The sequence below is a fragment of the Chromatocurvus halotolerans genome (genome assembly GCF_004340525.1).
GTDB classification, from domain to species: Bacteria; Pseudomonadota; Gammaproteobacteria; order Pseudomonadales; family Halieaceae; genus Chromatocurvus; species Chromatocurvus halotolerans.
Genome location: NZ_SLWX01000003.1, coordinates 115,343 through 172,374, shown reverse-complemented (window position 1 = coordinate 172,374; position 57,032 = coordinate 115,343). Strand labels below are relative to the sequence as shown.

The following is a 57,032-nucleotide window of genomic DNA, read 5'->3' as shown; positions in this document are numbered from 1 at the left end:
CCGAACGCCCTCGACCACGCGATCAATCTGCGCCTCGGTAATCACGAACGGCGGCGAAAAGGCGAGGCTGTCCGAAGCCGGCAGGGCGCGGCTGATGATGCCGCGGTCGCGCGCAGCGCTGACAATTCTGGGGGCGACCTTGAGCGCCGGATCGAAGGCCTTTGGCGCATCGCGGTCAGCCACCAGTTCAATCGCCCCGATCAGGCCAAAGCCGCGAATCTCACCCACCAGCGGATGGTCCGCGAACGCGGCCTGCAGGCGCCTGTGCAAATGCTCGCCGCGCCGTCCCGCCTGCTCCACCAGGTTCTCCTTCTCGAGCAGATCCAGGCTGGCCAGCGCCGCCGCGGCACCCACCGGGTGCGAGCTGTAGGTGTAGCCATGCCCGAAAGCGCCGAACCTGTCGCCGCCGGCAACCAGCACCTGCCACACCTTGTCCGAAACCATGCAGGCCGACAGCGGGAAATAGGCAGACGTCAGGCCCTTGGCCACCGTGATCAGGTCCGGCTTCATGCCCATCGCCTGACAGCCGAACATCGACCCCAGCCGCCCGAAACCACAGATAACCTCGTCTGCGATCAGCAGGATATCGTGCCTGTCGAGCACGCTCTGTATTGCCTCGTAGTAGCCTTGTGGCGGCACAATAACGCCACCGGCACCCATGACCGGCTCCATGATCATGGCGCCGATCGTGTCCGCACCCTCCCGGGCGATGAGCTGCTCGAGATCGTCCACCAGTTTTGCCACAAACTCGGCGTCGCTCAGGCCGTGGCCCTCCCAGAGTCGATGCGGCGCCATGGTGTGCTTGATGAAGGAGAGCGGCAGATCGAACCCGGCGTGCAGCCCGGGCAGGCCGGTCATCCCCGCGGACATTACCGTCACCCCGTGATAGCCGCGCTGGCGGGCAATGATTTTCTTCTTCGCCGGCTTGCCGCGCACGTTGTTGTAGTACCACACCAGCTTGGCCTGGGTGTCGTTGGCATCCGATCCGGAGTTGCCGAAGAACACCTTCGACATGGGCACCGGCGCCATCTCAATCAGACGCCCCGCCAGAATGGCCGGCTTGTCGCTGGCCATGGACGAAAATGCGTGGCAGTAAGAGAGCTCCATCGCCTGGTCGCGCATCGCGTTGGCAATTTCCTCGCGACCGTAGCCCACGTTGACGCACCACAGGCCCGCCATGGCATCGATGTAATCGCGTCCCTGGCTGTCATGCATCATCACGCCCTCGGCGTGGGTCATCACAATCGGCGCACCATCGCGCTCGTGACTGCCAAGCGCCGTGAACGGGTGAAACACATGCTGGCGGTCCAGATCTGACAGCAGGCTGGCATTTACGGGGTTTTCAATAGCGTTGGACACGGGGCTCTCTCTCTGGTCTGCAAAGGCTGTCGCGCGGGCAACCTGAAGTGTAGCGAACTTCCAGCGAACAGGTGTTCGCAATATACATAAACTGCTATTCTAACCGCCCGTCTGGTGTCGACACCAGACTTTCAGCGCAGGCCGCGTGGCCGGCCAGCCAGGCTCCGCGGCAGACTAGCTTTACTATCACACGTTAACGGTGGCCACGACACTATGCTCAAGCTCAACGACACAGAACTTCTACGTACCGGTGTATTCATCAACGGCGCCTGGTCGGACTCGGCGGGCGGGCCTGCCATTCCGGTGTACAACCCAGCAACCGGCCAGGTGATCGTCGAGGTCAATGGCGCCGATCGCGAGGCCACCGTCAACGCCATTGAGGGCGCCGCCGACGCCCAGAAAGACTGGGCCGCGCGCCCCGCCAAGGAGCGTTCCGCGATACTGCGCCGCTGGTTTGATCTGGTGGTCGCCAACAGTGAAGACCTGGCGCGCATTCTCACCGCCGAGCAGGGCAAGCCACTGGCAGAAGCGCGGGGAGAGATCCTCTACGGCGCCGCTTTTTTCGAGTGGTTCGCCGAAGAGGCGAAACGCGTCTACGGCGAGACCATCCCCAGCCCCGACCGCGAGCGCCGCATGATGGTCATGAAGCAGCCCATCGGCGTGTGTGGTGCCATCACACCCTGGAATTTCCCGATGGCCATGATCCCGCGCAAGGCGGCGCCCGCCCTGGCCGCCGGCTGCACCATGGTACTCAAGCCGGCCAGCGCCACCCCCCTGTCGGCACTCGCACTGGGCGAGTTGGCGTCGCGGGCAGGCGTGCCGGCAGGCGTATTCCAGGTCGTTCCCGGAAGCGCCTCGGTTGTCGGTGAGGAAATTGTGACAAACCCGCTGGTGCGCAAGATCACCTTCACCGGTTCTACCGAAGTCGGCAGCCACCTCATGGCAAAAGCCGCACCGACAGTCAAGAAACTGTCGCTCGAACTGGGCGGCAATGCGCCGGTTCTGGTGTTTGACGATGCGGACCTTGAGGTTGCCGTAAAAGGCGCCATTGCCACGAAGTTCCGCAACATGGGACAGACCTGTGTCTGCGCCAACCGGATTTATGTGCAGGATGGCATCTACGACCACTTTGTCGAGGCGTTCTCCAAAGCCGTGGGTGCCATGAAAGTCGGCGACGGCATGCAGGAAGGCACCGAGCAGGGACCGTTGATCGACACTGACGCAGTGCTGAAAGTTCAGGAACACATAGAGGATGCCCTCGCCAACGGCGGCACGCTGGCAACCGGGGGCAAGCCTCACGCCCTCGGCGGCACCTTTTTTGAGCCTACCGTCATTGCCAACGCCAGCGCCGACATGAAGATTGCGCGCGAGGAAACCTTTGGTCCGGTCGCCCCTCTTTTCCGCTTTACCGAGGAGGCCGATGCCATTCGTGTCGCGAATGATACAGAGTACGGGTTGGCAGCGTATGTATTTACACGTGATAATGCCCGTATCTGGCGTGTCACCGAGGGGCTCGAGTTCGGTGTTGTCGGCGTCAATACGGGTAATACCTCTTACGAGGGCTCCCCGTTCGGCGGCTGGAAGCTGTCAGGTGTGGGTCGCGAAGGTTCACACCACGGGATTGATGAGTTCCTTGAAATCAAATACGTGTGCATCGCGCACTGACAAAGGCAAGCGAATAACAATATGTCGAAATCCCTTGAGATCCTGGAAGATCAGATAGAGCCGGGAATGGACGATGAGTCCGTTCCCACCCGCATCAGCGATCGGGACTTCATCAACTCGCTGGCCAGGGGTCTCGAGGTCATTTCGGCATTTTCGCGCACCAAGCCAAAGATGACCCTGAGCGACATGGCGAGGGCAACGGGCATGACCCGGGCCACTGTCCGCCGGCTGCTGCTGACCCTGGTTCGCGAGGGCTACGCGCAGACCGACGGCAAGTACTTCACTGCAGCCCAAGGTACTCAAGCTGGGGTTCGCCGTCATCTCGTCCATGGGTATCTGGGAAGTCGCCCAGCCCATCATGAACTCGCTCTCCGAGACGCTGGAAGAATCCTGCTTCGCGGCCGTACTCGACGGTTACGACGTAACCTATGTCGCCAGGGCAAACTCGGACCGGCTGGTGAATATCGGAATCAGCGTGGGCAGCCGTGCACCGGTGCACGCCGTATCGACAGGGCGCGTGCTGATGGCCGCGCTGTCTGATGACAAACTGCAGAGATACCTCGACGAGGGTGACTTTGAAAAAGTCACCCCGCTTACCACCGTATCGAAGGTGAAGCTCCGGGCAGAAATCGAGGAAGTCAGGGCCCGCGGCTGGTCGATCGTGGACCAGGAACTGGAGGTCGGGCTGCGCTCGATTTCAGTGCCTATTCGAGGATCGGACGGCACGGTGATCGCCGCCCTCAATGTCTGCTGCCCGAGTTCGCGGATTTCCCCGGAAGATATCCGCACCCGGATACTGGCGGAGCTTCTTACGGCATCGAGGGAGATTACGGCGGGACTGCAAACGTCCTGATCCCTGAACATAAAAAAGGCCCCTCGCGGGGCCTTTTTTATGTGCACACGTGTCGCTGACGGCAAAGATCAGTCAGCGATGACCTCTGACAGCGGCGTACGATCCCAGAACAGTGACACTTCATCGTCGAGTCCCGTGATCTCATAGCGGATCAGGGCAATCGGCAGCGCACCTGCGGCCATCACCGCGTCGTGGAATTCACCGAGAACAAAGTCATCGCGAAGCTGTTGTTTGCGATCTGCCAGCAGCTTGAACATCTGGAAGCTGCCCACGGTGTATCCCAGGCCGTAACCCGGTGGGCGGCGCAGATAGATTTCCGCATCGACACGGGCCACGTTCTTGTCCAGCCAAGGCGTCTTTGCACGCCAGAAGTCCACGGCTTCTTCAATGGATATCTCGTTGCGCTGCAGGCGGACATCCCCCAGGGTTCTGGCTGAACGGAAAATACCGAAATTGTAGATCAGCTCGCGGGTGCGGGGACGTTCCTCATAAAAACCGAGCTGCAGGGGGGTTTCCTCCAGATACAGCGCCCAGCCTTCCATGCGCCCGCCATCGCGGAAATACTTGCGTATGGGGTGGGTGATCTTCGCGACGGTGCGGCCATCCACCTTGTGACCGGGAATCACCGCATGCCAGTGATCCGGTGACGGGTCGCGGTACTGGATCTGCTCCCAGTAGTTGGGGCCACCATCACGCTCTATCCAGGGTACGTTGAAGCCGATTTCCCGCCAGTCGTCCGGTATGTAATCGGGGATGGTCATGAAGTCCTGCTCTTTGATGAATGCGCGAACATCCGCATCCACTGAGGCGATGCGTGCCTCGTACTCTTCCTTCGAGGTCGGCAGCTTGAGTACCGGCAGATCGCGGTTGCGGTGCTGTTCCAGGGCATAGAAGGCCCAGGTGCGCTCCAGTTCGCGTTGCGCCATTGCCTCGACATCGTCTGAACTGTAGGGCATGTACTTGACGTGCATCAGGTACCAGTCCAGCAGCTCCTCGCCGACCCCTGCCTCAGCGGTCATGCTGCTGCGGTTTTCCTCAAGCCAGGCGAGCAGGCTTCTGACCGATTCCCGGGCAGTCTCGATTTCCGGGACCAGCGCGGGCTGCTCCTTCCGTGCGCGGGACAGGAGATCGTCGTACCAGCCGATCACGCCAGCGGGGGGAACAGCGCGGTAGGGGTGCCCGTGGCCAACGCCATCGGCATTGGTCAGGTTGTGAATCGCCAGATCCGCGAAATCCGCCGGCACCTCCGTGAGATTGCGTTTCGCAGCGTCGACCAGTTCCACCGTGGCGCGCAGTCCTGACTGCAGGTCGCTGAGCTGCTCACCCTGTGCCGGCAGATCGACAAAGGTCAGACGCAGCATGCGGTCCACGTAATAACCAGGATCGCGCGCCCAGGGTCGCGACACATGCAGCAGGAAATCGTGCTGATCCATTGCCGATCGCACGGCCAGGTACTCCGCCTGCCGAGGGCGATCCCAGTCAGCCACGGCCATGTCCTCGAGCCGCGCCTGGAACGCGCGCAGATCATCGATACGGCGCTTCACCTGTGCCTCGGACCGGTCAACGGCAATACCGGTGGCCTCCGCCTTCCAGGTAAAGAACTCACTGGTCAGTTCAATCAGATCATTGTAGCTGCCGCTACCCTGGGGCGCACCAGCGTAAGCGGCAGTGACGCCAACAACACAGACCGCCAGCAACGCGGACCGCGCCAGGCGCTGCAAGTTTCCAGTAGGTGACATAATCCATCCTCTTTTCAAGCCTTATTTTGGATAAAACGCCCGAGGCATAGTGACGCTTCGGGCGCGTCAGACATCGCTATCAGCGTGGACCGAAACCCACGTTAAAGCCAATAAAGAACCGTCTTCCGATCGGATCAAACAGCTGCACGTTGGTGTTGGCATCGCCACCGGCGCGGAAACCGAGCACCGGCGGGGACCGGTCGAACACATTGTTGATTCCGGCATACACCTGAATGCTCTCAGAGACATCGTAGCCGGCGGTCAGGTCAACATAGTACTCCGGATCCAGGGTTCCATTCTCATTCGCAAACGCATCCTCGGCCAGTTCCAGTTCGCCAATATAGCGCAGCTCCGGGGTAATGCGCAGTGGCCCGCTGCGCCAGTTCACACGCACCAGCGAGCGCACGTCCGGGTCGATGCGAACACCATCGCTGGAACAGGAACCGCCGTAGAAACCCGCACAGTCGATCGTTGGCTCACCTGCCAGTACCTGGGTTTCATTGGCAAACTGCCAGGACGTCACGAAGGTGATATCCAGAGTGGCGCCCTGGCCCGGGAGCGACATGAACTCCGGCAGATTGTCCATGGCATAGTTGAGCTGCAGGTCCATGCCTTCCACCCGACGGGTTGCGACGTTCAGCAGAGGCGCGGAGACGCGGTTGATATTGCCGGAGGACAGTCGGTCAATTGACTGACAGGCCGCACTCCCCGCGTCCAGCGTGCGGAAGCACGAATCCACAAGCGCCTGGCCACTGACCTGGGCGATAGCGTCCTTCACTTCTATCTCGTAGTAATCCAGCGACACCGACAGACCCTGCAGCGCCGTGGGCATATACACCAGGCCCGCCGTGAGGGTATCCGAGGTCTCTTCCTCGAGATCCGGGTTGCCACCGCTGATCACATCGAAGCCCTGGCTGGCGCCGACTTCGAGACTGTCGATGTTTGCCTGCGGCACACCCTGCTGCAGGCAGAGTTCTTTCTGCTGCGCCGAGGGATTGCGCACGGCAAGGCAGGGATCGACACCGCCAGTGAATCCGCCCGCCTGGGCACTGAACAGTTCGCTCAGGTTGGGCGCGCGAATCGCCGTGCTGAGACCGGCACGGGCGCGCAGTTCATCGGTAATCTCCCAGTCCAGAGAGGCACTCCAGGCTGTTACGCTGCCAATGGTGGAGTAGTCAGCAAAGCGCGCGGCACCCTCAAGCGCCAGGCTCTGCACCGCAGGCATGTCCTCCAGCAGCGGGACACGCACCTCGGCAAAAGCCTCGACAATGTCGTACTCGCCGCCGTTGACGATCGGCGCCACCTGGACGGCAACAAGATCACCTGACAGTGCCGTTTCATCGGGAACCGTACTGAAGTCTTCCTTGCGGTACTCGACACCGAAGGCGGATGACACCTTGCCAGCCGGCAACTCGAACAGATCGCCCGCAACGGATGCGCCGGCGACCTGGCGCGTGAACTGATCGCGCTGCCCGGTGGAGACACTCAGGAAGTCTGCCATTTCCGGCGTCAGCGCATTCGGGCCGAAGATATTCACCGGCACGCAGTTCAGAAGATCGTTGCGACAGCGCGATTCCCCGTCAACGACCACAGTATCCAGGCCCAGCGTGATACGCGAGCGCGACAGCAGCCCCGCGCGGGTCACATCCTCATCCACCCTCGAGTACTGGTAAAACGCATCCCAGCCCCAGGTGCTGTCATTCAGTTCGAAGGTACCGCGCAGCCCACCCGTCAGGCTGAGAGCCTCCGTCTTGTAGGACACGGTGCGCGGCCCGAATTCCTCAAAGCGCCTGCCGAGGTTGCGCACGGTGAAGACGCCATCACCGTCGGCGTCAAAGAAATCGCGATTGAGCGCAAAGAAATCCTGCAGCGGCTGCGAGAAGAGCGGATTGGTGTCGGCACCGGGAATGAGAACCGTCCCGTTCTCCTGACCGGCACTGGTCGGGGATGTGGACTCCGGCGCCTGCTGAAAGGCGTTTTCCTTCCTTGTGTAATAGGCCTGTCCGTAGGCCTCCACGTTATCATTGATCTGGAACGACCCGAGACTGCTGATCTGCCAGCGCTTCAGAGGCCGCAGCAGGAAGTTGGGCGCCGCGTAGTTGAACTGATCCGTCGGGCGACAGAATGGCAGCGGCTGGCTGTTCTCGCCGAACCTCACACCCTGAACCGGGCCCGGACAGTTGGCGCCGGACAGATCCACACCCTGAATCTGGGAAAACTGCGAGGAGCCAAGGCCAATCAGGCCTTCCGGAATATTGCCAGAGCCAAAGGGCTGAAGAGCCCCGCTCGAGTCGGCCAGGAAGGGCTGCTCTGAAAAACTGCGATCGCCCATGAAGACAGGCTCACGCTCGGTGTAGGATGCATGCAGCACGACATTGCCGCGACCATCAGCAACATTGGCCCCGAAAAGCACATCAACTTTCTCGGTCTCGCCGTCGCCGGCGTCGGCTTCACCGTACTGATAGCGCACTTCCGCGCCCTCGAAATCCTTGCGCAATATGAAGTTGACCGCGCCCGCGATGGCATCGGAGCCATACACGGCGGATGCGCCGCCAGTCACGATCTCGACGCGCTCTATGAGAATGTCCGGGATGGTTGCGAGGTCCGCGACGCCGGTAACGTCGGCGGGCATGAAGCGCCGTCCATCCACCAGCACCAGCGTACGCTCCGCACCCAGGCCACGAAGGTTGGCGGTCAGGGCACCGGAGCCACCGCTCTGGTTCGTGGTACTCGTGCTGTCGGGCGCCAGCTGGGGAAACTTGTTCAGCGTATCTTCCAGGGTCACGTTACCCGAGGACTGTATCTGCTCGAAATCAATCGTCTGCACGGGACTGACCTCGACAAAATCCCGGTCACGGCGCAGGCGTGAGCCGGTGATGACGACTTCCTCAAGGGTTCCGGCCGCTTCCTGCTGCGCATTCGCCGAATAATGAAATCCAGCTCCCGAAATGACAGTGCCGGCGATCAGTGCACGGCGCACGGCCGTCGACAGAATGGTCTGTGGGTGGTTCATGAGTCTACTCCCCGATTTATTGTATGTAACAGCTGCGACAGGTCATGTACCGGCATCACGCCCCGGCGGCTGAGGTCAACATCGCGCGCGCACGACCTGTCGTGATCCTCTGGCCGGCCGGCACGCGCGGCTTCGAAAGCGCATTACCGACCAACTGTACGCAAATATAGTGGCCTCACCAGGCCCCGGGACATCCCTGCAAGAGGGGAAATACGCCGGTTTAGAGGGCTGCGAACGGGTTCAACAGTGGAGCAGCCACCTGCAGCTGTCAATATTTTTGGTCGGATAAAGAACAGATAATCGCCACGCGAACATTTTTATTATAGGATTTCACAACAGCGTTGATGATCTCCGTGCGTCAGTCTGACGCGGTTCCGTCGCTGGGACTGGCCAACGCCAATCTCTGCATGAGGGCCCGGTCACGCCAGGCCACGCGCTGCTGCCACTGATCCAGCGGCAGCAGCGCGCGACGCTGAGCCTCGACCGAGGCGACGAGGTCGGGCGTCCAGGGATCGTCCTGCCCGCGCTCGGCACCCATGCGCGCATAGGCAGGCCCCAGTTTTTCGGCGTGGGCGGCGATGCCGCCCCGGGTATTCAGATCCACGGTCTCGAAGGGACCGACCACAGACCAGCGCAGGCCGAGCCCGAGGCGCACCAGCGTGTCGATGTCTTCTACGGACGCGACACCATCACGTACCAGACAGTAGGCTTCCCTGAGCATGGCCCCCTGCAGACGATTGAAAACGAAGCCCTCGACTTCCCGCTGCACGCGCACGGGATGCAGGCCGGCCCTGCGCGAAAACGCCTCGGCACGCAGCACAAGATCCGGGTCGGTGAATTCAGCAGGGACCAGTTCGATGACGCGCAGCAGATACGGCGGATTCCCCGGATGGGCGACCAGACAGCGGGCAGAGCCCGGCAGTGCCGACGCAAAGCGGGACGCCGGCATGGCCGAGGAAGAACTGGCAAGAATCGCATCCACCGGCGCACAGCGGTCGAGTCGCGCGAACAATTCCCGCTTCAGCTCAAGATTCTCCGGTGCGCATTCCTGCACCCACTGCACGCCGTCCACGGCATCTTCGAGGTTTTCGGCGGCACGGATATTCCCCAGAACCTGTGTGTCGGTCGCAGTGACAAGTCCCGCGTCACGCAGCGATCCGAGGTTGCGACGGATCTGCTCAAGGGCCGCTGCAAACGCGTCGGGGAACTCGTCGTACAGTCTCACCGACAGACCCGACAGCGCATATTGCAGGGCAAAACCCGAACCGATGCTGCCGGCGCCGATGATCGCGACAGGCGCATCGCTGCCTTGCCCCCCGTCTGTGGCAGTGCTACGAGCGGCGGAAGCTGCGGTTGTCGTGTTCATGGTCGGCGATCCCTGGCAAAGAGCGCGGTATGCTCTTGCAGCGGATCATCGGGTGTCAAGCGCTTCCGGCCCGGGATTCCCCGGGTTTTCGGCCACCACCCTGGATAACAGTGGCGCGAAGCTGCCCGCAGGGCGCAGGAAAACTCACCACACAACTGCTTCACAGGAGAACATGGAATGCAGGACCTGACCGATCGCATTATTCTACTCACCGGTGCTTCAAAGGGCATCGGCGCAGCCACGGCGCGATTCCTTGGCGCAGCCGGCGCAACGCTGATCGCACATTACGGATCGGACAGGGACGGCGCGGTCGCGGCCACGGCGGATATTCCCGACGAGCGCAAGCTGCTGGTGCAGGCTGACCTCGCCAACCCCGACGACGTCGAACGCCTCTGGGCAGAAGCCTGTGGCTGGAAAGGCCATATCGACGTCCTGGTGAACAATGCCGCAGTGATGATCGGCAACGGCAGCGTGGATGAAGACCTCGAAAACTGGGATGCTGCCTGGGAAAAAAGCATGCAGATCAATGTCCTGGCGCCGGCGCGGATGCTGCGCCAGGCGGTGCGGCACTTCCGCGAGGTCGGCGGCGGCAGCATCATCACCATCTCCAGCTGGGCGGCCCAGCGCGGCGTCGGCAACCCCGCTACCATTGCCTATGCCGCCTCCAAGGCTGCGATACGTGCGGCGACGCAGACGGTGGCCAGGAACTACGCCAGCGAGGGCATTTACGCCTACATCATTGCGCCGGGCGTGGTTCGCACACGACTGTCGGAAGATTTCGCGCGCAGCCAGGGCGGCGAGGACAAGGTCACGGCGGGACTGGCCATGGGCCGCTGGGTGGACCCCGAGGAAATCGCGGACCTCGTAACCTTCCTCTGCAAAGGTAGCGCTCCCAGTCTGTCCGGAGGCACCATCGACATCAACGGCGCCAGCTACATACGCTGAGCCCAGGAACATACCATGCGCATTCACACAGCAGGCATTCATCGGGATTCCGACCCTCTCACCTTCGACTTCGAGGGCACTCCGGTCACGGCGTACGCGGGCGAGTCCGTTGCCGCCGCGCTGGTCTCTGCCGAACAATGGCACTGGCGCGAAACCCGCAGCGGCGAGACCCGCGGGCTGTTCTGCGGCATGGGAGTCTGCGGCGAATGCACCGTCTCGGTGGACGGCAGCGCACGGCGCGCCTGTCTCGAGATGGCAAGACCCGGGCTGCAGGTGACGCGGCAACCTGCACGCCGCGCCGTCGCCGAGAGTGCGGAGACGCCACCTGAACGCCACTGGCAGACCGTCGAGACAGACGTGCTGGTGGTCGGCGCAGGCCCCGCGGGCCTGGCGGCAGCGGCTGCCGCGGCGCGCGCCGGTGCCCGCGTGACAGTCGTCGACGAGCGCGCCAAGGCCGGCGGCCAGTACTTCAAGCAGCCGGGCGATGGCTTCGACATTGCCGAAGCCCGGCTCGACCACCAGTTCCAGGAGGGCCGCCAGCTGTATCGCGATGCCGCGGCTGCTGGCGTCAGCTTTATTTTCGGTGCAACCGTCTGGGGCGCCTTCACGCCCCGGGAAGTTGCGGTGGTCACAGAAGATACCTGCAGCATGATCCAGGCGCGACGATTGATCCTTTCACCGGGCGCCTACGAGCGGCCGCTGCCGTTTCCGGGCTGGACACTGCCCGGCGTCATGACAACCGGCGCCGCTCAGACACTGCTGCGCGCGTATCAGACCGCGCCGGGGCAGCGTGTTCTGGTCGCCGGCAACGGTCCACTCAACCTGCAGGTGGCGCGGGAGCTGAGTGCGGCCGGTGTCGATGTCGTGGCGGTGGCGGAGCTCTCGCGGCGACCGGGCCCGACGCTGGTCGGACCGCTCCTGCGCATGCTGCGCAATGGCCCGGGCCTGGTCGCCGATGGCATCGGTCACCTCACGGCACTGTTGCGTCGGCGGGTACCCGTGCTGCATCAGCACGTGATCTGCAGCGCGGAAGGCGATGGCAAGGTCACCCGTGCCAGTGTGGTGAAAATAGATGCAGAGGGACAGCCGCTGCGCGGCACTGAAGTCAGCTTCGACGTCGACGCCGTCTGCATGGGCTACGGCTTCCTGCCACAGTCTGAGCTGGCACGGGCGCTGGAGTGCCGACACGACTACGATCCGGTCACCGGCGTTCTCGCAATCCAGCGCGGCCTGGACAGCAGGACCAGCGTCAATGACGTCTTTGTTGCCGGCGATGCCGGCGGCCTTGGCGGAGCGAAAGTCGCCCAGGCCCAGGGCACACTCGCCGGGACCGCCGCGGCCGCAGACCTGGGCCTTGAGGGCGACAGCACAGAACACGTCACCCGGGCTCGCGCCCTCGCCCTGCGTCACCAGCGTTTTCAGACCGCGCTGTGGCAGGTCTACGCCGCACCGGATGTCGGGCTGGCGCTCAGCACACCGGAAACGATCATGTGCCGCTGCGAGAGCGTCCGCCGCGACACACTGGCAGCCTGTTTTGCCAGCGGCGTCGCGGGAATTGGCGCGGTAAAACGTGAAACCCGCGCGGGCATGGGTCGCTGCCAGGGACGCTATTGCGCGGCACTGCTGGCAAAAATGGCCGGCCAGGCCGGATTTGAGGTCGCCGTGGAGAGCGACCTGTTCGCGCCGCGCACGCCCTTCAAGCCCATGCCGATCGGCAGCCTGGCGACAGCCTACGACGCGTCCCGGCCGCCCGATCGCGAGGCCGAGGCCCGATGACAGCTTGACAGCCCAGGGCTTGTTCACCAGAATAAACGTACGCTATGAGAACGAGTGTTACGCATTTTTTATCCGCGGGACGGTAACGCTGCAACACAGCGCCCGCTCGGTATACAATAATTCCCGCCCCACCGGAGACGTGAACCATGTTGCGAAAAGTTTCTCGCTGGCTTTCTGTGGCCGCCCTGGCCCTCTGCACCGTTGCCGCCCAGGCGCAGATGCGATCCCTGGACGACATTGTCCGCGATGGCACGATCCGCGTTGGCGTCAACCCGAACTTCCCGCCGATGTCCTCTTACGGCAGAACCAATGAAATTGAAGGGTTTGATGTCGATGTCGCCCGTCGCATTGCCGAATTGCTTGACGTCAAGGTACAGCTGGTGCCCACCGCCACGGCTCAGCGCGTTGCCTTCCTCACCTCCGGCCGCATCGATATCGCGCTGGGCGCACTTACCCGCACCCCCGCCAGAGCGCGACTGATCGACTTCACCGCGCCCCTGCACACGGAGTCCATGAGCGTTCTCACCACCGATCGTATCGACGCCAAAAGCTGGCGCGATCTCGATTCCAGCGACATTACCCTGGTCAACATGCGCGGTAACCTTTCCGTGGAGCTCCTGAAAGACAAACTGCCCAAGGCCAAGGTTCTGCTGGTGGACGGCAACGCCGATACCGTGAGGGCGCTTGCCCAGGGTCGTGCCGATGCACTGGTCGAAAATACCGACCTGTTCATGAACTTCACCCGCACCTACCGCAACGTGAACTGGCGGGTTCTGGATGAGTCCATTTACGTCGCCTACTGCGGGATCGGGCTTGCCAAGGGCAACAGCGATCTGCGGCACTTCCTCAACATCGTCCTTTACGACCTGCACACCAGTGGCTTTATCAACGAGCGCTGGGAACACTGGTTTGGCGCTCCGATGAGCGTGCCGGTAGAGGCACAGCCGTACTTCTGATACGCCGGCAGATCACATGCGCCATCCCTGACAGGGTGGTGCGGCCCCATTCTTCACACAGCAGGCGGCAATCCGGAACGGCATGAATTATACGTTTCAGTTCGGCGAAGTCATGGCAGAGCTGCCCTACCTCCTTGGCGGGGCTCTGGTGACGCTGCAGATCGTGTTCTTCACCTTTTTCCTCGGTGCAGTGCTCGGGCTGATGGGCGCACTGGGCAAGGTGTATGGCCCGACTCCGTTGCGCAAGGCGATATCCGCCTATGTCATTTTCATCACCAACACGCCGGCTCTGGTGCAGATTTTTGTCCTCTATTACGCGCTCCCGGATGCCGGCATTCTGCTCAGCTCCATGGCAGCCGTGCTGATCGGCCTGACGCTCAACTCCACCGCCTATCTCACCGAGATCATACGGGCCGGTGTGGTTTCGGTGCGCCAGGCAGAGATGGACGCCGCCATTGGCCTTAACATGACCCGCCTGCAGATCCTGCGTTATGTCATGCTCCCGCATATTGCAAAAACGATTTTTGCGCCCCTCTCCAACTTCTTTATCTGGTTGATGCTGGGCAGCTCCATCGCCGCGCTGTTCGGTGTGGAAGAGCTCACCGGGCGCGCCATCAATGTCAGTTCGGTGAACCTGCGCACGATAGAGACCTTCTCGGTCGTCGCCGTGATCTACATCGGACTGACGCTCATTGCCAGCATGTCGCTGGCGCTTCTGGGTCGCGTCGCCTTCCGCGTCAAGGCCAGGGTATTCTGATGTTCGAGAGACTCCTTTTCGAAGCGCCGGACTTCTTCACCTACTACAACGTGATATTCCTGCTGGAAGCGGCCGCCCGCACACTGGGCATGACGCTGATCGGCTGCACGGTCGGTTTTATCGCCGGCCTGCTGATCGCGGTGCTCCGGCAGTCGGTAAATCCGTGGACATTACCCCTGCGCGTCATTGCGATCGCCTACGTCGAGACCTTCCGGCGCATCCCCTTTCTGGTCATCATATTCATCGTCCTGTATGCCATACAGCCGCTGATGGAAAACGCATCCCTGCTGACCATCGCCACCATCGCCATCTGCCTCGTGTCCACGGCGTTCCTCTCGGAGATTGTCCGTGCCGGGCTGGAATCGGTGCCGAAACAGCAGATAGAAGGCGCGCGCACGCTCAACTTCGGCGCGGCGCGCACCCTGTGGTATGTGGTTCTGCCCCAGGCCTGGCGGGTCATATTGCCGCCGGCCATCGCGTTTGCCGTCATGTTCATCAAGGACACGTCACTGGCATCGCACATCGGCGTGGTCGAACTGACCTTCTCGGGCAAGATGTTCGTCAACCGCGGCTTTTCGCCGCTGCTGGGGTTCGGTGCCGTACTGGTACTGTACTTCCTGCTGTCCTACCCACTCAGCCGTCTCGGCACCTATCTGGAGAAGCGCCTTGACCCATCTCGACGTTCGTGACCTCGCCTGCTCCTACGGCTCGGAAAAAATCCTCAAGGGAGTCACCCTGAGCGCAGAAAAGGGCGAAGTCGTCAGCCTGATCGGGCCTTCGGGCTCCGGCAAGAGCACCCTCCTGCGCGCACTGGTGGGCCTCACCCTGCCAAGCGCTGGCGAGGTACGCGTCGCCGGCAAGGCCGTGGACTACAGCAGCCGCAAGAGCGTTCGTGAGCTGCGCTCGCAGCTGGCGATCGTGTTCCAGCAATACAACCTGTTCCAGAACATGACGGTGATGCGCAACGTCACCATCGCACCGATAACGATCAAGAAACGGCCAAAGGCCGAGGTGGAAGCGCTGGCAGCCGAGCTGCTGGCGCGGGTCGGTATGGAAGCCAAGCACGACGCCTACCCGGAGGAATTGTCCGGCGGACAGCAACAGCGGGTGGCGATTGCCCGCGCACTGGCGCTGCAGCCCGAGATCCTCCTGCTCGACGAGGTAACCTCGGCCCTGGATCCGGAGCGGGTGAACGAGGTGCTCGACACCATCCGTCGCCTAACCGACGAGGGCATTACCATGCTACTCGTCTCCCATGAAATGTCGTTTGTCCGGGAAGTGTCCACGCGGGTTGTCATGATGGATGACGGCAAGGTAGTCGAAACCGGGACGCCATCACAGATTTTCGATTCGCCCACCCACGAACGCACCCGGGACTTCGTCGGCATGATTCTCAAGCACTGACGGCAATCGCCGTCAGTGCCGCTGCGTCTCAGCGCACGCCGGGCGCGAACGCCGCGGCGTCTATATCGAGAGGCGGCGCCACACCCTGCACCATGCTCGCCACCAGTCGGCCCGCCGCCGGACCGGCGGTAAACCCCATCCAGGGTACATAACCGAGGAAGGCACCCGGCAGTCCGGGCAGTTCACCGATAACCGGCATCCAGTCGTGCGTACCGTTTACCGTCGCGGCCCAGGTCCGCACGATATTGACAGGTGCGAGCTGTGGCAGGATTTCCAGCGCCAGACCAAGATTCGGCCCAACGGAGTAAGGGTCGGCGATCGGCCGCCGCTGGCTGTCGAAGCGGGCCGGCCAGCCGCCGCCCACAATAATGCTGCCAACCGCGGTCTGCTTCATGGTCAGCGGCGCGCGCGCGTAGTAAAGAAGGTGCTGGATCAAAGGCTCTACCGGCTCCGTCACGCTGACCTGTATCGGGAAACCCTGAAGGGGCAGATCGACACCCAGCATGGCGGCGATGCGTCCGGCGTCGGCTCCGGCCGTGTTTACCAGACGGGCCGCCGTATAGGTGCCGCGGTCAGTGGTCACCTCGTAGCCGCCGCCAGTGCGCCGGATATCCGTGACCGAGGTTCGCGGCATGATGCGCGCGCCGATGGCAGCCGCGGCGCGGGCGAAGGCCGGCGCCGCGATCAGCGGGTTGGCCTTGCCCTCTGCCGGACAGTAACCCGCACCTACCATGCGCCTGGACACGTAGGGCGCAAGCGCCCGCAGACCCTGTGCGTCCAGTACCTCACTGTCCAGACCGGCCTCGCGCTCTAGGCTGACCTTGCGCGCAATATCGCGCATCTGCTGCTCATTGGCCGCCAGCAGCAGCCCCCCGCCCACCTTCACCTCGAGATCGACACCCAGCGTATCGCCCAGCCCCTCCCAGAGTCCTATCGACGACCGGAGCAGACGCAGCGCCGGCAGAAACATGCGTGCCCAGGCATCGCCATGCTGCAGATACGTATCGTGCGGGATCTGCCCGTGCAGGCTGCCGGAATTGGTGCCCGAGGCCTGGGTATTGAGGTCGCCAGTCTCGACCAGGGTCACCGCCACGCCGTCGCCGGCGAGATAGTAAGCCGCGGCGCAGCCGATGATTCCGCCGCCAATAACGATGACATCTGTCATGAGGTTTCTCTCGGAAGGGGGATGGAATAGACTTTAATGTGCGCTATGCTAACGCGTGTCCGGCATGTGCTTGCAACATCGCAGCCGCTTTTCGCGGATTTTACCGCATCCTAAAATCAATCACGCAAAAGGAGCGCCGAGGCGTAGGTCGGCGTTAATACAACCTGATGTCTAAAACATTTCTAGGAAGCTACACGGTCGCCGTCACCCCATTCACCGACGATGGCGAAGCCGTTTGCGTCGAGTCATTGAAACGCTATATCGACTGGCAGGTTGAATGCGACGTCCCCGGCATCATCATGCTGGGTACTACCGGGGAATTTCTCTCGATCAGCGACGAGGAACGCCGACTGGTCGTGGAAACCAGCGTCGAGCATGCGGCGGGACGCCTCGACATTCTCGTTGGCAGCATGGATGCCAGCACCCGCAAGGCGGTCCGCTACAGCCGCGAGGCGAAAGAGATGGGCGCTGACGGCCTCATGATCGTGCCGCCCTATTACTACACGCCCACCGAAGACGAGATTTTCGCCTATTACCGGGCGATTGCCGAGGCGGTCGACCTGCCGATCATGCTGTACAACAACCCCTTCACGTCCAACGTCGATATGTCGGCCGCGCTGGTCGCACGCCTGACCAAGGCGTTTGACAACATTCGCTACATCAAGGAAGCCAGCTGCGATGTCGGCCGCGTCTATGACATCGTCGAGGCCACAGACGGCGTCATGAATGTCTTCGCGGGAGAAAGGCCGGTGGAGAGCTATCTCCTCGGCGCTGTCGGTTACGTCAATCCCTATGGCAACTATCTTCCCTACAGCACGAAGCGCATCTGGGATTTCCTCGTTTCGGGGCGCACGGAAGACGCCGCGTCCATCCAGCACATTCTCAACCGGATTGATCACATCATCGCCGAGGGCCATCCCACCTACGGCCACCAGTGCTACTCGAAAGCGCTCAGCGCCGCCGCCGGCTATCCCACCGGCGACGTGCGCCCGCCGCTGACGCGATTCAGCGACCTTGGTAGCGAAGGTCAGGAGCGGCGCGATAAAGTGAAGGCGCTGATGGCCGAGATGGATGCCCTCATGCTCAAACTCGACGCAAAAACGGAGGCCTGATGGGCACAAACGACAGCACACAGGAAACCGGTACCGGGCAGATGCCCGCCCTGTTCACACCCTTTACGTTGCGCGACGTCACTTTTCGCAACCGACTTGTGGTTTCGGCGATGTGCCAGTACGCCTCCGAGGACGGCTTTATCAACGATGAGTGGCACCTCGCGCATCACGGCCGCTTTGCCCTTGGCGGCGTTGGCGGCGCGATTCTCGAGGCCAGCGGGGTCACCGCCGAAGGCAGGATAACTCCGGGCTGCCTGGGCATTTACAAGGACGAGCACGTACCAGGCCTTAAGAAGGTCGTCGACATCTATCACGCCCAGGGCATCCCCGTGGGCATACAGCTTGCGCACGCGGGTCGCAAGGCCAGTGCGGCAACGCCCCTGAATGGCGCCAAACCACTGGTAGACAGCGATCCGGATGCCGCCTGGCAGGCTGTAGCCCCGAGCGCCATCCCACTCACCGAAGACTGGCCGACACCCCACGCCCTTGAGGCCAGCGAGATAGATGACCTGATCGTGTCATTTGCCAACGCCACCCAGCGAGCGCTTGACGCGGGTTTCGATTTTGTCGAGATCCACGGTGCCCATGGCTACCTAATACACAGCTTTCTGACCCCGCTGTCAAACCAGCGTGGGGACCAGTGGGGCGGTGACCTCGCCGCACGCATGCGCTTCCCCCTCGCCGTCACCGACGCGGTCAGAAAGACGGTGCCCAAGGGCTATCCGGTCTTTTACCGTGCCTCTTCGGTTGACGGCGTCGACGGCGGTATGGAACTGGAAGACACGATCGAGCTCTCCCGGCAACTCAAGGCCCGCGGCGTGGATCTCATCGATTGCTCTTCCGGCGGTATTACCGGAGCCTCGGGCCGTGCCAAGGCGCCGCCATCACCGGGCTACCTGGTCCCCTACGCCCGCGCGGTCCGCGACGGGGCCGACATGCCAACCATGGCGGTCGGGCTGATCACCGAAGCGGAGCAGGCAAACAGTGTGGTTGTGGACGGTAATGCCGACCTCGTAGCCATGGCGCGGGGACTGTTGGCGGATCCCAACTTCCCCTATCACGCCGCCATCGAGCTGGGTCATCCGGAGCCGCACACCCTGCTGCCGGCAATGTACGGCATGGTCCTCAAACGCCGCAACTCCGGCTGAAGCACGCCACCCGGACGCCGACTCACTCGCGTCGCTGATACAGTCCAACATGCACGTAGGGTGCCGATGCCGGTGTCCCTGCGCGCACCCTGCGCGGCACGCGATGCTCAAGAGGCTCGATATTCTTCAGGTAGCGGGCAATGGCCAGCGCGTCTGACGCCCTCAGTCGTGCGTAGTTCTGCCAGGGCATGACAGGCAGGGCGCGGCCACCGTGTCGATCCATCCCGCCACGCAGCAGCCGCACCAGATCGTCCTCGGTCCAGGCGCCGATACCGGTCTCGTCATGCGGCGTGATATTGGGCGGATAGACAATCGCCGGATACCGATCGCGCATGGGATCGGAAATGGCGATCCCGACGCGGGACCCGGCAAGGGAGCGATCGCTGTCCGGGGCGCCGAGCAACGCACCGTCAGTGTGGCAACTGGCGCAACCGAGCAGGCTGACAAGGTATCGACCGCGCTTGACGTCAGGGTCATCGGCACTCTGCACAGCCTCTGGAACGTCTACGACCAGGGCGTTGTCGACCGGCAGATAATCGTCGAGGTAGCTTTCCGGGTCCTGGGCATGTGCGGAAGCGACAGGCAGCAGCAGAGCCAGCGCGGCGAGGGTTCTGAAGCAGGGGTGTTTGAGAATCATGGTGTGTCTCCGGCATCGACTCCTGATGACTGTAGCGTCTGCCACGCCGGAGTGCTAGCACCAGCGCTCTGTTCGGCGGTGTTCCGGCAATCTCGGCTGGCCAGTCCCGGACCGAGTCGCTAAGCTACGCGTCCCTGGAGCTTACCTATGAAACCTGTCCATATCTCTCACTGGCAGACCGGTGGTCGCCGTGCCTGACATTGTTGCACCACAACTGACTGGCGCCGACATACGCCGGGGTTTCTGGCGAATTCTGCCCATCTCCCTGTTTGTCTTCGTGTTCGGGCTGGCCTTTGGCGTCGCCGCCCTGCAAAGCAACATGGCCAACGTCGAAGTGATGCTGATGAGTATCACCGTCTTCGCCGGCACCGTGCAGTTCGCCGTGCTCGACATGTGGGGCGCGCAGGTGCCGATCCTGCCGTTACTGCTCACCACCCTCGCTATCAACAGCCGCATGCTGCTCATGGGCGCCAGCCTTTATCCCTGGCTGCGACTGCTGCCCGTGCGGCGCCGCTATGCATCGCTCATCACGCTCTCGGACGCCAACTGGGCCATGACGCTCAACGATCTGCAGCAGGGGCGCAACAACCTTGGCACCCTGGTCGGCGGTGGTATCGCGCTGTGGACCTGCTGGCAGGCGGGAACGCTGACGGGGCTGTTGCTCGGCTCGGGCATCAAAGACCCGAAAAGCATTGGCCTGGACATGGTGATGGGCTGCTTCATGCTGTCGATGGTCATGGTGGGCAAGCGCAACCTGCGCAAGAGCCTTGCCTGGGGTCTGAGTGCCATCGCCGCCTACGCGGCCTACCGCTGGCTGCCCCCGAACACCCATGTGATTGTTGGCGCACTCGCAGGAGGAACGGTGGGCATTTTCTGGCTGGAGACACCCAAGCAATGATGTCCACCGAAGGCTACGGCGTTTATCTGGTCATTGCGCTGATGGCACTGGTCATGCTGTTTACCCGCTTCGGCGGCGTATTCATCACCGGACTGCTGCCACTGCGGCCCCGGGTCATGAGCTTTATTGACGCCATGTCGGGCTCGGTGCTGGTGGCCGTGCTCGTGCCAATCGCGGTTGAAGCGGATATGGCCGGACGCCTGGGGATGCTGGCAACCGCCGGCGTCATGCTGCTTACCGCAAGACCCATGGCAGGCGTCAGCCTTGGCATACTGGTAACGGCCCTGATCCGCTTTGGAGGAATGTCCTGATGGCTTCGCGACTGCCCGCAACGGTTTACCTGCTCATGAGCCTGCAGGCCCTGTCCATGTGTATCGCGCCGCTGTATTTCCTGACCGGTGGCCTCGTCGGCAACGACATCGCCCCGCGTCCGGGCCTGGCCACCCTGCCCATTGCGATGGTGATTATCGGCACTGCGGTTTCCGTGGTCGGCGTCACGCGATTGATGGCGCGGGTCGGCAGACGTGCGGTCTTCGCGCTGGGTTCGCTGCTGGGTAGCGCCAGCGGCGTTGTGGCAGCCTGTGCGCTGGTGCTGGGGCATTTCGGTCTGTTCTGCACTGCGGGCCTGGTCGCCGGGATCAGCATCGCCGCAGCACAGCAGTACCGCTTCGCGGCGATTGAAACCGTCTCGCCCATGCTCGCCGGCAAGGCGGCATCGCGGGTCCTGCTGGCGGGCCTGGTCGCCGCCTATCTGGGGCCGGAACTGGTGGTCTGGGGCGGGTCTGTACCGGGACTGGAAGCGCTGACGCCGGCAATCGACAGCCATCGACCGTTTGTCGGCGCGTTTCTCCTGCTGTCCGGCATCAACCTCCTGGCCATGGCCATTGTACTCACCGGCTACCGCAACCGGCATGCGCAGGCCGGCGAGGAGACCGCAGAGGCACGGCCGCTGGCCACGATTCTGCGCCAGCGGCCCATCTGGCTGGCGATTATCGCTTCTGCCATGGGCTACGCCATGATGAGCTTCATGATGACGGGCACCCCGCTGAACATGCACGCGGTGAACGGACACAGCCTGCTCGACACGAAGTGGGTCATCCAGTCACATATTGTCGCGATGTATGCGCCGGCACTTTTCTCGGGCTGGCTGATCACCCGCCTGGGGCATCGGACGGTTATTGCGCTCGGCGGTGCCGCCTACCTCGTGTGCCTGGCCATCGCACTTTCCGGACAGCACCTGATGCATTACTGGTGGGCCATGGTGCTGCTGGGCATCGGCTGGAACTTCATGTTTGTCGGCGGCACCGCACTGCTGCCGCTCTGCCACCGACCCAGCGAGCGCTTCAGGGTTCAGAGCGCCAATGAGTTCGCCGTGTTCGGCTCACAGGCTGTCGCCGCCCTGAGCGCCGGCTGGGTGGTGAACCTGCATGGCTGGGATGCCATGGTGGGGCTGTCGTTTCTGAGTGTGCTCGCCGTCTGCCTTGTACTCTGGATCAACCGGCGTGGCCTGCCGCGGTCGGAGGCGGCGGTCGCCGGTTGACCGGTGGCCCTTTGGGCGGTCTCAGGCCCTGGTCTTGCGCAGGTAGGGGAAGATCGTCTCGAACTCGCCGAACTTCTCTTTTGCGTCGGCATCGGACACGCTCGGCGGAATGATCACGTCCTCACCTACCACCCAGTCTGCCGGCGTCGCCACACCGCGTTTCTCGGTGTACTGCAGCGCGTCGAGCGCGCGCATGATCTCGGAGAAATTGCGCCCCACAACCATGGGATAGGTCATGGACAGCTTGAGCTTCTTGTCTGGCCCGATGATGAACACGGAGCGCACGGTGGCGCTGTCCGCTGCCGTGCGCCCGTCGGGCAGATAGGCTTCTGCGGGCAGCATGTCGAAGGCCTTGGCAACCGCCAGATCCGTGTCTGCGATGATGGGAAAGCCGACCGTCGCACTGCAGTAGGACTCGATATCGCCAATCCACTTGCGGTGGTCGTCCACACCGTCAACAGACACGCCAATGGCCTTGGTGTTGCGCTTTGCAAACTCATCGGCAAGCTGCGCAACGGCACCGAATTCTGTGGTGCACACCGGCGTGAAATCCTTGGGGTGAGAAAAGAGAATCGCCCAGCTGTCACCAATCCAGTCATGAAAAGAGATGGAGCCTAGACTGGATTCGGCGGTGAAATCGGGTACTGTATCGTTGATTCGCAATGACATGGTGAATCTCCTGTATTTCGCGTATGCGGTGGTGTGGCGCACCACCAGGCAGCGCGAAGTATAGGCGCCATTGAGCCGGTTTTCGACCGTCCCCGCACAAGGGCTTCGGGTAGCGAGCGCAGTCCGATCCTACCCGGACTTTTTTCGACACGGCCAGGGAGTGCCGCCAGAATATGCTGACTGTTGAGCTGAGTTTCTACCCGCTCACCCGCGCCTACGAGCAGCGCGTGATCGACTTTATCCGCCGGCTGCGCGAGCACCCTGAATTGCGCCTGCAGACTGGCGGCATGAGCACGCTCATCAGCGGTGATCACGACACTGTCTTTGACCTTCTGCGTGACGCCACGCGTGATTTCAATGCCGGCGACGACACCTGTATTTTTGTCGCCAAATTTCTCAACAGGGATGCGTTTGATACACCGCGGATCGACTGATGCGACGCTGGAGATTGCAGCGGTCGGTTTCAGCATTGCCTTCACGCTGCTGTATCTGCGCGGCGCCGTGCCAGTGTGCTATGTGGCCGCTTTCTTTGGCTCGGTGCTGTTTGCAATCCTCTGCTGGCGAAAACACATCTTTGCCGAAAGCGCACTGCATGTGTTTTACGTCGGGATGGCCGTGTACGGCCTGCTTGCCACCGGCGACGACTGGCGCATTGTCAGCTGGCCGCTGGCCGAGCACCTCCCCTGGCTGCTGACGGGCGCCGTTGCGACGGCTGCTGTCGGTTACCTGCTGAGCCAGAACCCGCTTGCACACACGCCATGGCTGGACGCCTTCACGACTGTCTTCAGCCTGATAGCGACCTGGCTGATGCTTGCCTATGTCCACGAGAACTGGCTGTACTGGATGGTTATCGACAGTGCAGCCGTCGCGCTATACGCCCTGCGCCGACTCTATCTCAGCGCGGCCCTCTTCGTTCTCTATCTTGCCATGGCAGTCGACGGCTATTTTCCGCAGATCAGCTGGTTCTCCTAGAGGGCCACGGACGGCAGTGATACCTGCAGGTCAGGCACTCACCGGCGCGTAGGCTGTGCACCAGCCGGTTGCCTTGACCGCCTTGCCGGCAAAGATCGCACAGGGACCCCAGTCATCACCGTCCTTGCCCTGATACACCTGGCAGTTGGAGCACGCCTGACCTTCCTTGTAGCGGGGGTTCTTGCTCGGATCGACATCGCTTGCGATGTGCTTGTAGTTCAGTGACTTCGCCTGCGTATCGTCTTCACTCAGCTGCGGCAAACCGCCACTGTCGCCGGAGCCGCCAGCATCATTCTGTGCCATCTGCTCGCTCTCAGCAGCCGCCTGCTGGGTGGCAGCCTCGGGCTCTGCCGTCTCAGACATCGCTTCATTGGCGGTGTCGGCCGATGGCGTTGCCGGATCCGGTCGGGTGGCCGGTGCATCTTCAGCGCTGGCCGCGATCGTCGGTGCAGACGGCTCCTCGCTGGAGCAGGCAACGAGGCCCGCAAACGGCAGCATGACGGCACCGCCGCCCATCAGCGTAAGAAAACGACGGCGTTGCGTAATCGGTTGATCCTGCTTCATGGTGCTGTCTCCCCTGCAGTGAATGTCTGGATTAGGTGTGTCCGGACTGCATAGACACATGCTCGGTACGGTTATACCCGCCTTTCTGGACCATACCAAGAGAAAACTTGGCCTGCACTGCGCCGCCGATCAACCCTCGAACACAGCTTTCAACTCCAGCGACTCGTCCGCGAGCGCTGCCGGCGCCGGTCTGGAGCCGTCAAGGACAGCGCGTTTGGCAGCCATGAAATCCCGGGGCCGGTTAATGGCATCCGCGGCAACAAGCCGCCCGCCGGACAGGTAAAACAGGCTGAAACTGCGGCCCTGAGCGATATCTCCACGCACCACCACCTCATCGTAACCGGCAGAAAGCCCCGCAATCTGTAGCTTGATATCGTACTGATCCGACCAGAACCACGGGAGCGCGTGATAGGCGACAGGGTTGCCCGCCACAGTCTTCGCAGCGGTGCGCGCCTGCTCGTTGGCATTCTGGACAGATTCAAGACGTAGCCAGCGATCGTACACCGGATTGTAGTGACGCGTGCAGTCGCCCGCCGCCACGATGTGGGTATCCGAGGTTCGCGCGAATTCGTCGACGACGATGCCGTCATTGATCTCAAGGCCGGCGGCTTCCGCCAGCGACGTGTCGGGCACCACGCCGACACCGACAATCGCCAGGTCCGCCGCAAATTCACGGCCGTCGCTGCAGGTGACGCCGGTCAGGGTACCCTCCCCATGAAATGCGCTGACGGTCGTATCCGTCACGACAGTCACCCCCTCTTCCTCGTGTACCCGGGTGAAGAACGCGGAGACCTCCGGGGCGGTGACGCGCTGCAGGACCCGCGACATCGCCTCAAGCACGGTGACCTGCATCCCCGCCGAGCGCAGCGACGCTGCGGTTTCCAGGCCGATATATCCGCCACCGACGATCACCGCCGAGCTGCCTGGCTTCAACCCGGCCCTTATCGCATCGACGTCGCGCATGTCACGGAGATAATGCACGCCACTCAGGTCACTGCCGGGCAGGCTGATACGACGCGGCAGGGCGCCGGTCATCAGTGCGAGTCGCGTGTAGGCCAGGCTGCTGCCGTCGCTCAAGGCAACACGCTGCGCCTGCCGATCGATGCTCTCTGCCCGCACTCCCAGGCGCAGGACTATCCCCTGGGCGTCGTAGAAATCCCGCGGGCGAATGGCCAGCGAGGCTGCGTCCTTGTCACCGATCAGAGCGGCCTTCGAGAGGGGCGGGCGATGGTATGGGGGATGCGCCTCTTCTCCCACCATCGTGATAGAGCCCTCCCAGCCTTCCTGCCTGAGCGTCGCAGCCATACTGGCAGCCGCGTGACTGGCGCCGATAATGACGCAGTGTTGATCTGTCATGGAAACCCTCTGAGTTCTTCGGTTGACCCATCATGCACCCCCGTCGATGCCTCCGGCGGGTCGTCGGTGCCGCAAAACTGATAATCTAGCACACTGGGAAACGATCTCCGCAGAGGCACGTCAGTGACCAGCACACAAGGTCTGCAAGAGCGATGTCGATGACCACTCGCGGGCAGGCACAGGGTATACTCGCGCCATGACAGCCGCACTCGAAACACTGCGCGCCGTATTCGGCTACGAAACCTTCCGCGAGCCCCAGGATGCGATTATCGACGGCGTCATCAATGGCCGCGACGCGCTGGTAATCATGCCGACCGGCGGCGGAAAATCACTCTGCTACCAGATTCCCTCCCTGGTCCGCCGCGGCTGCGGGGTGGTCGTCTCGCCGCTGATTGCCCTCATGCAGGATCAGGTTGACGGCCTGCGCGAACTCGGTGTGAACGCCGCATTTCTCAATTCGAGCCTCGACAGCCAACAGGTCCGGGAGGTGGAGAGCGCCCTGCAGGGTGGCCAGCTCGATCTGCTGTACGTGGCGCCCGAGCGTCTCGTGCAGCCGCGCACCCTGGACCTGCTGTTGCGCTGCGATATCGCGCTGTTCGCAATAGATGAAGCACACTGTGTGTCACAGTGGGGGCACGACTTCCGCGCCGACTACCTGCAGCTGAACCTGCTGCACGAGCGCTTCCCCGATGTGCCACGCATCGCTCTCACCGCCACAGCGGACGCCCGCACACGTCGGGAGATAGCCATCCGGCTTGATCTGGAGGATGCCCGGCACTATATCGCCGGCTTCGACCGACCCAACATCCGCTACCGCATCGCGCTCAAGCAGAATCCGCGCCAGCAGCTGCTGGCCTTTCTGCGCAGCGAGCATGCCGGGGATGCCGGCATCGTTTACTGCCTGTCGCGGCGAAAAGTCGAGGAAACGGCGCGCTGGCTGCAGGAAGAGGGCATACCGGCACTGCCTTACCACGCCGGTCTGCCGGCGGCGGAACGTTCAGCAAACCAGTCACGCTTCCTGCGTGAGGAAGGTCTGGTCATTGTCGCCACCATCGCCTTCGGCATGGGAATCGACAAGCCCGACGTACGATTTGTCGCCCACCTTGACCTGCCGAAAACCGTGGAGGCCTACTACCAGGAAACCGGCCGCGCCGGTCGTGACGGCCTGCCCGCCAACGCCTGGCTGGTATACGGCCTGCAGGACATCATCAAGCTGCGCCAGATGATGGACAACTCCGCCGGCAGCGAAGAGCACAAGCGCGCGGAACAGCAGCGACTGAACGCCATGCTCGGGCTGTGCGAAATCACCAGCTGCCGGCGCCAGGCGCTGCTGCACTATTTCGGCGATACCCTTAGTGATCCCTGCGGCAACTGCGACACCTGCCTGCAGCCGGTGGAAACCTGGGATGGCACCGAGGCCGCCCAGAAGGCCCTCAGCGCCGTATACCGCACGGGGCAACGCTTTGGCGTCAGCCATGTGATCGACGTCCTGCGCGGCCTGGAAAACGAGCGGGTACTGCAGCTCGATCATCACCGGCTCGGTGTATTCGGCATCGGAGCCGACCTCGGGGCCAACCCGTGGCGTTCGGTCTTTCGCCAGCTCGTGGCGCGCGGCTACCTGAGTGTGGATATGGAGCGCTACGGCGCGCTCAGACTGCAGGAAAAAGCGCGTCCGCTGCTGAAGGGCGAGGAATCGCTCGCCCTGCGCAAGGACAGCAGCCCGGCGACGAACACACGCCAGAAAACCCGGCAGACGCTGCCGGAGGATATCGACATCACACTGTGGGAAGCGCTGCGCGAGTGCCGGCGTCAACTCGCCGAGGAACAGGGCATACCGCCGTACATCATATTCCACGACAGTACGCTGCAGGCCATGTGCCTGCAGCGTCCGCGATCCATGGCGGCCTTCGGGAAACTGCCAGGAGTGGGCACGCGCAAGCAGGAAAAATATGGCGACGCCTTTCTGCAGGTGATCAACGACGCCGCGACCTGATCCGCCAGCGTCACCGATTTCAACCGGCGGGCTGAACCTCGGGCAGCGGATCGCCAGCCTGGCGTTCGGCCGGCTCTGTCGGCGTTACAGCGTCGGTGACGGGCGCGCGCGATGCTATGGCACGGTAGGCTGCCGGCACCACGTACAGCGACAGAAACGACCCCAGCAACATGCCGCCAATCACCGCAAGACCCAGCGGCACCCGGCTCTGGGCACCCGCTCCCAGCGCAAGCGCAATCGGCAGGGTACCAAGCACCGTGGAGAGCGTCGTCATGAGAATGGGTCGGAATCGCGCCGCTGCCGCGTCCTCGACGGCCTCCGCGACGGACAATCCGGCTGCGCGACGCTGGTTGGCGAACTCGACGATAAGAATACCGTTCTTCGTGACCAGACCAATAAGCATGATAAGGCCGATCTGGGAGAAGATATTCAGCGTCTGGCCGAAATACCAGAGGGCAACGAGGCCCCCGGTTATCGCCATGGGAACGGTCAGCATGATTGCCAGTGGATCGCGGAAACTTTCAAACTGGGCACACAGCACCAGGTAGATCAGCAGCAGCGCAAGAACGAAGACAAACAGCAGGCTGCTGCCGGTATCGGCGAATTCCCGCGACTGCCCGGCCAGCTCCGTGTTGAAGGTGTCGTCCAGCACGTCGTCCGCGATTTCCTGCATCGCCCGAATGCCGTCACCAAGTGAGGTCCCATCCGAGAGGTTCGCCGAGAACGTGGCTGCGGAGAAGCGGTTGAAACGGAACAGCACCGGGGCCGATGTCTGTTCGCGCACGGTGACGAAGTTTTCGGCCGGCATGAGCGTGCCGTCGCCAGAGCGAACCTGCAGCCGCGACAGGTCGAGCGGATCGTTGCGCGCCTCGCGCAGGAACTGCCCGATGATTTCGAACTGTTCACCGTCGCGGAGAAAGTAGCCATAGCGCTGACCGCTCAGGGAGGCCTGCACGACATCGGCGATCTGGGCAACATCAACGCCAATGGCATCCGCCCGCTCACGATCGATATCCAGCACCAGCTCCGGCTGGTTGAACAGCATGTCAACGTCGACGAAGCTGAAGGCCGGATGCTCGCGCGCCCGGGCAAGAAAATCCGGAATGATCTTGCGCACTTTCTCAATATCAGTGCTCTGCACCACAAACTGCACCGGCAATCCACGCCCGCCCCCTGTATTGATGGTCTGGGGCTGGCGAACCGACGCCTGCACGGAGCTGACGTTGGCCAGTGCCCGCGCCACGATGCCCGCGAGTTCGTCCTGACTTTGTTCACGCTCGGCGGCAGGCTTGAGGATCACCCGGGAGAAACCGGTGTTCGTGGTTGTAGAGGCACCGAAGCCGGGCGATGTCACGGAAATGGAAGCGTCGAGGGCGTCGGGGATAGCGGCCTTTATCGCCGCATCCACTTCGTTCATCGCCTCATACATGTAATCGTACCCGGCGCCCTGCGGCCCCTTGGTCTGAACCACGAGCATATCGCGATCCTCAAGCGGTGCGAGTTCCTCAGGCAGGCTGCGATAGATGACCACCAGTATCGCCAGACAGCTCAGGAGAATCACCGGCGCCATCCAGCGCCGCGCCAGAAAGCCCTGCAGCGACCGGCGATAGACATTCGCCATATTCTGGAACATTGGCTCCGTTGCCCGGTAGAACGCCGGATGACGTGCCCGGTTCTTGAGAAAACGGCTGCACAGCATGGGTGCCAGCGTCAGCGCCACAAACGAGGAAATCACCACCGCTGCTGCCAGCGTGACGCCGAACTCCCGGAACAGGACGCCAGTGAGACCGCCGAGGAAAATCAGCGGTGCAAACACCGCCACCAACGACAGGGTGGTTGCAATGATGGCGAAGAAGATCTCCCTGACCCCGTCGACGCCTGCCTGGCGCGGCGACTCACCGCGCTCGATCCGCTTGTAGATGTTCTCGACCACGACAATCGCGTCATCCACGACCAGGCCGATGGCCAGCACCATCCCGAGCAGGGTGAGTACATTGATCGAGAAGCCGGCAACGTAAAGCACGAAGAACGTGCCGGTGAGGGCAATGGGAATGGTAACGATGGGGATCAGCGTGGTGCGCCACTCCCGCAGGAAGACAAAGATCGTCGCGCACACCAGCAGCAGCGCCACCAGCAGCGTCTGGATGACCTCGGTAATACTCGCTCGAATGAAAGTGCTGGTATCGAAGCCGATAGCGACATCGACATCCGCCGGCAGGTCGCGCTTGATCAACTCGAGACGGCGGTAGAACTCGTCGGCAATCGCGATCTGGTTCGCCCCGCTCTGGGGCCGCAACACCACGCCCACCATGGTCACGCCGTTGCGCCTGAGCACGGTGCGTTCATTCAGTGGCCCGAGCTCGGCGTAGCCGACGTCACGGAAACGCACCACACGATCGCCCTCGCGCTTGATCACGCGCTGATTGAACTCCTCGGGATCGGTACCCAGACGACTCAGGGTGCGGATATTCAGGTCGATGGTGTCGCCCTCGATACGCCCGGTTGGCAGCTCGACATTGGCACCGCGGAAGGCCTCGCGTACGTCGATCGCGGTGAGGCCGTGCGAGGCCAGCGCGTCCGGATTGAGCCAGAGGCGCATGGAGTATTCCTTGTAGCCCCAGATATCCACCTGGCCAACGCCGGATATCGTTTCGAGCCGGGACTTGAACAGGTTGTCGGCTATGGCGCTCAGATCCAGCAGGCTGCGCTGATCACTGCGGACATTCAGAAATATGATGGGGTCGCCGTCTGCGTCCGCCTTGGAGACAGTGGGCGCCTCGGCGTCTTCGGGCAGGCGGCGCACGGCTGCGGATACGCGATCGCGGACATCGTTGGCGGCGCGGTCGATATCGTCCCCCAGCTTGAACTCCACCGTGACCGTACTGCGCCCCTCGCGGCTGACAGAGGTCATGGTCCGGATGCCGGAGACGGAGTTGATTTCCTCCTCGAGTCGCTCGGTGATCTGGTTCTCGACCACCGTGGCGTTGGCGCCCGGGTAAGACGACTGCACAGAGACAATGGGCCGCTCGGCGAGGGGGAATTCCCGGATGGCGAGTTCGCGCATGCCGATAACGCCGAACACAATGATGATGATGGACATGACGACCGCGAGAACCGGCCGCTCGATGCTCAGTTCATGCAGGCGCATCAGCTGGTACCCGCCGCATTGCGAATATCAACCCGCTGCCCGTCACGCACGCTTTGTATGCCCTGCGTGATGACCTCGTCGCCAGCCTGCAGGCCCTGCAGTATCTGCACATGCGAGTCGCTGCGCACACCGGTTTTTACCTCTGTGCGTACAGCGACGCCGTCCTGGACAGTGAATACGGAGACGTCTTCCAGGCTTTGCAGCACGGCTACGCTGGGCACCAGCAGGGCCGCCTCTTCGCGATTTATCAGCTCTACCCTCGCATAGTTGCCCGGCAGCAACTTGCGCTCGCCGTTGGCCACATCCGCGCGCACCATAATGGTTCGCGTATTGATATCCACCCGCGGGCTTATCGCACGCACCCTCGCGCTGAACGGCTGATCATACCCCGACACCCATAAACTCAGTGACATGCCAACCTCCAGCAAGGCCTGATAGCGCTCCGGAACGCTGAAATCCACCTTCAGGTCTTCGATGGTCTGCAGAGTGGTTATCAGGGTATCGGCCTCGATAAGATCCCCGAGGCTGACCTCGCGTAAACCCAGGGTGCCGGAGAAGGGGGCGAGCAGCTGGGTTTTTTCCAGACGCACCGCCAGCCGCCGCTCTTCCGCCTTGAGCACCTCACGCCGGCTCACCGCATCATCGCGTTCACTCGCCGTCACGGAACCGGAAGCAAAGAGGTTCTGCAGGCGCTCGGCATTGGTTTCTGCCAGCGCCAGCTGCTCGCGGACGGAGCTGAGTTCGGCGGCGAGCTCGCCCGACTCGATGCTGACGATCAGTTCGCCCGCTTCGACTCGCTGACCATCCGTGAACGCAATGTTGTCGATCTTGCCGCGCAACTCGCTCTTGATGTCGATGGAGCTGTCTGCGATGAGGGTGCCGTTGAAGGTCAGCCGGCTCTCGAAGGGGGCGGCCTCAAGCCGCACTGTTTTGACCGCCGGCGCCCCATTGCGGGCACCATTGTCTGACGTATTCGTCGTCTCCCCGGACAGAAGCGGAGACACCTTGGGCCAGGCGACAACGCCAGCGACGGCGACGAGCACAACAGCAGCAATGGCTTTTTTCATTGTTTTCCCGGTCAGTTTTCCAATAGAACACATCTGCGGCGCGCTGGCCGCAGATCACAAGCCCGCAGTGTTGCGATACCGTTACGGCACGCGATGCAGATCAGACTCCTTGTGGAGAAAAGCGTTCCCCGGCAAGTGGCCTGAATCCGGCATTAGCTGCCTGCCGCGGCACTGCATCGTGCGGCTTCCTGTCTATTCTAGCGCGAACCGGCCGACAGCTCTGTGCGACCGACGACACTTGGCGAACACGATCGTCGAAAGGTCGCGCGACGACCCACCGGAAACTCAGCGCTGCAGCCAGTCGACATCCGCATAGGGGTTCTGGCCGCCATCGGCGATCCAGCGATCCAGCTCGCTTTCCAGCACGGACAGCGGCACCGAGCGCAGACCGAGAATCACATCGTGAAAATAGCGCTGGTCGAAGGCAGCACCAAGGGCCTCTTCTGCCTCGGCACGCTTGCGGCGAATCAGCATTTCCCCGAGCTTGTAGGCGAGGGCCTGGCCGGGCCAGGAGATATAGCGATCGACCTCTGTCGTGAGCTCATGCTCCGACAGCGCCGAGTGCCGACGCAGATAATCCTGCGCCTGCTCCCGTGACCATCCATAGTAATGAACGCCCGTATCGATCACCAGGCGGCAGGCCCGCCACATCTCGTAAGACAGACGCCCGAATTCCTCGTAAGGCGTCTGGTAAATGCCCAGCTGACTGCCCAGCCACTCGGTGTAGAGTCCCCAGCCTTCTCCGTAGCCGGAGAAGTAGTTGCGTGCCCGGAATTCGGGAATATCGCCGGGAGCTTCCCGGGAAATCGCCGCCTGCAGCGCGTGCCCGGGCGCGCACTCGTGCAACGTCAGCGCGGGAATGGTGTAGAGCGGCCGTGACGGCAGGTCATAGGTGTTCATCAGGCAGGAATTCAGCCCGCCGCGCCCACCGGTGTAGAACGGCGCAATCGCGTCCGGAACCGGCAACAGCGTAAAGCGTCTGCGCGGCAGAAAACCCAGCGTTTCGGCGAGTTTTCCGTCCATGCGCTTGGCGACGTACGACGAGACCCCCAGCAGTTCGGCCGGTGTCCTGGCGTAGAACTGCGGGTCATTACGCAGGAACTCGAAGAAGGCTGCCATATCGCCCTCGAACTCCACGTCATCGCGAACCGCCTGCATCTCGGCCCAGATTCTTTTTACCTCCGCGAGACCCTGTTCGTGAATCTGCTCCGGGGTCAGGTCCAGCGTTGTGTATTCGCGAATCTGGGCCAGGTAAAACGCCTCACCATCCGGCAGGCTTCTCGCTGCGAGGTCTTCCCGTGCCCCGGGCAGATACTCATCCCGCATGAACTCGAAGAGGGCGGTGTACGCGGATACCACAGCGGTCTGAATTGCCTCCAGCGCCTGCTTTCGCAACGCTGACTGCTGCGCTTCACTGATGCGCGAGGGCATTGCCTTGAGCGGCGCATAGAACGGGTTCTCTTCGCCCGCTGCCCGGTAAGGCAGAAGGGATTGCTCCCGCCCTTTCAGCGTCACAGCCGGAACGCTGTACCCGCGCGCAAGTCCTTCACGCATGTTTGCCGTGTGCTGCTGGAAATACCGCGGGAGGTCTTCAAGGCGCGCTATGTAGCGCTGGTAGGCCTGCGCATTGTCGAAGCCACCCATTCTCGGATGCAGCCCGGACCAGAAGAAGGTGTCAGAGTTCAGTGGCGCCTCATAGGTGCGAAAGCGGACATTCGATGCACGTGACGTGATGATCTGTTCGAAAACCTCGGCATTGATCAACGCCTTCGCGCTGAGCTGGTCCCTGGGTATACGGGCCAGTTGCTCAAGAGCCGCATTCCAGTATTCGAGGCGGCGTGCCTGTGCAGCGGCACTGACGTCGGGCCAGCGGCCGGCATCGACCCACTCGCCTCTCTCGTTTCTGATCTTGCCCATTTCATGCTGCCGCCAGGCAAACTCGGTTTCATAGAGCTCGCGCAGCTGTTCATCGGCGGAGCGCCTTTCCTGCGCCGCGACTTTGCTGCTGATGATGGTGCTGAGGAACCCACACACCAGGGTCATCGCGATCAACATCGCGCTGAAAGGGACTATTCGGCTGGCGTTCATGCTGTCTCCGATGCCTGTCTGGCCGTCGCGGCGCAGGTTCCGACGGTATTACAGGCAGGCCGTAGACTCAATCCCGGACCCAGACGCGCGAAGGGCACGCCATTGTTGCGAATGATTCCTATTTGCGATAGATTGTCCTGACTGCCTCATTTTTCTGGCCTGACACAGGAAGACCGCCCATGAAACTTCGCTTCCTTTGCCCCGAACGACGCCGGTGGCTCATGCAGGATGTGGATGCCGCCGCCTACACCCAGCAACAACTGCAGGACATTGCCGCCAGGGCGCTGTCCTCTGGCGACACCTCCAGTGCCATCCGACTGGCTGGCAGCAGCCTCGAATGCGCAGAGCTGCTGCTGCTGACTCACCGACAGGCGAATACCGGGACAGTCGCCGCTTTCCAGGCATCGTCCGGACTTCTGAGCCGGGCACTTGAGGCAAACGGGTCGCGGGTGCTGGCCTGCCAGGTGGTGGGGGGCAGCATTGCGACGTTGCAGGGAATCGACGCCGACAGTGAGACCGTCGAGCACATACGGCTTGCCTGCCTGACGCTCCTGTCGACACTGCACGATGGGGATCGCCAACCTCGAACTCACCTCACCGGACACCGCCAGGGCAGAAGCCTCGGAGCCAGTCAATGAGCCAACCGAGACAGCGCCATCAGAGGGCTGCCAACGATCCCTGCGACGCGGTTGACATCAACGCGCAGCGCCTGCAGATCGATGTGGATGTCGCGCTGCTGGAAGCCCTGCTCAGGGACAGACAGCTGACCGCCGATTGTATTCGTCCCTGCAACCCGCACAGCGCCGCGGCGCTCCGGCATGTACTCCTTGATTGCCTGCAAGGCCACACACGTCGTCCCTACTGATCAATCTGTGCCGCGCACCGCGACGGTGCAGACTGTGACCTTCAGGCCCCTGTTTCCCGGCAGAAACACCCCGTTCGCTTACGCAACCATACGCTATAAAAGGTAATTCGTCTGCCTGGCACAGTTTCTGCCAGGCCCTCAGTCAGAAGAAGTCCAGACCTCTTGCCGGCAAACCGGCCAGGTGCATCCTGCGCGGGAAAAGGTTCCGCGGGTTTCTTCAGCGCGCGTCAGATCTGACAACTTTTAGAGGGTACTGCCATGAAACGAACACTGATACACCTGACCGCAGCCGCCGCACTGAGCGGCGTTGCCTGCAGTATGGTCAACGCACAGGACGACGATCGACTGAGCATGGACGTCTCCATGAACCTGGACTCCTTCTTCGGTTTCAATCCGTTTGTCGGCGTCACCTACGACACGGAGAAGGACTACGACCTGACGTTCTACGGCATCGCCTGGGGCGCAGGCACCGGCGCGGACTGGGGACAGTGGACCGAGTTCGGCTTCGGCGTGGGTTTCGAAGCCATGGATGGCGCCCTGTATATCAACCCACAGCTCGGCTTCACCCAGGGTAACCTGCTGTCCTCAGGGACCGCTGACGACGGCATTGTGGGAGACGGCATCGTGCCGAACCTCACTGTCAATTACGACACGGAGGAGTGGGAGGGCGAATTCTACTTTGGCTGGTACAAGGACCTGAGAGACGAGGCTCCGGCAGGAGGCACGACCCTCGAATACATTCACTACTGGGGAAATTATGGCTACCGGTTCGCCGATTACTTCTCCGTGGGCCTGCACTTCGAGGAACTCGAACTGCGCGGTGGCTCCAACGCCAGCAGCCAGGATGGCTATCAGTGGCTGGGTCCGTATTTCCAGGTCGCAAAAGGCGATGCCGGCATGCGCTTTTCAGCGGGCTGGGATCTGACCAGCGATAACGATTCCTTTTCCACCAATGACTTCTACAAGCTGCAGTTTTTCTACAGCTTCTGATGTCCCGCAGCCGCAGAATGCGCCCGCGAGCGGCGCATTCTGCGGGTTGACCACAGTGCCGGGCGTTTGCACCTTCGCCGCACCTCATCTAGCATGACGGTTCTGACATCAGCGCGATACCGTTGTACCCGCCACAGCGCTCGGGATATAGTCACCTAAGGGATATCAGCACCATGTTTGAGCGCAAGAGTTCAAAAACGGGATTACCGCCCGAAGCGCCGCCAAAGGCCAGCGAAACGCCCCCCGTGGCTGAACGCAAGCCGGCTCCAACCCCACCCAAAGTCAGCGAGGCAACCGCCATGATTGGTGCAAAAGTCAAGGTCACAGGCGATATCGAGAGCAGCGAAGACCTGCTCATCGAAGGTGAGGTCAACGGCACCGTGAAGCTGGCTGACAATGAACTCGTCATCGGCAATTCCGGGCGCGTGCAGGCAAATATAGAGGCCAAGACCATTCGCATCGAGGGTGAAGTTCAGGGCGATATCGTGGGCCAGGAACGCGTCGTGATTACAACCACAGGGAACGTTCAGGGCAATGTCTCCTCGCCGCGCGTCATGCTCGAAGACGGCGGCCGGTTCAAGGGCAGCATCGATATGGGGGGGCCAGCCAAAGGCACCACGGCGCAGCCACGGCCGACGTCGTCTACGCCTGTCCAGCAGGAAACCAAACCCGCTGACCAGAAAGCGCCTGCGCACCAGGCAGGCGGGAAGGCCGGTTAGAACGGGCAGGCCCGATAGCGACGGTTATGGCGCTGGCCCTGCGAAAACGCCAGCCTGCGACACCCGACCTGCAGAGTCGACTGCTGCCCATGGTGCTGGGTGAAAATGCCTTATCGGCGGCGAGTCATCTTCGAATTCTTGATTTCGGCCGCGCCAATCGCGTCAGCCTGACGTTTTACAGCGAGCTATCGTGCCGCCTGCAGGTACTTGACGCCAGTGAAACCCTGATCGCCAAGGCGAAAGCCATTCGCGCTGCCGCGGAGGACGACACACCCGTCGAGGTAACGGCAGACGACTTCGATGCTGCATTCCCGGAGATTACACAACAGGGCTTCGACCTGGTTCTGCTGTGGGACATGATAAACCTGGTTCCGGCGCGCGCCCTGCCTGCTCTGTTCGGCTTCATCCAACGGCACGCCAACGATGGCTTTCGCGGCCACGGCTTCATGCTGCACAAGCGCAATGTCGAAAGCGCGGTACGACACCTGGGTATCACCAATGCCGCCACACTGCGTGTCGTCGGAACCGATCCGGCATCGCTATTCCTGCACTCCCGCAAATACGTCAACGACTGCATGGAACCCATGACCATCGACCACGGCGTTCTTCACAGTGATGGCCGGCTGGAATTCCTCTTCAGGGGCACGTCGGGAACATAGCAGTTAGAGCATTGAAGTCGCTCACGGCCCGACCTACGCGGCCCGACCTGCGCGGCCCGACCTACGCGGCGCGATCGTTGATGACGTCCGGGATACGGCTTTCCACGGTGTCCCCGGGACGCGCCGACACCTCCTTTTCCTCCGGGTGCAGAACCGAACCCACCGGGGAAACCGGCGTCTGCAGCACGAGGTGCGCCTTGTACTGCACCGGCAGGGCCGGAATGGTGATCACTCGATAGATGCTGACTATCGCCATGAGCAGCAGAATCCCGGACATCAGCAGGAAAAAGCTTTGCAGCCCGAACCACTGCAAGACATAGGAGACGGTGATAGGACCGGTCACACAGACAATCCCGGAGAGCATGACGATAGTACCGCTGGCCGGCGTCATCTCAGAGGGTCGCAGGTGATCGTGGATAGAGGACACCACCAGCGAATACTGTGACAGGCTGAAGCCGCCGAAAACCAGAGCACTGAGGTAAAGCGGCCAGCCGGCCTCCATCTGGGTACTGGCGTAAACACCGGCGGCAACGGCGATGAGGCTGGCGCCACCCATCACCCAGCGCCGGTCCACACGATCCGACAGCTGGCCAAGCGGCCACTGCACGATCATTGCGCCGCCCATGATCGCACCCATGAAAAGCGCGACCTCGTGAGCGCTCAATGCCAGCTTCGCCGCGTAAACGGCGCCCATGCCATACACCATGCTCGAGCACCACTGGATCAGCACAAGCCCTATCACTCCCATTTTTGCCCGCCGCCAGAGATGCAGAACACTCACGCGTTCGGAAGCCTCCAGTGCCGGCGTGCGCATCACCGTCATCAGAATGGGAATGGCGGCCACGCTGACCATGATCGAAACGAGCACGAACAGCGTGAGGCCCGCCGGATCGGCGACGTTGAGCATGAACTGTCCCGCGCAGGTACCACCGAGCAGAATGACCATGTAGACGGCGAGAATGCGTCCGCGGCTTTCGTTGGTGGCGGCCTCATTCAACCAGCTTTCGGTCACGACATAGATGCAGGAAAAGGCGAAACCGGTGACCAGGCGCATGGCCGACCAGGTCCAGGGCTCAATGAAGCTGGCGTGCACCAGAATGGTGACGGAGGCCAGTGCAGAAACGGCGGCAAAGGTGCGGATGTGACCCACCCGATCGATCAGCCGCGGCGCCAGCACCGAGCCGAGCAGGAAACCGGCAAAATACGCTGACATCAGCAGGCCGATCAGGGCATCGTCGAAGCCCTCGACCTCTGCCCGATAGCCCAGCAGCGTACCCTGAACGCCAGCGGCGAGGCCAACCAGGGAAAGGCCGAAGAACAGCGGCCAGAGTGAGACGACAGTGCGGGACGACATGATGAGAAAACCGGATTCAAGGTGACTGAGTTTACCGACGTCCGGGGAGAACGGACAAGACGAAAAAACACCAATTCCCGCGACGCTTCGGCAGCAAGAACGCCGCGGGAACAGGCCGGGGCACCGGCGCTTGGGAGCCGGCGTCGGGATGCGTATACTCCGGGGGCAAGCCTGATGACAGCCTGGCGGCCTCCCCTCCGCCCGGCCTGTTCCGGGCGATCACGCCCACCGGACTGCACACAGCGACTGAGGAGACCCCATGTCCAATGAAGAGCAGATTGCCTATTGGAATGGCGAAGCCGGCCGTAAATGGGCGCAGAAAGATGACATGATGTCTGCCATGCTGCAGCCGATTGCCGCGGACCTGCTGCGGCATATCAACCTCAGCGGCTGCCGTCGAGTGCTTGACGTGGGCTGTGGTGGCGGCAGCGAGACACTGATGCTGGCCGCAGCACTGCGCGATGGCGCCGACGTCGTCGGCGTTGACATATCAGAACCCCTGCTCGACGTGGCACAGGCGCGACTCGCCGCGGCGCCGACGCCGGGGAGACACATCGAGTTCATCCGGGCAGATGCTGCTACCCACCCTTTCGCACAGAGCGAGTTTGATGGTCTGTTCTCGCGTTTTGGCGTGATGTTCTTTGATGATCCGGTAGCGGCCTTCGGCAACCTGCACCGTGCACTGCGCGGCGGCGCGCCGGTCGCTTTCTGCTGCTGGCAGGCGCTCAAATACAACCCCTGGGTGGCTGTCCCCCTGTCTGCCGCACTGCAGCATCTGCCTGCACCTGAACGGACGGACCCGCAGGCACCCGGTCCCTTCGCCTTTGCGGATGCAGAGCGCGTGCGCCGCATGCTCGAGGACGCGGCGTTCAATACGGTGGACGTGCACCCTCACCCCGTGCAGATGTGCTGGACACCCGGACAGGATCTGGAGACCTCTGCGCGGGAAGTGATCAATATAGGGCCCGTTGGCCGCCTGCTGGCGGACGCCGACGAAGCCACCCGGGACCGCGTACACACGACAAGCCTGGAAGCCCTCGCACCCTATTACCGCGATCAGCAGCTGTGCCTTCCCGGCGCCGTATGGTTCGTTACCGCGCGCGCCTGACATGACCCGCACTCACTGATGCGCGAACAGACCGCTCTGCTGACGCTTGGGCGCCTGCCCAAGGCACTCGCACTGGCGCGCGCGCTGCACGCTGGCGGCTGGCGCGTGGTTGTTGCCGACCCCTTCCGCTGGCACCTGTGCCGGCCATCGCGCGCGGTGTCTGCCAGCTACCGGGTCACCGCGCCGAACAAGGACCGCGATTCCTACCGACGCGAGTTGGCTGACATCATCCGGCGTGAAAGGGTCACAACGGTATTTCCCGTGTCCGAAGAAGCCCTGCATGTGGCGTACATCGCCGACGCACTGCCCGGCGAAAGCCGACTGTTCTGCCCGACCTTCGACACGTTGCTGCACCTGCACGACAAGCTGGCGTTCGCCACACTCGCACAATCCCAGGGCTTGTCGGTACCGCCGACGTTTCCTGCTGCCAGCGAAGCGGGACGGGAACTCTGCAGCCGCAACGATGCGATCGCCAAGCCGGCCCACTCCTGCTCGGGCATTGGCATTCAGCGCCTGCAGCAGGGACAGCGACCATCAGGCGATGCGCCGGATCTGCTGGTGCAGCGCTTTATCGAAGGCAACGCCATCAGCACCCTCTCGCTGCTGCGCAATGGGCGTGAAGTGGGCCGCTCGCGCTACCGCGGAACGGTCTTCGCCGGAACCGTCGCGGTCTGCTTCGAGCGCGTTGATGTGCATGCCGCCATCGATGCCTGGCTGGACGCCTTTTTCCGGGCAAATCCCATGGAAAACGGGTTTATCGCCTTCGACTTCATCGTGGATGCGGATGGCTGTGCCTGGGCGATAGAGTGCAACCCCCGGGTGACCAGCGGCATTCACTTTTTTGATCCTGTCTCACTGGGTATGGCGCTGACCGCCGCTGCAGGCGCAACGGCTGCAGATGTCTCAGCAGCCACAGGCAGGCGCTACCAGTGGGCGTACAGTACATTGACCGAGGCCTACGGCGCGTTGTTTCAACCGGCGGAGTTCCGGCGTCGACTCCGGGAACTGCGCCGGGCCAGGGATGTGGTCTGGTCGCGGGACGATCCACTGCCCTTCCTGCTGATGACGCCGCTGTCCGCTGAAATACTCTGGCCAGCCATGACCAGCACGCTGACGCTCGGCGAAGCAACCCAGAGAGATATTGCCTGGTTTAACTGACCGGTGATTTTGTTTATCATCTGTTCAACTATATGCCTCGAAAACTTAACTCTGGACACTATGCATCCTGATCCCGAATTTGCCGACGTTGGCTGCAGGCAATGCGCCAGCGGCGAATTGCTCGGCTTTGACTTCAGCATGGCGCTGCAGCCCATCGTGCGCTTCAGCACCCGCGAAATTTATGCGCAGGAAGCGCTGGCGCGAGGTCTTGGTGGCGAGCCCGCCGGCGCCGTTTTTGCCAACGTCAACGACGGCAACCGCTATCGTTTCGACCAGACCTGCCGGGTGAAGGCAATCCGCCTGGCATCAGAGCTGAAAATCAGCAGCCTGCTCAGCATCAATTTTATGCCCAATGCCGTCTACAAGCCGGAGCTGTGCATACGCACGACGCTGAAGGCCGCCGCGGAGTATGAATTCCCACCCGAGCGCATCATTTTCGAGGTGACGGAAGGTGAGGAAATCGATAACCGGGATCACCTCAGGGGCATTGTGGAGCACTACCAGAAAACCGGCTTCACCACGGCCATCGACGATTTCGGTGCCGGTTATTCAGGGCTCAATCTTCTGGCCGATATGCAAACCGACCTTATCAAGCTGGACATGGCACTGATGCGCAACATCGACCAGGACCGCAATCGTCGCATTATCACGCGAGGCATTCTGCAGGTCTGTCGCGACCTGGGCATTGATGTTATCGCCGAAGGTATTGAAACCCGGGGGGAACTCAGTGCTCTGGTCGACCTGGGTATCGACCTGTTCCAGGGCTATCATTTTGCACGACCCGCTTTTGAAGCCATAGCCGAGGTTCCCGACAGCGCCTTTGTGCTGGCCTAGCGGGCCGCGCCGCTCTTCAACACCCAGTGTGGCTCACTAGCTGCCAAAGGCATATTCCCCCCCACGCTCCAGCGCGCGACGGTAGGCCGGGCGCGCATGGATACGATCGAGAAAGCCCTGCAATGCCGGAAACGGCTCCAGCGTGTACAGCAGCCGCGCCACCTGTGGCACGAAGGACAGCTGTATGTCCGCGGCACTGAAGCGGTTGCCGACAAACCAGTCTGCCTCCGACAGCGCGGTATTCATGTAGCCCAGGTGGTTGTTCAGCTCGCTGTCAATTCGCGGCTGCAGCGCCGCGCCACCGTCCGCCAGGCGCGCCGTGTACATTTTCAGCATCAGCGGCAGCATGGCGCTACCCTCGGAATAATGCAGCCACTGCAGGTACTGCTCGTGCTCCGTGGTGCCGGGTTCCGGCGCCAGGCGGCCACCCCCGTGACGACGCACGATATAATCGATAATCGCCCCGGATTCGATAACCGTCTCTTCCCCGTCGGTGAGCACGGGGGACTTGCCCAATCGGTGAACGGCCAGCAGTTCAGGCGGTGCCAGGCTGGTGTCGGCATCGCGCTGGTAGCGCTCCAGGCGGTAGTCGAGCTCAAGTTCCTCAAGAAGCCAGAGAACGCGCTGTGAACGCGAGTTGTTGAGGTGGTGGACAGTCAGCATGGCGCACTCCCGGTAGTTACTGCAGTGAGGTTAATCCGTGTCAACGCCTGGCCGGCTGGCACAGAATCTGGGTCGAAGGTCTGGTGGTGAGTCGTGCCGCCGGCCGCACCCGCTGCGGATCCTGCACGGTGAAAGTGAAGCGGCGCGCAAGCCGGGCGATGATAAGAAGACTTTCCGCGAGAGCAAAACCGGCCCCCACGCAGGTGTGAGGTCCATTGCCAAAGGGAATATAGGTGCCCGGCTGGATGCTGCTCTCGTTCTCCGGCAGAAAACGCTCGGGACGAAAGGCATGGGGCTCGTCCCAGTAGCCTGAATGCCGGTGCAGCGTCCAGGGAGAGATCATGACCAGCGCTCCGCGGCGCAGGCGACGCGGGCCCACGGTCGCCGCTTCCAGCGCCACCCGCGGCAGGAAGGTGATCGGCGGATACAGTCGCAGCGTCTCGCGGAAAACCGCTCGCACGTAGGGCAGCTGACGGATATGCTCAAAGGTGACATCGCCTTCGCCCACCACGGCGTCCACCTCCGCGCGCAGCTTCTCGAGCACCGCCGGCTGCATGGCAAGAATGTAGAACACCCAGGTGAGCACGCTCGCGGTGGTCTCGTGGCCCGCCAGGAAAAAGACGCCGAGCTGGTCAATCAGCTCCTCCCGGGTAAACGCCTCGCCGCTGTCCTCGTCGACAGCGGCGACAACCGCACTCGCAATATCGTTGTAGGCAGCATCAGGCTCCAGGTGCGTATCCACCAGCGTACCCAGATGGCCGCGGATACGGCGACACGCCGCCAGTACCTCCGGTGGCTGCGGCGGATCACTCCAGGCCGGTTCGGTAATCAGCCGACGGATATCCACCTGCGCCACGGAACGCTCGAACACGGTGAAATCCTCAAACACCTCGTGGGCAACGAGCGAATCCAGCGATGTGGAGAAAACTGTGCGGCAGATGATGTCGGCGGTGAGATGGCTCATGGCCAGATCGAGCGACAGGGGTTCGCCGCGCGCAACGACGCCGTCAAGATGGACTTCGTAATCGTCCACGGCGGCACGCATGGCCGCGAAGGCATGCCCGATACGCATCAGACTGAACGCGGGGTCGATCATCGATCGCTGCCGCCGCCAGCGCTCGCCGTCAGTGACGAATATCGACTGGCCGATCAGTGGCTCCAGGGCATTTACCATGAGATCACTTTTCGGGAAAATCCCCAACGGGTCTTTCAGGATTTCACGGATCAGGTCAGGGCGGTTGAACAGCACCGTGGAGCGGCGCGAATAGCCCAGATTGCCAACGTCAAAGCGGTAGGCAGCCGCGGGCAGCAGTTCCAGCAGATTGCCATCGCCGCGCCACAGGACCCGCAGCAGGGCTGCGACGGACCACAGGGAGTTGGGTTTTGGCGGGTAATAGGCTTTACTGTCGGGCATAATAGAACTGGCGGCAACGCGGGCGGTCAGTATCGGATGTAGGAATCTCGATGTCGAGTCACCAGCTGTTTGAACTTCTTGTTGCCATGCATATCGCCACGGGCAGCGTCGGTCTAGCCAGTTTCTGGGTGCCGATTGCCAGCCGCAAGGGCGGCAGAAAGCACGCCCGATGGGGTCGTCTGTTCACGTGCATGATGCTGATCACCGGCGCCCTGGCCATCGGCATTGCAGCAACAACGCTGAGCGACCCGGTGGGCACCCATCCGCAGCTCGCAACGCACCCCGACTTCGCCAATCCCGCGGTGATAGCCGGTATTTTCGGCTGGATGATGCTGTACCTGGCTACCCTCACGGTCAACCTCGCCTGGCAGGGCTGGCTGTGCATCAACAACCGTCGCGACCACAATGCCAACCGGGCCTGGCACAACCTGCTGCTGCAGGTTCTGCTCACTGCCGCTTCAGTCAACTGTCTGTGGCAGGGCTGGCTGATCCGGCAGCCGCTCATGATGGTAATTTCGCTGGTGGGGTTTGCGACCGTGGCCACCAACCTCTGGTTTCTCTACAAACCGCGCCCCCGGCCCGTCGATCGTCTCAAGGAGCACATCAAGTCACTGGTGGGTGCAGGGATTTCGGTATACACCGCATTCTTTGCCTTTGGCGCCGTGCGTTTCATTCCGGAGCTCGCCCTGACGCCGGCGCTGTGGTCGATACCGCTTATCACGGGGCTGTTTCTGATCATTTACCACCAGCGGGCCATCACGCGAAAAATGCAGCGATCTTCGGTAGCAGCGGCATGAACAGGGCACCGGTCATTGTTGTCGGTGCCGGTGTCGGTGGCCTGGCGGCGGCAATCGACCTGGCCCGCGCCGGTCGCGCGGTGACCGTGGTGGAGCGCGCCGCAGAACCCGGCGGAAAAATGCGCCAGGTGCCGGTGGCCGGACAGGGCATCGACGCCGGCCCCACGGTTTTCACCATGCGCTGGATCTTCGAGGACCTTTTCAGGTCCGCCGGAGCATCGCTGACCGACAGCCTCGGCCTGGTGCCGGCTGAACGCCTGGCGCGGCACGCCTGGCGCGACGGTGGTGAGCTCGACCTGTTTGCAGACACCGAGCGCAGCGCCGCGGCGATCGAGGCATTCTCGGATGCCAGCAACGCGCAGGGCTATCTGGATTTCTGCCGACGCAGTGAAGACATCTATCGCACGCTTCGCGACACCTTCATTGCCGACCAGCGACCCACGCCCGTCAGCCTGGTGCGACGGGTAGGCCTGTCGAACCTCGACGCCATGTGGCGCACCCAGCCCTTTCGAACCCTGTGGGGCGCGCTCGGCGATCATTTCAGCGACCCCCGTCTGCGCCAGCTGTTCGGGCGCTACTCTACCTATGTCGGCTCTTCACCCCTGCACACGCCGGCAACGCTGATGCTGGTGGCCCATGTCGAGCAGGACGGCGTGTGGCTGGTCGACGGCGGCATGCGCGCACTGGCGCTGGCGCTGCAGAGGCTGGGCGAATCCCTGGGCGTTACTTATCGCTTCAGCAGCGAGGTGAGCGCCATCGACATGGCCGGTGGCAGGGCAGCCGGCGTGACGCTGGCGAACGGCGAAAGTTTTTCGGCGAGCCATGTGGTGTTCAATGGCGATGTGTCGGCATTGGCCGGCGGCCTGCTCGGAACCGCCGCGCGGCGCGCCACCCGGGGGGTCACCGCGGACAAGCGCAGCCTGTCGGCGGTGACCTGGTGCATCCACGGTCGACCCCGGGGCTTTGCGCTGGATTACCACAACGTGTTCTTCGCCAGCGACTATCCACGCGAGTTCCAGAGTATTTTCCAGGAGCGCCGGGTGACCGAGGCGCCCACGGTTTATCTCTGCGCCCAGGATAGAATGCCAGGCGCTGACAGCACGTCTTCGAATGAGGATGCCGCCGAACGGCTGCTGCTGCTGATCAACGCGCCCGCCGACGGTGATCGCAGCCGCCTTTCCAACGCACAGATGGATAGCCTGCGCGAGCGCACCTTTGGCCTGTTGGACGCCTGCGGCCTGTCCCTGGATTTCGAAGAGGCACACTGTGTGGCAACCCGTCCGGAGGATTTCAATGCGCTGTTCCCCGCCTCCGGTGGCGCCATTTACGGACGCGCCTCCCACGGCATGATGGCGAGTTTCGCCCGCCCCGGCGCACGCAGCCGGGTACCGGGGCTGTATCTCGCCGGCGGCTCCGCGCATCCTGGACCGGGCGTGCCGATGGCGGCGATGTCCGGCCGGCTTGCCGCGCAGGCACTGCTTGACGACTCTTCAGGCTCAGGCCCCAGCGCGACCTGAGCCCTTGAAAAAAATTCCTTTGCCACTATCTCTGGAAATGCGGGCGCTCGATGAGGCCCGCAAACCACATATTGCTTCTCAATGGAGGATAGTGACATGCGTAATACCATCGATTTTTCACCGCTGTACCAATCGGCCATCGGCTTCGACCGCATGGCATCCCTGCTCGACAGCGTGGCACGGGACAGCAAGCCGAGCTTCCCGCCCTACAACATCGAGCTGGTCGAGGAAAACAAATACCGCATCACCATGGCAGTGGCGGGCTTCCGGGAAGACGAACTGGAGATTACCAGCGAGCAGAATACGCTGGTAATTACCGGCCGACAGGAATCCGCCGACAGTGAGCCGAATTTCCTGTACCAGGGCATTGCAGCGCGCAATTTCGAGCGCAAGTTCCAGCTCGCCGAGCACGTCAAGGTGAACGGGGCCCGACTCGAGAACGGTCTTCTGCACGTGGAACTTGAGCGGGAAATTCCCGAGACCATGAAACCTCGCCGCATCGAGATTGATGGCGGGCGCAGCAGCGAGCGACTGGAGCAGCAGAACGCTGCCTGATCCCGGGCGCTGCCGACAATACGTCGCACGACTGTCAGCCTCTGCCCGTGACGGGCGGAGGCTTTGGCGTCAGCACTGACTGCTGACCTGCTTCAACCCGGAGTTATCAGAGCATAACCGCGACGAGCACTCGCCACGGAAATGGGGATGACGGTTGCCGTCAGTCCGTGGCGCCCGCCGCGCTGCGTATCCGGGCCACCATCGCCCGCAGGCCGTTGCCGCGAGTGGGAGAAAGGTGCTGCAGCAGATCAAGCTGCTGGAAGTACTGTTCGACGTCGAAATCACGGATGGTCTGCGGCGTCTGGTGATTGTAGGCGGCGAGCACGACACCGAGCAGACCTTTGACAATGAAGGCATCGCTGTCCACGGCAAAATGCAGGTGGCCATCCTGCTCCCGGATGTCCATCCATACCTGGCTCTGGCAGCCCTTGACCAGCCGGTCAGCCGTGTGCAGTTCCTCGGGCATCGGCGGCAGTTCCTTGCCCAGGTCAATAATGTAGCGGTAGCGGTCTTCCCAGCTGTCGAAAAAGCCGAGCGTGTCGACGATGTCGTCACTGCTGATGCTTTGGCCGAAGGGATTGTCCAGGGCGGGATCTGTCATCAAAGAATACTCGCGATCAGAAAAACATGCCGGTTTCGAGCTGCGCCTCTTCGGACATCATGTCGCGATGCCAGGGCGGATCGAAAATCAGCTCGACACTCACATCGCGCACATGCGGAACCATACGAACGCGGTGTTCCACATCGCCCACCAGCACCGGCCCCATGCCGCAGCCGGGCGCCGTCAGCGTCATGGCGATCGCAACCCTGCCCGCTGGCTGATCAATATCCACGCGGTAAATCAGCCCCAGATTAACCAGATCGACCGGTATTTCCGGATCATATACCGTGTGCAGGGCTTCCCAGACCTGCGCTTCGCTGATGCTTCCATCGGCCGGTGGCGTAAAGGAGAGCTGGACAGGCTCCAGGCCCAGGGCATCTGCATCGGTGCCGTCGACGCGCACCATATTGCCGTTATAGACAACCGTGTAGTTGCCACCGAGTGACTGGGTCAGCGTTACGAAGGCGTGGGCCGGAATCGTGACCGGGTCGCCCACCGGCACCAGTCTGGCCGGGCAGTCGCGCCGCGTTGTGAGTACTGTGCGTTCCTGTGATGACATTCTCGCTTATCCGACGCTGAAGCTTTCGCCGCAGCCGCACTCGGCGACCACGTTGGGGTTCTGGAATTTCAGGGTACGGTTGATGCCGTCCCGGGTGTAGTCGATCTGGGTGCCGCGCATGAAATCCACGGCGTCGTGATCCAGATACAGGCGCACACCGTTGTCCAGGGCCAGCTCGACATCGCCCTCGTGGGCACTGTCCACCTCCTCCATCACGTACTTGAAGCCGGTGCAGCCGCTTTCCTGCACGCTGATGCGAACCGCCGGAAGGCCGTGCGCCGCCAGGCTGTTGCGGAAATGCTCTGCCGCCGCCGCTGTCACCGTGACCGGCTGCGACTGCATATCAAATGTCTCTACTGTCATTGCGAATCTCCCAGGGCTAGCCAAACAGGGCCTGCGCCTTGTGAATGCCGGCGAAAAGCCGCTCGACATCCTCCTCCGTGTTGTACATCGAAAACGATGCCCGCACCGTACCCGGAACGCCCATGCGCTCCATCAGCGGCTGCGTGCAGTGGTGCCCCGTGCGCACCGCGATTCCCTGCTGATCCAGCAGCATACCGATATCCGAGGGGTGACTGCCCTGCATCACGAAGCTGAAGATTCCCGCGTTGTGCGCGGGCCTGCCGACGCGCTGCAGACCGTCTATGGCGTCAGCCTGTGCGAGCGCCATGGCCAGCAGACGGTCCTCGTGCGCCGCCGCCGCGACGCGATCGATGCCGTCGAGGTAGTCGATGGCCGCCGCGAGGCCAACGGCGCCGGCGATGTGCGGGGTACCGGCCTCGAACTTGAACGGCAGCTGGTTGTAGGTAGTGCCGGAAAAGCTCACCGTCTCTATCATTTCACCGCCACCGAGAAACGGCGGCATCGCCTCCAGCAGTGCTTCACGCCCCCAGAGCACGCCGATTCCCGTGGGACCGAACAGCTTGTGACCGGAAAACGTATAGAAGTCACAGCCCAGGGCCTGCACGTCGACCGCAAAATGCCCCACCGCCTGAGCACCATCCACCAGCACCAGCGCGCCGGCGGCGTGAGCCATCGCCGTCATCTGCTGTACCGGGTTGATCGTGCCGAGAGCATTGGAAACCTGATTGACCGCAACCAGCCTGACGCGCTCATCCAGCAGCGCCTCGAAGGCAGCGAGATCAATCTCCCCCGCATCACTCACGGGAATGGGCACGACTTCAGCATCACAGGCGGCAGCCGCCATCTGCCAGGGCACGATATCGGCATGGTGCTCCAGCCAGGGCGTCAGGATACGGTCACCCGGGCGCAGGTTCTGCCGGGCCCAGCTGTAGGCCACCAGGTTGATGGCCTCCGTGGCGCCACGGGTCCAGATAACCTCGCGGGAATCGCGGCTGTTGATAAAGCCGGCTACCCGCTCCCGCGCCTGCTCGAAGCGATGGGTGGCGCGATCTGACAGGGTATGCACCCCGCGGTGCACATTGGCGTTGTCAGTGCGGTAATAATCGGAAATTGCCTGTATCACCGCCTCCGGCTTCTGTGTGGTCGCCGCGTTGTCGAGGTACACCAGCGGCTGGCCGTTCACCTGCTGCTGCAGGATCGGAAAATCCGCGCGCACGGCGAACGCATTGAAGTCGGGCGTCACTGCCTGAGTCTGTGCCTGCGCCGAAGTCATGCGTCGGCCTCCTGTGTCAGCGCCGCGCCATCGCGGGAAAAACGTGCAGCCAGCAGATGACGCAGGAACTCGCGCAGCGCTTCGCTGCGGACCGCATTCACCAGTTCGTTGACAAAACCAAAGCTGAGCAGCACCTGGGCTTCATCGCGCGAGATTCCGCGACTGCGCAGGTAGTGCACACTCAGCTCATCCAGCTGCGCGACGGTGGCGCCGTGGGCGCACTGCACATCGTCGGCGTAGATCTCAAGCTCAGGCTTGGTGTTGATCTGCGCCTCGGCACTGGTCAACAGGTTGCGGTTGTGAAGGATGGCGCTGGTTTTCTGCGCCTGCGGATGGATATGGATACGCCCATTGAATACAGCGCTGGCGGCATCCGCGATCACCCCGCGGAAGGTTTCACTGGAAGTGCAGCGCGGCACCGCGTGCTCCATGCAGGTGTGGTAATCAATATGTTCCCTGCCGCGCGGCAGATAGAGACCGTTCACTTCGGCATGGGCACCCTCGCCCGCGTGCTCGATTACGATATCGATACGCTTCAGGTCACTGCCCATGCCCAGGTGAAAGCTATTGAAGGTGGCGTCGCGATCGAGGTGCGCATGGACGCCGCCGATGTGCAGGGCTGACCCCGTCTCAAGCTGCAGGCGGTAATGGTTGAGCGTCGCGCCACGCTGCAGCACAAATTCAGAAACCCCGTTGGTGAAGCTCGCGGCTTCACCCTCGAAAGAGACAAAGGTCTCCACCACCGAGGCGGCGCTGTTGTCACCCGCCAGCACGAGCAGACGCTGGTTGACTGCAAACGCCTCTGTCTGCGCTGTCGTCAGCCAGATGACCTGAACCGGTGCATGCACCGTGGCGCCGGCATCCACCTGCAGGAACACGCCATCACTCAGGGCCGCGCTGTTCAGCGTGGCGAAAAGATGACGATCCATGCCGACCACCGACCCCAGATGCGCCTGAATCAGCGTCGCCTGGGACTCGTCGGCATCGGCGAAACGCGCCACGTGCAAGCCGGCGGCAGGGTCTGAAGAGGACAGCGCCGGGTCATAGTGCCCGTTGACAAAAACGAGCCTGGCCCCGCCACAGTCGGGTACCCGCGCATCGAGTGCTGCCGCATCCACGGAAACCGCCCGACCGGGAACAAACTCGCGATCGATGGCGCTGACATCCGTGTACTTCCATTGCTCGGTCTTGCGCGTGGGCAGGCTGGCCGCCTGCCAGCGCTCCCGGGCTTCGGCGTGCGCGGCTGCCAGCCAGTTCGGTGCGGCGGCGCTGGCTGCCGCCAGCGGCTGTTGCATCAGATTATTCGGCATCAGGCGACCTCGTCGTCCAGCCAGGCGTACCCGTGCTCCTCAAGGTGCAGCGCCAGTGAGGCGTCCCCGGAACGCACGATGCGTCCGTCTGCAAGCACGTGCACGTAATCCGGCTTGATGAAATTGAGCAGGCGCTGATAGTGCGTGACCAGCACAAAGCTGCGCGTATCGTTGCGCATGTTGTTGACACCTTCCGCCACTACCTGCAGCGCATCGATATCCAGACCGCTGTCGGTCTCGTCGAGAATCGCCAGCGACGGCTCGAGAAGCATCATCTGCAGCAGCTCGTTGCGCTTTTTCTCACCGCCGGAAAAGCCCTCGTTGACGCCGCGCTTGAGGAAGCTGTGATCCAGGTTGGCCAGGGTGCAGGCTTCACGCGCCCGCTTCATGAAGGTCACCGCGTCCAGCGCTTCCTCGCCGCGATGCTCGCGCAGAATATCCACCGAGGCCTTGAGAAACTCCATGTTGCTGACACCGGGTATTTCCACCGGGTACTGGAAGGCGAGAAAAATCCCCTGCCGTGCCCGCTCCTCGGTTTCCAGCGCCAGCACATCCTCGCCGTTATAGGTAATCGTGCCCGCAGTGACCTCGTAACCGGGTCGCCCCGAAAGGACGTGCCCGAGCGTACTTTTGCCCGAGCCGTTTGGGCCCATGATGGCATGAACCTCCCCCGGCTTTACCGTCAGGCTCAGCCCCTTGAGGATGTCTTCATCGCCGATACGGGCGTGCAGGTTTTCAATCACTAACATGAATCTGTTACTCCAACGTGTGCGCGGCTCTCGGTCCGCGCTGAAGGTTATCCGACCGAGCCTTCCAGGCTGACTTCGAGCAGTTTGCCGGCCTCGACTGCAAACTCCATCGGCAGCTCACGGAACACTTCCTTGCAGAAGCCGTTGACAATCATGGACACCGCCTTTTCGGCGTCCAGGCCCCGCTGCTGACAGAGGTAGAGCTGGTCATCGCTGACCTTGGAGGTAGTGGCCTCGTGCTCCACGACTGCCGACGGGTTGCGGCTTTCGATATAGGGAAAGGTATGTGCCGCACTGCGGTCACCGATCAACAGTGAATCGCACTGGGTGTAGTTACGTGCGCCCTCGGCGCGTGGACTCATGCGCACCAGGCCGCGATAGGCGTTGCTGCTGCGACCCGCAGAGATCCCCTTGGAGATAATGGTCGAGCGGCTGCGCTTGCCCAGGTGAATCATTTTCGTGCCGGTGTCCGCCTGCTGGCAGTTGTTGGTCAGGGCCACAGAGTAGAACTCACCCACGCTGTCATCACCGCGCAGGATGCAGCTGGGGTACTTCCAGGTCACTGCCGAACCGGTCTCGACCTGGGTCCAGGAAATCCGCGAGCGATTGTGCGCCACACCGCGCTTGGTGACAAAATTGTAGATGCCCCCGAGGCCATTGGCATCGCCGGGGTACCAGTTCTGTACCGTGGAATACTTGATCTGGGCATCGTCCAGCGCGACCAGCTCGACCACCGCCGCGTGCAGCTGGTTCTCGTCGCGCATCGGCGCCGTGCAGCCCTCAAGATAGCTGACATGGCTGCCCTCTTCGGCAATGATCAGCGTGCGCTCGAACTGCCCGGTCTTGGCCTCGTTGATGCGGAAGTAGGTGGACAGCTCCATCGGGCAGCGCACGCCCTTGGGGATGAACACGAAGGAACCGTCGGTGAACACGGCACTGTTGAGTGCCGCGTAATAATTGTCGCGACGCGGTACCACGCTGCCGAGGTACTTGCGCACCAGGTCGGGATACTCGTGCACCGCCTCGGAGATGGAGCAGAAAATCACGCCGGCCTCTGCCAGCTTGGCGCGGAAGGTGGTACCGATGGACACCGAGTCGAACACGGCATCCACGGCGACACCTGCGAGCATCTCCTGCTCGTGCAGGGGAATACCGAGCTTTTCATAGACTTCCAGCAGCTGCGGGTCCACCTCGTCGAGGCTCTGCGGGCGATCCTCAAAGCTCTTGGGCGAGCTGTAATACGAGATCTCGTTGTAATCGATCGGTTCATGATCCACATGTGCCCAGTGCGGGGTCGCCATCTCCAGCCAGCCGCGATAGGCCTCGAGGCGCCACTCCAGCAGCCACTCCGGCTCATCCTTCTTGGCCGAGATAAACCGGATCACGTCCTCGTTCAGTCCCGGCGGCAGCGTGTCGGATTCAATGTCGGAGACAAAACCCGCTGAATATTCCTTGCCGATGCGCTCGTCAATCAGTTCTTGAGACATGTGCTCTTACCTTATTCAGTACGTTTTAGCAGGGCAGGCAGCGATCAGACGCCGGTAACAAGGATACGGGAGTCGTCATGCCCTCGCTGTGCCACCCGATCTTTCTGGGCCCTGGAAATCTCGCGGATCTCGTTGCGGTCCACCAGGTCACCCAGGGAAATATCCTGCAGAAAATCGCGGATGCGGTCCGACAGATCCATCCACAGATGGTGCGTGAGACAGGTATCGCCTTCCTGGCAGTCGCCGGCCCCCCCGCAGCGCGTGGCGTCGGTATCCTCGTTGACCGCGGCTATCACCTCGGCAACGCTGATATCGCTGGCGTCGCGGTGCAGCTGATAGCCACCGCCGGGGCCGCGCACGCTCTTGACCAGTCCACAGCGGCGCAGATGGGCGAACAACTGCTCCAGGTAGGACAGCGAGATACCCTGTCGATCCGAAATGGCAGCCAGCCGTGTCGGCCCGGTGTCCTGGTTGATCGCCAGGTCGAGCATGGCCGTCACGGCATAGCGTCCCTTGGTCGTCAAACGCATGATCAGTCCTCACTGCGGCTGTTCAGTAATGGCTTTGGAGTATTCCATTCCCTAGTATTTTAGTCAAGTATAGGGCCAGGAGCGAGGCGGGGCCCGCGACGGACGTTGACAGGCGTGAACAGGACCGCGACAGGCCCCGCAGACCGGTATTCCCCGCAGGACTCGGCAAGGCTCGCGGGAGCAGAGCGTCAGTCGGGGCCGATTTCAAGGACGATGTCGCCGGTCGCGACCTGCGCGCCCGGCGTCACATGAATCGCGCGGACCGTGCCGGCGATGGCGGCGCTCAGCCGGTGCTCCATCTTCATGGCTTCCATCACCGCAACGGCAGCTCCCTGGGCCACCGGCTCTCCGACAGCGACCGACAGGGACACGACATGTCCGTGCATGGGCGCAATTACAGAACCCTCCCCGCTCCCTGCCTGGGCAGTGACCGCCAGCGCCAGGCGATTGACCAGCGTACAGCCATCCCCGCGCCACTGCAGATCGATACGCCCGTCAACGCCGCAGCAATAGTCCAGCGTCTCCTCGACGGCGTCGATCCGCAGGCGCACACGGCCCGGCGCCAGGCTGGCCAGCAGGGCGACGCCATGCTCAACCCCCTCCACTGACACCCGGAAGCACGATGTGTCCCGCTGGGTCACCTGCACACTGCGAGGCTCGCTGTCAGTACTGCCGTAGTCGTAGCCAGTGCTCACATCGCGGGTGCCGGTCCAGCCGACAAGGGATGGGCAGGCCCCGCTGCCGGCAGCGTACCGGCTCTGGTCAGCAAGAAACTGCAGCACCGCCGCACCGGCAAGCAGAGGTGCCGGCACCGCGGCGTCGGGCGCCGGCGGAAGCTCATCCAGCAGCGACGTGGTCGCCGCAGCCGCAACAAACGCGGAACTGTCGAGTACCCGACGCAGGTAGTCCCGATTGTGGGTGAGCCCGAACAGTACCGTGCTGTCCAGCGCCCGCCGCAGCCGGCGCAGCGCCGTGGCACGGTCGGGGCCGTGGGCCACCAGCTTCGCCAGCATCGGGTCGTACAGGGGGGAAATCACCTGCCCCTCGCGCAGACCGGCATCCACCCGGATGCCCGCGCCTTCGGGTGGCCGCCAGGTCTCGATGCGGCCCGTCGACGGCAGGAAGCCGGCTGCGGGATCCTCCGCGTACAGCCGCACCTCGATGGCATGACCGTCAAAGCGCACCTCTGCCTGCGTCAGGGGCAGCGGCTCTCCGGCGGCAACACGCAGCTGCAGATCGACCAGATCGAGGCCTGTCACCGCCTCGGTAACCGGATGCTCTACCTGAAGGCGCGTATTCATTTCCAGAAAATGGAACTGCCCGTTTTCCTCCAGCAGAAATTCCACCGTTCCGGCGCCCACGTAGTCAATGCTCTGCGCAGCGGCAATGGCAGCGTTCCCCATGGCCTTGCGCAGGGCATCGGAGAGGACCGGACAGGGCGCCTCCTCCACCACTTTCTGATGGCGTCGCTGTACCGAGCAGTCGCGCTCACCCAGATGCAGATGCCTGCCGTGCCTGTCGCTGAAGACCTGCACTTCCACATGACGGGGGTTCAGCAGTGCCTTCTCGAGAATCAGCGCATCGTCACCAAAGGCGCTCTTTGCCTCTGAACGCGCCGAGCGCAGCGCCTCGGGCAAGGCCGACAATGACTCGACCAGGCGCATGCCGCGGCCACCCCCACCCGCCGATGCCTTGACCATCAGCGGCACACCGATCTCTGCCGCCGCCGCGGTGAGCTGCGCGTCGGTGGCGGCATCCGCACTGAAGCCCGGCAGACAGGGGACGCCCACTGCCTGCATATGACGCTTCGCTGCAGATTTGCTGGCCATAAGCGCCATCGCCGCCGGCGGCGGACCGATCCAGACAAGACCGGCGGCCTCGACAGCCCGCGCGAACTCGGCATTTTCCGAGAGAAAGCCATAGCCGGGGTGAATCGCCCGCGCGCCAGTCAGCGCCGCTGCCTCGAGAATCCGCGCCGGATCGAGATAGGACTCGGCCGCTGGCCCCGGGCCGATCAGGACCGCCTGATCGGCGGCGGCCACGTGCGGGGCTGCGGCGTCCGCCTCGGAATAGACGGCGACGGTGCGGTGGCCAGCGGCCCGCGCACTGGCAAGGATGCGCAGGGCGATTTCCCCGCGATTGGCGACAAGTACACTGTCGAAGGGTGTCATGGGAGCCTCCTACAGGCGCGCGACGCCAAAGGTGTTGGGATTCAGCGTGCGCGCACGCGCCTCGCGACAGGTCTGCAGGGCCATGCCGAGCACCCGACGCGAATCCCGCGGATCGATCAGCCCATCATCCAGCAGGCGACCCGAGGTATAGAACGCGCTGGACTGCCGGTCGTAGAGATCGATCACGCGGGCCTCCTGGGCCGCGACCCGCGCCTCGTCAACTTCGACCCCCTTGCGCGCGGCACCGGCGCGCAGCACCTCGGACATGGTGCGCGCCGCCTGCTCACCGCCCATGACGCCGCTCTGGGTGCCTGGCCAGCTGAACAGGAAGTCGGGGTCATAGCCCTGACCGCACATGCCGTAGTTGCCGGCACCGAAGCTGGCACCGATCATCAGCGTGATGCGTGGCACCCGGGCATTGGTCACCGCCTGGATCATCTTGCTGCCGTGCTTGATCATCCCTGCCTGCTCATAGGTCGTACCTACCATGTAGCCGGTAATGTTCTGCAGGAACACCAGCGGGATGCCCGACTGGTCGCACAGCTGGATGAACTGGGCTGCCTTGGTCGCCCCCGCCGGATCTATCGGCCCATTATTGGCGATGACGCCGACCGCGATACCGTAGATCGCCGCCTGCAGGCACAGCGTGGTGACGCCGTGCGCCGGCTTGAATTCGAGAAAGTCGGAGCCATCCACCAGCCTGGCCACCACCTCACGGGCCTCACAGGGCTGGCGATAGTCCACCGACACGATGCCCGGCAGCTCGTCGGGACTGTAGCGAGGCTCGGCAAAGCCAGTCCTCTCCGGCAGCGCGAGCGCTCGATTCCAGTCGAGGCGCGCGACCACGTCGCGGCACAGCGCCAGGGCCTGCGCGTCGCTGTCAGCCAGGTAATCCACCAGACCGGTGGTGCCGGCGTGCATCGCTGCCCCGCCGAGCGACTCGTCATCGGCAATTTCGCCGGTCGCTGCCTTGAGCAGCGCCGGACCGGCGAGATAGGCCCTGCCGTTATCACGGACGCCGATCACGTAATCACTCAGGCCGGGCATGTAGGCGCCGCCCGCGGCAGACGCGCCGTGCAGTACCGTGAGCACAGGAATTCCGGCAGCCGACAGCCTTGCCAGTCGGGCAAATACCCCGCCGCCGCGCACCCACATTTCCACGCGAT

The 57,032-nt window shown here is 62.6% G+C and carries 52 protein-coding genes and 1 pseudogene (2 of these 53 running past the window's edge); 28 read left to right on the top strand and 25 right to left on the bottom strand.

Features of this window, described 5'->3' with window-relative positions:
• On the bottom strand, positions 1 to 1,359 hold the 5' portion of the coding sequence (locus tag EV688_RS04640) for an aminotransferase (protein ID WP_240624335.1). Its footprint begins 57 nt before the window's first position; the window shows 1,359 of its 1,416 coding nt (coding positions 1-1,359); it begins with the start codon at positions 1,357 to 1,359; the stop codon falls past the left edge of the window.
• Positions 1,360 to 1,572: 213 nt separating this feature from the next.
• Here EV688_RS04640 and EV688_RS04635 point away from each other — a divergent pair, with 213 nt between their 5' ends.
• The 3 genes and pseudogenes from EV688_RS04635 (at position 1,573) to EV688_RS17540 (ending at position 3,877) form a co-directional block, all read left to right on the top strand.
• Positions 1,573 to 3,024 (top strand): NAD-dependent succinate-semialdehyde dehydrogenase, encoded by a 1,452-nt coding sequence (locus EV688_RS04635; protein WP_117317299.1) that lies wholly within the window; start codon positions 1,573 to 1,575, stop codon positions 3,022 to 3,024.
• A gap of 21 nt (positions 3,025 to 3,045) precedes the next feature.
• A pseudogene (locus EV688_RS17860) lies at positions 3,046 to 3,237 on the top strand (helix-turn-helix domain-containing protein); the annotation flags it as partial.
• A gap of 70 nt (positions 3,238 to 3,307) precedes the next feature.
• Positions 3,308 to 3,877: an IclR family transcriptional regulator domain-containing protein gene (locus EV688_RS17540; RefSeq protein ID WP_424282595.1), complete on the top strand. Its 570-nt coding sequence runs from the start codon at positions 3,308 to 3,310 to the stop codon at positions 3,875 to 3,877.
• Positions 3,878 to 3,945: 68 nt separating this feature from the next.
• On the opposite strand, the gene EV688_RS04625 is transcribed toward EV688_RS17540, so the two are convergent.
• From EV688_RS04625 to EV688_RS04615, 3 genes are all read right to left on the bottom strand, one after another.
• Complete coding sequence (locus tag EV688_RS04625) at positions 3,946 to 5,616, bottom strand: DUF885 family protein (protein ID WP_117317300.1); 1,671 nt, start codon at positions 5,614 to 5,616, stop codon at positions 3,946 to 3,948.
• A gap of 79 nt (positions 5,617 to 5,695) precedes the next feature.
• On the bottom strand, positions 5,696 to 8,629 hold the full coding sequence (locus EV688_RS04620) for a TonB-dependent receptor domain-containing protein (protein WP_117317302.1): 2,934 nt from the start codon (positions 8,627 to 8,629) through the stop codon (positions 5,696 to 5,698).
• 358 nt (positions 8,630 to 8,987) lie between these two features.
• Positions 8,988 to 9,995, bottom strand: coding sequence for a 3-hydroxyacyl-CoA dehydrogenase (locus EV688_RS04615; RefSeq protein WP_117317304.1), 1,008 nt, complete (start codon positions 9,993 to 9,995; stop codon positions 8,988 to 8,990).
• 177 nt (positions 9,996 to 10,172) lie between these two features.
• Here EV688_RS04615 and EV688_RS04610 point away from each other — a divergent pair, with 177 nt between their 5' ends.
• The 6 genes from EV688_RS04610 to EV688_RS04585 all read left to right on the top strand — a co-directional run bounded on the left by EV688_RS04610 (position 10,173) and on the right by EV688_RS04585 (position 15,833).
• Complete coding sequence (locus EV688_RS04610; protein ID WP_117317306.1) at positions 10,173 to 10,940, top strand: SDR family NAD(P)-dependent oxidoreductase; 768 nt, start codon at positions 10,173 to 10,175, stop codon at positions 10,938 to 10,940.
• 15 nt (positions 10,941 to 10,955) lie between these two features.
• Complete coding sequence (locus EV688_RS04605) at positions 10,956 to 12,716, top strand: FAD-dependent oxidoreductase (protein WP_117317308.1); 1,761 nt, start codon at positions 10,956 to 10,958, stop codon at positions 12,714 to 12,716.
• 146 nt (positions 12,717 to 12,862) lie between these two features.
• A complete protein-coding gene (locus tag EV688_RS04600) occupies positions 12,863 to 13,672 on the top strand; it encodes a transporter substrate-binding domain-containing protein (RefSeq protein WP_117317309.1) in 810 nt (269 codons plus the stop codon).
• A gap of 82 nt (positions 13,673 to 13,754) precedes the next feature.
• Complete coding sequence (locus EV688_RS04595; RefSeq protein WP_117317311.1) at positions 13,755 to 14,429, top strand: amino acid ABC transporter permease; 675 nt, start codon at positions 13,755 to 13,757, stop codon at positions 14,427 to 14,429.
• Positions 14,429 to 15,118 (top strand): amino acid ABC transporter permease, encoded by a 690-nt coding sequence (locus EV688_RS04590; RefSeq protein WP_117317313.1) that lies wholly within the window; start codon positions 14,429 to 14,431, stop codon positions 15,116 to 15,118. The genes EV688_RS04595 and EV688_RS04590 overlap by 1 nt, the downstream gene beginning before the upstream one ends.
• Positions 15,096 to 15,833, top strand: a complete 738-nt coding sequence (locus EV688_RS04585) for an amino acid ABC transporter ATP-binding protein (protein ID WP_117317315.1) — start codon at positions 15,096 to 15,098, stop codon at positions 15,831 to 15,833. The genes EV688_RS04590 and EV688_RS04585 overlap by 23 nt, the downstream gene beginning before the upstream one ends.
• Positions 15,834 to 15,861: 28 nt before the next feature.
• Here the strand turns inward: EV688_RS04585 and EV688_RS04580 are convergent, their stop codons facing one another.
• Entirely contained in the window at positions 15,862 to 16,998 is a 1,137-nt protein-coding gene (locus tag EV688_RS04580; RefSeq protein ID WP_117317317.1) for an NAD(P)/FAD-dependent oxidoreductase, read from the bottom strand.
• A gap of 167 nt (positions 16,999 to 17,165) precedes the next feature.
• Between EV688_RS04580 and EV688_RS04575 the strand changes: the two genes are divergently transcribed.
• Positions 17,166 to 18,110, top strand: a complete 945-nt coding sequence (locus EV688_RS04575) for a dihydrodipicolinate synthase family protein (RefSeq protein WP_117317319.1) — start codon at positions 17,166 to 17,168, stop codon at positions 18,108 to 18,110.
• On the top strand, positions 18,110 to 19,258 hold the full coding sequence (locus EV688_RS04570; RefSeq protein ID WP_117317320.1) for an NADH:flavin oxidoreductase/NADH oxidase: 1,149 nt from the start codon (positions 18,110 to 18,112) through the stop codon (positions 19,256 to 19,258). The genes EV688_RS04575 and EV688_RS04570 overlap by 1 nt, the downstream gene beginning before the upstream one ends.
• A gap of 22 nt (positions 19,259 to 19,280) precedes the next feature.
• Here the strand turns inward: EV688_RS04570 and EV688_RS04565 are convergent, their stop codons facing one another.
• Positions 19,281 to 19,895, bottom strand: a complete 615-nt coding sequence (locus tag EV688_RS04565; protein ID WP_117317322.1) for a cytochrome C — start codon at positions 19,893 to 19,895, stop codon at positions 19,281 to 19,283.
• Between the two features lie 190 nt (positions 19,896 to 20,085).
• Here EV688_RS04565 and EV688_RS04560 point away from each other — a divergent pair, with 190 nt between their 5' ends.
• From EV688_RS04560 to EV688_RS04550, 3 genes are read left to right on the top strand one after another with little or no spacing between them, the layout of a single operon-like run.
• Positions 20,086 to 20,793: an AzlC family ABC transporter permease gene (locus EV688_RS04560; RefSeq protein ID WP_117317564.1), complete on the top strand. Its 708-nt coding sequence runs from the start codon at positions 20,086 to 20,088 to the stop codon at positions 20,791 to 20,793.
• The gene (locus EV688_RS04555) at positions 20,790 to 21,104 is read left to right on the top strand and encodes an AzlD family protein (protein ID WP_117317325.1); all 315 of its coding nucleotides are present in this window, start codon (positions 20,790 to 20,792) and stop codon (positions 21,102 to 21,104) included. Before EV688_RS04560 ends, EV688_RS04555 begins: the two co-directional genes overlap by 4 nt.
• Positions 21,104 to 22,333, top strand: a complete 1,230-nt coding sequence (locus EV688_RS04550) for an MFS transporter (RefSeq protein WP_205686608.1) — start codon at positions 21,104 to 21,106, stop codon at positions 22,331 to 22,333. The genes EV688_RS04555 and EV688_RS04550 overlap by 1 nt, the downstream gene beginning before the upstream one ends.
• A 21-nt stretch (positions 22,334 to 22,354) precedes the next feature.
• Here EV688_RS04550 and EV688_RS04545 read toward each other — a convergent pair whose 3' ends face one another.
• Complete coding sequence (locus EV688_RS04545) at positions 22,355 to 23,002, bottom strand: peroxiredoxin (RefSeq protein ID WP_117317327.1); 648 nt, start codon at positions 23,000 to 23,002, stop codon at positions 22,355 to 22,357.
• 173 nt (positions 23,003 to 23,175) lie between these two features.
• Here EV688_RS04545 and EV688_RS04540 point away from each other — a divergent pair, with 173 nt between their 5' ends.
• Positions 23,176 to 23,436 carry a YkoF family thiamine-binding protein gene (locus tag EV688_RS04540; protein ID WP_117317329.1) on the top strand — a complete coding sequence of 87 codons (261 nt, stop codon included), beginning with the start codon at positions 23,176 to 23,178 and terminating at the stop codon, positions 23,434 to 23,436.
• Entirely contained in the window at positions 23,408 to 23,974 is a 567-nt protein-coding gene (locus tag EV688_RS04535; RefSeq protein WP_162883886.1) for a nicotinamide mononucleotide transporter family protein, read from the top strand. Before EV688_RS04540 ends, EV688_RS04535 begins: the two co-directional genes overlap by 29 nt.
• A 30-nt stretch (positions 23,975 to 24,004) precedes the next feature.
• Here EV688_RS04535 and EV688_RS17535 read toward each other — a convergent pair whose 3' ends face one another.
• Positions 24,005 to 24,538, bottom strand: coding sequence for a high-potential iron-sulfur protein (locus tag EV688_RS17535; protein WP_205686609.1), 534 nt, complete (start codon positions 24,536 to 24,538; stop codon positions 24,005 to 24,007).
• A 129-nt stretch (positions 24,539 to 24,667) separates the two neighbouring features.
• A complete protein-coding gene (locus EV688_RS04525) occupies positions 24,668 to 25,894 on the bottom strand; it encodes an NAD(P)/FAD-dependent oxidoreductase (protein ID WP_117317333.1) in 1,227 nt (408 codons plus the stop codon).
• 196 nt (positions 25,895 to 26,090) lie between these two features.
• On the opposite strand from EV688_RS04525, the gene recQ reads away from it, so the two are divergent.
• Positions 26,091 to 27,887, top strand: coding sequence for a DNA helicase RecQ (recQ, locus tag EV688_RS04520; RefSeq protein WP_117317335.1), 1,797 nt, complete (start codon positions 26,091 to 26,093; stop codon positions 27,885 to 27,887).
• 19 nt (positions 27,888 to 27,906) lie between these two features.
• Here recQ and EV688_RS04515 read toward each other — a convergent pair whose 3' ends face one another.
• From EV688_RS04515 to EV688_RS04505, 3 genes are all read right to left on the bottom strand, one after another.
• Positions 27,907 to 31,035 carry an efflux RND transporter permease subunit gene (locus EV688_RS04515; RefSeq protein WP_117317337.1) on the bottom strand — a complete coding sequence of 1,043 codons (3,129 nt, stop codon included), beginning with the start codon at positions 31,033 to 31,035 and terminating at the stop codon, positions 27,907 to 27,909.
• Positions 31,035 to 32,102, bottom strand: a complete 1,068-nt coding sequence (locus EV688_RS04510; protein ID WP_162883887.1) for an efflux RND transporter periplasmic adaptor subunit — start codon at positions 32,100 to 32,102, stop codon at positions 31,035 to 31,037. The genes EV688_RS04515 and EV688_RS04510 overlap by 1 nt, the downstream gene beginning before the upstream one ends.
• 285 nt (positions 32,103 to 32,387) lie before the next feature.
• Entirely contained in the window at positions 32,388 to 34,190 is a 1,803-nt protein-coding gene (locus EV688_RS04505) for a DUF885 domain-containing protein (RefSeq protein ID WP_117317340.1), read from the bottom strand.
• A gap of 179 nt (positions 34,191 to 34,369) precedes the next feature.
• Here EV688_RS04505 and EV688_RS04500 point away from each other — a divergent pair, with 179 nt between their 5' ends.
• The 5 genes from EV688_RS04500 (at position 34,370) to EV688_RS04480 (ending at position 37,423) form a co-directional block, all read left to right on the top strand.
• Positions 34,370 to 34,828: a hypothetical protein gene (locus EV688_RS04500; protein WP_117317342.1), complete on the top strand. Its 459-nt coding sequence runs from the start codon at positions 34,370 to 34,372 to the stop codon at positions 34,826 to 34,828.
• Positions 34,825 to 35,055, top strand: coding sequence for a hypothetical protein (locus tag EV688_RS04495; protein WP_131917553.1), 231 nt, complete (start codon positions 34,825 to 34,827; stop codon positions 35,053 to 35,055). The genes EV688_RS04500 and EV688_RS04495 overlap by 4 nt, the downstream gene beginning before the upstream one ends.
• Before the next feature lie 258 nt (positions 35,056 to 35,313).
• Positions 35,314 to 36,045, top strand: a complete 732-nt coding sequence (locus EV688_RS04490) for a DUF6733 family protein (RefSeq protein ID WP_205686610.1) — start codon at positions 35,314 to 35,316, stop codon at positions 36,043 to 36,045.
• A 173-nt stretch (positions 36,046 to 36,218) separates the two neighbouring features.
• Positions 36,219 to 36,764: a bactofilin family protein gene (locus EV688_RS04485; protein ID WP_162883888.1), complete on the top strand. Its 546-nt coding sequence runs from the start codon at positions 36,219 to 36,221 to the stop codon at positions 36,762 to 36,764.
• 26 nt (positions 36,765 to 36,790) lie between these two features.
• On the top strand, positions 36,791 to 37,423 hold the full coding sequence (locus EV688_RS04480; protein WP_117317348.1) for a hypothetical protein: 633 nt from the start codon (positions 36,791 to 36,793) through the stop codon (positions 37,421 to 37,423).
• 61 nt (positions 37,424 to 37,484) lie between these two features.
• Here EV688_RS04480 and EV688_RS04475 read toward each other — a convergent pair whose 3' ends face one another.
• A complete protein-coding gene (locus EV688_RS04475) occupies positions 37,485 to 38,777 on the bottom strand; it encodes an MFS transporter (RefSeq protein WP_117317350.1) in 1,293 nt (430 codons plus the stop codon).
• Between the two features lie 259 nt (positions 38,778 to 39,036).
• On the opposite strand from EV688_RS04475, the gene EV688_RS04470 reads away from it, so the two are divergent.
• The 3 genes from EV688_RS04470 to EV688_RS04460 are packed head-to-tail and all read left to right on the top strand — an operon-like array spanning position 39,037 to position 41,877.
• Complete coding sequence (locus tag EV688_RS04470) at positions 39,037 to 39,885, top strand: class I SAM-dependent methyltransferase (protein WP_117317352.1); 849 nt, start codon at positions 39,037 to 39,039, stop codon at positions 39,883 to 39,885.
• An 18-nt stretch (positions 39,886 to 39,903) separates the two neighbouring features.
• A complete protein-coding gene (locus EV688_RS04465; protein ID WP_117317353.1) occupies positions 39,904 to 41,043 on the top strand; it encodes an ATP-grasp domain-containing protein in 1,140 nt (379 codons plus the stop codon).
• 60 nt (positions 41,044 to 41,103) lie between these two features.
• Positions 41,104 to 41,877: an EAL domain-containing protein gene (locus EV688_RS04460; protein WP_117317355.1), complete on the top strand. Its 774-nt coding sequence runs from the start codon at positions 41,104 to 41,106 to the stop codon at positions 41,875 to 41,877.
• A gap of 36 nt (positions 41,878 to 41,913) precedes the next feature.
• On the opposite strand, the gene EV688_RS04455 is transcribed toward EV688_RS04460, so the two are convergent.
• Together EV688_RS04455 and EV688_RS04450 are read right to left on the bottom strand one after the other, a co-directional pair.
• On the bottom strand, positions 41,914 to 42,540 hold the full coding sequence (locus EV688_RS04455; protein ID WP_117317357.1) for a glutathione S-transferase family protein: 627 nt from the start codon (positions 42,538 to 42,540) through the stop codon (positions 41,914 to 41,916).
• Positions 42,541 to 42,580: 40 nt separating this feature from the next.
• Positions 42,581 to 43,954 carry a cytochrome P450 gene (locus tag EV688_RS04450; RefSeq protein ID WP_117317358.1) on the bottom strand — a complete coding sequence of 458 codons (1,374 nt, stop codon included), beginning with the start codon at positions 43,952 to 43,954 and terminating at the stop codon, positions 42,581 to 42,583.
• A gap of 50 nt (positions 43,955 to 44,004) precedes the next feature.
• Between EV688_RS04450 and EV688_RS04445 the strand changes: the two genes are divergently transcribed.
• The 3 genes from EV688_RS04445 (at position 44,005) to EV688_RS04435 (ending at position 46,823) form a co-directional block, all read left to right on the top strand.
• Positions 44,005 to 44,751, top strand: a complete 747-nt coding sequence (locus tag EV688_RS04445) for a hypothetical protein (protein WP_117317360.1) — start codon at positions 44,005 to 44,007, stop codon at positions 44,749 to 44,751.
• Positions 44,748 to 46,268, top strand: coding sequence for a 1-hydroxycarotenoid 3,4-desaturase CrtD (gene crtD, locus EV688_RS04440; RefSeq protein ID WP_117317361.1), 1,521 nt, complete (start codon positions 44,748 to 44,750; stop codon positions 46,266 to 46,268). The genes EV688_RS04445 and crtD overlap by 4 nt, the downstream gene beginning before the upstream one ends.
• A 96-nt stretch (positions 46,269 to 46,364) precedes the next feature.
• The gene (locus EV688_RS04435; protein WP_117317363.1) at positions 46,365 to 46,823 is read left to right on the top strand and encodes an Hsp20 family protein; all 459 of its coding nucleotides are present in this window, start codon (positions 46,365 to 46,367) and stop codon (positions 46,821 to 46,823) included.
• 160 nt (positions 46,824 to 46,983) lie between these two features.
• Here EV688_RS04435 and EV688_RS04430 read toward each other — a convergent pair whose 3' ends face one another.
• From EV688_RS04430 to EV688_RS04385, 10 genes are all read right to left on the bottom strand, one after another.
• Complete coding sequence (locus EV688_RS04430; protein WP_117317365.1) at positions 46,984 to 47,424, bottom strand: SufE family protein; 441 nt, start codon at positions 47,422 to 47,424, stop codon at positions 46,984 to 46,986.
• Between the two features lie 16 nt (positions 47,425 to 47,440).
• On the bottom strand, positions 47,441 to 47,983 hold the full coding sequence (sufT, locus tag EV688_RS04425) for a putative Fe-S cluster assembly protein SufT (RefSeq protein WP_117317367.1): 543 nt from the start codon (positions 47,981 to 47,983) through the stop codon (positions 47,441 to 47,443).
• Positions 47,984 to 47,989: 6 nt separating this feature from the next.
• Positions 47,990 to 48,346, bottom strand: coding sequence for a HesB/IscA family protein (locus EV688_RS04420; protein WP_117317369.1), 357 nt, complete (start codon positions 48,344 to 48,346; stop codon positions 47,990 to 47,992).
• A gap of 16 nt (positions 48,347 to 48,362) precedes the next feature.
• Positions 48,363 to 49,619: a cysteine desulfurase gene (locus EV688_RS04415; RefSeq protein WP_117317371.1), complete on the bottom strand. Its 1,257-nt coding sequence runs from the start codon at positions 49,617 to 49,619 to the stop codon at positions 48,363 to 48,365.
• On the bottom strand, positions 49,616 to 50,929 hold the full coding sequence (gene sufD / locus EV688_RS04410) for a Fe-S cluster assembly protein SufD (RefSeq protein WP_205686611.1): 1,314 nt from the start codon (positions 50,927 to 50,929) through the stop codon (positions 49,616 to 49,618). The genes EV688_RS04415 and sufD overlap by 4 nt, the downstream gene beginning before the upstream one ends.
• Positions 50,929 to 51,678, bottom strand: coding sequence for a Fe-S cluster assembly ATPase SufC (gene sufC / locus EV688_RS04405; protein WP_117317373.1), 750 nt, complete (start codon positions 51,676 to 51,678; stop codon positions 50,929 to 50,931). The genes sufD and sufC overlap by 1 nt, the downstream gene beginning before the upstream one ends.
• Positions 51,679 to 51,725: 47 nt before the next feature.
• A complete protein-coding gene (gene sufB / locus EV688_RS04400; RefSeq protein ID WP_117317375.1) occupies positions 51,726 to 53,165 on the bottom strand; it encodes a Fe-S cluster assembly protein SufB in 1,440 nt (479 codons plus the stop codon).
• Positions 53,166 to 53,209: 44 nt separating this feature from the next.
• Entirely contained in the window at positions 53,210 to 53,695 is a 486-nt protein-coding gene (gene iscR / locus EV688_RS04395; RefSeq protein ID WP_117317377.1) for a Fe-S cluster assembly transcriptional regulator IscR, read from the bottom strand.
• A gap of 188 nt (positions 53,696 to 53,883) precedes the next feature.
• Positions 53,884 to 55,866, bottom strand: a complete 1,983-nt coding sequence (locus EV688_RS04390) for an acetyl/propionyl/methylcrotonyl-CoA carboxylase subunit alpha (RefSeq protein WP_117317379.1) — start codon at positions 55,864 to 55,866, stop codon at positions 53,884 to 53,886.
• A 9-nt stretch (positions 55,867 to 55,875) separates the two neighbouring features.
• Positions 55,876 to 57,032, bottom strand: the 3' portion of a protein-coding gene (locus EV688_RS04385; RefSeq protein ID WP_117317381.1) for an acyl-CoA carboxylase subunit beta. The gene runs 475 nt beyond the window's last position; 1,157 of the gene's 1,632 nt are visible here — the last part of the coding sequence; the start codon falls outside the window, past its right edge; its stop codon occupies positions 55,876 to 55,878.

Coding starts and splice junctions, on each gene's coding strand:
- EV688_RS04390 (WP_117317379.1), bottom strand. CDS start 55,866: ATGACACCCTTCGACAGTGTACTTGTCGCCAATCGCGGGGAAATCGCC.
- EV688_RS04600 (WP_117317309.1), top strand. CDS start 12,863: ATGTTGCGAAAAGTTTCTCGCTGGCTTTCTGTGGCCGCCCTGGCCCTC.
- EV688_RS04500 (WP_117317342.1), top strand. CDS start 34,370: ATGAAACTTCGCTTCCTTTGCCCCGAACGACGCCGGTGGCTCATGCAG.
- sufD (WP_205686611.1), bottom strand. CDS start 50,929: ATGCCGAATAATCTGATGCAACAGCCGCTGGCGGCAGCCAGCGCCGCC.
- EV688_RS04605 (WP_117317308.1), top strand. CDS start 10,956: ATGCGCATTCACACAGCAGGCATTCATCGGGATTCCGACCCTCTCACC.
- EV688_RS04550 (WP_205686608.1), top strand. CDS start 21,104: ATGGCTTCGCGACTGCCCGCAACGGTTTACCTGCTCATGAGCCTGCAG.
- EV688_RS04555 (WP_117317325.1), top strand. CDS start 20,790: ATGATGTCCACCGAAGGCTACGGCGTTTATCTGGTCATTGCGCTGATG.
- crtD (WP_117317361.1), top strand. CDS start 44,748: ATGAACAGGGCACCGGTCATTGTTGTCGGTGCCGGTGTCGGTGGCCTG.
- EV688_RS04610 (WP_117317306.1), top strand. CDS start 10,173: ATGCAGGACCTGACCGATCGCATTATTCTACTCACCGGTGCTTCAAAG.
- EV688_RS04570 (WP_117317320.1), top strand. CDS start 18,110: ATGGGCACAAACGACAGCACACAGGAAACCGGTACCGGGCAGATGCCC.
- EV688_RS04475 (WP_117317350.1), bottom strand. CDS start 38,777: ATGTCGTCCCGCACTGTCGTCTCACTCTGGCCGCTGTTCTTCGGCCTT.
- EV688_RS04485 (WP_162883888.1), top strand. CDS start 36,219: ATGTTTGAGCGCAAGAGTTCAAAAACGGGATTACCGCCCGAAGCGCCG.
- EV688_RS04435 (WP_117317363.1), top strand. CDS start 46,365: ATGCGTAATACCATCGATTTTTCACCGCTGTACCAATCGGCCATCGGC.
- EV688_RS04515 (WP_117317337.1), bottom strand. CDS start 31,035: ATGCGCCTGCATGAACTGAGCATCGAGCGGCCGGTTCTCGCGGTCGTC.
- sufT (WP_117317367.1), bottom strand. CDS start 47,983: ATGTCATCACAGGAACGCACAGTACTCACAACGCGGCGCGACTGCCCG.
- EV688_RS04545 (WP_117317327.1), bottom strand. CDS start 23,002: ATGTCATTGCGAATCAACGATACAGTACCCGATTTCACCGCCGAATCC.
- sufC (WP_117317373.1), bottom strand. CDS start 51,678: ATGTTAGTGATTGAAAACCTGCACGCCCGTATCGGCGATGAAGACATC.
- EV688_RS04505 (WP_117317340.1), bottom strand. CDS start 34,190: ATGAACGCCAGCCGAATAGTCCCTTTCAGCGCGATGTTGATCGCGATG.
- EV688_RS04415 (WP_117317371.1), bottom strand. CDS start 49,619: ATGACTTCGGCGCAGGCACAGACTCAGGCAGTGACGCCCGACTTCAAT.
- sufB (WP_117317375.1), bottom strand. CDS start 53,165: ATGTCTCAAGAACTGATTGACGAGCGCATCGGCAAGGAATATTCAGCG.
- EV688_RS04430 (WP_117317365.1), bottom strand. CDS start 47,424: ATGACAGATCCCGCCCTGGACAATCCCTTCGGCCAAAGCATCAGCAGT.
- EV688_RS04615 (WP_117317304.1), bottom strand. CDS start 9,995: ATGAACACGACAACCGCAGCTTCCGCCGCTCGTAGCACTGCCACAGAC.
- EV688_RS04455 (WP_117317357.1), bottom strand. CDS start 42,540: ATGCTGACTGTCCACCACCTCAACAACTCGCGTTCACAGCGCGTTCTC.
- EV688_RS04595 (WP_117317311.1), top strand. CDS start 13,755: ATGAATTATACGTTTCAGTTCGGCGAAGTCATGGCAGAGCTGCCCTAC.
- EV688_RS04470 (WP_117317352.1), top strand. CDS start 39,037: ATGTCCAATGAAGAGCAGATTGCCTATTGGAATGGCGAAGCCGGCCGT.
- EV688_RS04495 (WP_131917553.1), top strand. CDS start 34,825: ATGAGCCAACCGAGACAGCGCCATCAGAGGGCTGCCAACGATCCCTGC.
- EV688_RS04465 (WP_117317353.1), top strand. CDS start 39,904: ATGCGCGAACAGACCGCTCTGCTGACGCTTGGGCGCCTGCCCAAGGCA.
- EV688_RS04445 (WP_117317360.1), top strand. CDS start 44,005: ATGTCGAGTCACCAGCTGTTTGAACTTCTTGTTGCCATGCATATCGCC.
- EV688_RS04625 (WP_117317300.1), bottom strand. CDS start 5,616: ATGTCACCTACTGGAAACTTGCAGCGCCTGGCGCGGTCCGCGTTGCTG.
- EV688_RS04490 (WP_205686610.1), top strand. CDS start 35,314: ATGAAACGAACACTGATACACCTGACCGCAGCCGCCGCACTGAGCGGC.
- EV688_RS04460 (WP_117317355.1), top strand. CDS start 41,104: ATGCATCCTGATCCCGAATTTGCCGACGTTGGCTGCAGGCAATGCGCC.
- EV688_RS04525 (WP_117317333.1), bottom strand. CDS start 25,894: ATGACAGATCAACACTGCGTCATTATCGGCGCCAGTCACGCGGCTGCC.
- EV688_RS17535 (WP_205686609.1), bottom strand. CDS start 24,538: ATGAAGCAGGATCAACCGATTACGCAACGCCGTCGTTTTCTTACGCTG.
- EV688_RS04565 (WP_117317322.1), bottom strand. CDS start 19,895: ATGATTCTCAAACACCCCTGCTTCAGAACCCTCGCCGCGCTGGCTCTG.
- EV688_RS04635 (WP_117317299.1), top strand. CDS start 1,573: ATGCTCAAGCTCAACGACACAGAACTTCTACGTACCGGTGTATTCATC.
- recQ (WP_117317335.1), top strand. CDS start 26,091: ATGACAGCCGCACTCGAAACACTGCGCGCCGTATTCGGCTACGAAACC.
- EV688_RS04535 (WP_162883886.1), top strand. CDS start 23,408: ATGCGTTTGATACACCGCGGATCGACTGATGCGACGCTGGAGATTGCA.
- EV688_RS04580 (WP_117317317.1), bottom strand. CDS start 16,998: ATGACAGATGTCATCGTTATTGGCGGCGGAATCATCGGCTGCGCCGCG.
- EV688_RS04540 (WP_117317329.1), top strand. CDS start 23,176: ATGCTGACTGTTGAGCTGAGTTTCTACCCGCTCACCCGCGCCTACGAG.
- EV688_RS04590 (WP_117317313.1), top strand. CDS start 14,429: ATGTTCGAGAGACTCCTTTTCGAAGCGCCGGACTTCTTCACCTACTAC.
- EV688_RS04620 (WP_117317302.1), bottom strand. CDS start 8,629: ATGAACCACCCACAGACCATTCTGTCGACGGCCGTGCGCCGTGCACTG.
- EV688_RS04510 (WP_162883887.1), bottom strand. CDS start 32,102: ATGAAAAAAGCCATTGCTGCTGTTGTGCTCGTCGCCGTCGCTGGCGTT.
- EV688_RS04575 (WP_117317319.1), top strand. CDS start 17,166: ATGTCTAAAACATTTCTAGGAAGCTACACGGTCGCCGTCACCCCATTC.
- iscR (WP_117317377.1), bottom strand. CDS start 53,695: ATGCGTTTGACGACCAAGGGACGCTATGCCGTGACGGCCATGCTCGAC.
- EV688_RS04420 (WP_117317369.1), bottom strand. CDS start 48,346: ATGACAGTAGAGACATTTGATATGCAGTCGCAGCCGGTCACGGTGACA.
- EV688_RS04480 (WP_117317348.1), top strand. CDS start 36,791: ATGGCGCTGGCCCTGCGAAAACGCCAGCCTGCGACACCCGACCTGCAG.
- EV688_RS04450 (WP_117317358.1), bottom strand. CDS start 43,954: ATGCCCGACAGTAAAGCCTATTACCCGCCAAAACCCAACTCCCTGTGG.